The sequence below is a fragment of the Amycolatopsis sp. NPDC034160 genome (genome assembly GCF_055575355.1).
Genome location: NZ_JBVISU010000031.1, coordinates 1 through 56,511, shown reverse-complemented (window position 1 = coordinate 56,511; position 56,511 = coordinate 1). Strand labels below are relative to the sequence as shown.

The 56,511-nt window shown below is 66.6% G+C and carries 52 protein-coding genes, 4 tRNA genes and 2 pseudogenes (1 of these 58 only partly in view); 26 read left to right on the top strand and 32 right to left on the bottom strand.

What is annotated here, in order from left to right; translation table 11 throughout:
• Together ACZ54P_RS37390 and ACZ54P_RS37385 are read left to right on the top strand one after the other, a co-directional pair.
• Positions 1 to 815, top strand: partial view of a 3,4-dihydroxy-2-butanone-4-phosphate synthase gene (locus ACZ54P_RS37390; protein WP_465466337.1) — the 3' portion only. 394 nt of this gene lie to the left of the window's left edge; only the last 815 of its 1,209 coding nucleotides appear in the window; its start codon lies beyond the left edge, outside the window; it ends in the stop codon at positions 813 to 815.
• Positions 815 to 1,240, top strand: coding sequence for a PaaI family thioesterase (locus ACZ54P_RS37385; RefSeq protein WP_465466336.1), 426 nt, complete (start codon positions 815 to 817; stop codon positions 1,238 to 1,240). The genes ACZ54P_RS37390 and ACZ54P_RS37385 overlap by 1 nt, the downstream gene beginning before the upstream one ends.
• An 82-nt stretch (positions 1,241 to 1,322) precedes the next feature.
• Here the strand turns inward: ACZ54P_RS37385 and pdxS are convergent, their stop codons facing one another.
• A complete protein-coding gene (pdxS, locus tag ACZ54P_RS37380; protein ID WP_465466335.1) occupies positions 1,323 to 2,237 on the bottom strand; it encodes a pyridoxal 5'-phosphate synthase lyase subunit PdxS in 915 nt (304 codons plus the stop codon).
• 191 nt (positions 2,238 to 2,428) lie between these two features.
• A complete protein-coding gene (locus tag ACZ54P_RS37375) occupies positions 2,429 to 3,841 on the bottom strand; it encodes an FAD-binding oxidoreductase (protein ID WP_465466334.1) in 1,413 nt (470 codons plus the stop codon).
• A gap of 174 nt (positions 3,842 to 4,015) precedes the next feature.
• Between ACZ54P_RS37375 and ACZ54P_RS37370 the strand changes: the two genes are divergently transcribed.
• Complete coding sequence (locus ACZ54P_RS37370; RefSeq protein WP_465466333.1) at positions 4,016 to 6,124, top strand: elongation factor G-like protein EF-G2; 2,109 nt, start codon at positions 4,016 to 4,018, stop codon at positions 6,122 to 6,124.
• A gap of 61 nt (positions 6,125 to 6,185) precedes the next feature.
• Here the strand turns inward: ACZ54P_RS37370 and ACZ54P_RS37365 are convergent, their stop codons facing one another.
• From ACZ54P_RS37365 to ACZ54P_RS37340, 6 genes are all read right to left on the bottom strand, one after another.
• Positions 6,186 to 6,683 (bottom strand): XdhC family protein, encoded by a 498-nt coding sequence (locus ACZ54P_RS37365; RefSeq protein WP_465466332.1) that lies wholly within the window; start codon positions 6,681 to 6,683, stop codon positions 6,186 to 6,188.
• A gap of 118 nt (positions 6,684 to 6,801) precedes the next feature.
• On the bottom strand, positions 6,802 to 7,284 hold the full coding sequence (locus ACZ54P_RS37360) for an NUDIX hydrolase (RefSeq protein WP_465466331.1): 483 nt from the start codon (positions 7,282 to 7,284) through the stop codon (positions 6,802 to 6,804).
• Positions 7,281 to 8,426: a glycosyltransferase family 4 protein gene (locus ACZ54P_RS37355; RefSeq protein ID WP_465466367.1), complete on the bottom strand. Its 1,146-nt coding sequence runs from the start codon at positions 8,424 to 8,426 to the stop codon at positions 7,281 to 7,283. Before ACZ54P_RS37355 ends, ACZ54P_RS37360 begins: the two co-directional genes overlap by 4 nt.
• A gap of 22 nt (positions 8,427 to 8,448) precedes the next feature.
• Positions 8,449 to 9,366: a phosphatidylinositol mannoside acyltransferase gene (locus tag ACZ54P_RS37350; RefSeq protein WP_465466330.1), complete on the bottom strand. Its 918-nt coding sequence runs from the start codon at positions 9,364 to 9,366 to the stop codon at positions 8,449 to 8,451.
• Complete coding sequence (gene pgsA, locus ACZ54P_RS37345; RefSeq protein WP_465466329.1) at positions 9,363 to 10,004, bottom strand: phosphatidylinositol phosphate synthase; 642 nt, start codon at positions 10,002 to 10,004, stop codon at positions 9,363 to 9,365. The genes ACZ54P_RS37350 and pgsA overlap by 4 nt, the downstream gene beginning before the upstream one ends.
• Before the next feature lie 102 nt (positions 10,005 to 10,106).
• On the bottom strand, positions 10,107 to 10,658 hold the full coding sequence (locus tag ACZ54P_RS37340; protein WP_465466328.1) for a MarR family winged helix-turn-helix transcriptional regulator: 552 nt from the start codon (positions 10,656 to 10,658) through the stop codon (positions 10,107 to 10,109).
• 116 nt (positions 10,659 to 10,774) lie between these two features.
• Here ACZ54P_RS37340 and ACZ54P_RS37335 point away from each other — a divergent pair, with 116 nt between their 5' ends.
• A complete protein-coding gene (locus ACZ54P_RS37335; protein WP_465466327.1) occupies positions 10,775 to 11,317 on the top strand; it encodes a YceI family protein in 543 nt (180 codons plus the stop codon).
• A 947-nt stretch (positions 11,318 to 12,264) separates the two neighbouring features.
• Here ACZ54P_RS37335 and ACZ54P_RS37330 read toward each other — a convergent pair.
• From ACZ54P_RS37330 to ACZ54P_RS37310, 5 genes are all read right to left on the bottom strand, one after another.
• Positions 12,265 to 12,801: an HIT family protein gene (locus ACZ54P_RS37330; RefSeq protein ID WP_465466326.1), complete on the bottom strand. Its 537-nt coding sequence runs from the start codon at positions 12,799 to 12,801 to the stop codon at positions 12,265 to 12,267.
• Entirely contained in the window at positions 12,798 to 14,858 is a 2,061-nt protein-coding gene (gene thrS, locus ACZ54P_RS37325) for a threonine--tRNA ligase (RefSeq protein WP_465466325.1), read from the bottom strand. Before thrS ends, ACZ54P_RS37330 begins: the two co-directional genes overlap by 4 nt.
• A gap of 138 nt (positions 14,859 to 14,996) precedes the next feature.
• Positions 14,997 to 15,611 (bottom strand): malonic semialdehyde reductase, encoded by a 615-nt coding sequence (locus ACZ54P_RS37320; RefSeq protein WP_465466324.1) that lies wholly within the window; start codon positions 15,609 to 15,611, stop codon positions 14,997 to 14,999.
• A gap of 108 nt (positions 15,612 to 15,719) precedes the next feature.
• Positions 15,720 to 17,246, bottom strand: coding sequence for a sugar transferase (locus ACZ54P_RS37315; RefSeq protein WP_465466323.1), 1,527 nt, complete (start codon positions 17,244 to 17,246; stop codon positions 15,720 to 15,722).
• 890 nt (positions 17,247 to 18,136) lie between these two features.
• Positions 18,137 to 18,208 (bottom strand) — tRNA-Val (locus ACZ54P_RS37310).
• Positions 18,209 to 18,609: 401 nt separating this feature from the next.
• On the opposite strand from ACZ54P_RS37310, the gene ACZ54P_RS37305 reads away from it, so the two are divergent.
• The 4 genes from ACZ54P_RS37305 (at position 18,610) to ACZ54P_RS37290 (ending at position 19,416) form a co-directional block, all read left to right on the top strand.
• Entirely contained in the window at positions 18,610 to 19,035 is a 426-nt protein-coding gene (locus ACZ54P_RS37305) for an SsgA family sporulation/cell division regulator (RefSeq protein WP_005159130.1), read from the top strand.
• Positions 19,036 to 19,171: 136 nt separating this feature from the next.
• Positions 19,172 to 19,244 (top strand) — tRNA-Gly (locus ACZ54P_RS37300).
• Between the two features lie 25 nt (positions 19,245 to 19,269).
• Positions 19,270 to 19,340: transfer RNA gene (locus ACZ54P_RS37295), tRNA-Cys, on the top strand.
• Between the two features lies 1 nt (position 19,341).
• Positions 19,342 to 19,416 (top strand) — tRNA-Val (locus tag ACZ54P_RS37290).
• On the opposite strand, the gene ACZ54P_RS37285 is transcribed toward ACZ54P_RS37290, so the two are convergent.
• Positions 19,387 to 19,800, bottom strand: a complete 414-nt coding sequence (locus tag ACZ54P_RS37285) for a hypothetical protein (protein WP_465466322.1) — start codon at positions 19,798 to 19,800, stop codon at positions 19,387 to 19,389. The genes ACZ54P_RS37290 and ACZ54P_RS37285 overlap by 30 nt on opposite strands.
• 374 nt (positions 19,801 to 20,174) lie before the next feature.
• Here ACZ54P_RS37285 and ACZ54P_RS37280 point away from each other — a divergent pair, with 374 nt between their 5' ends.
• From ACZ54P_RS37280 to ACZ54P_RS37260, 5 genes are all read left to right on the top strand, one after another.
• On the top strand, positions 20,175 to 20,450 hold the full coding sequence (locus tag ACZ54P_RS37280) for a hypothetical protein (protein ID WP_465466321.1): 276 nt from the start codon (positions 20,175 to 20,177) through the stop codon (positions 20,448 to 20,450).
• Between the two features lie 485 nt (positions 20,451 to 20,935).
• Positions 20,936 to 21,370 (top strand): hypothetical protein, encoded by a 435-nt coding sequence (locus ACZ54P_RS37275; RefSeq protein ID WP_465466320.1) that lies wholly within the window; start codon positions 20,936 to 20,938, stop codon positions 21,368 to 21,370.
• 118 nt (positions 21,371 to 21,488) lie between these two features.
• Entirely contained in the window at positions 21,489 to 22,238 is a 750-nt protein-coding gene (locus ACZ54P_RS37270) for a methyltransferase (protein ID WP_465466319.1), read from the top strand.
• Positions 22,235 to 22,813: a hypothetical protein gene (locus ACZ54P_RS37265; RefSeq protein WP_465466318.1), complete on the top strand. Its 579-nt coding sequence runs from the start codon at positions 22,235 to 22,237 to the stop codon at positions 22,811 to 22,813. The genes ACZ54P_RS37270 and ACZ54P_RS37265 overlap by 4 nt, the downstream gene beginning before the upstream one ends.
• Positions 22,791 to 23,432, top strand: coding sequence for a PIN domain-containing protein (locus tag ACZ54P_RS37260; protein WP_465466317.1), 642 nt, complete (start codon positions 22,791 to 22,793; stop codon positions 23,430 to 23,432). Before ACZ54P_RS37265 ends, ACZ54P_RS37260 begins: the two co-directional genes overlap by 23 nt.
• A gap of 123 nt (positions 23,433 to 23,555) precedes the next feature.
• Here ACZ54P_RS37260 and ACZ54P_RS37255 read toward each other — a convergent pair whose 3' ends face one another.
• Both ACZ54P_RS37255 and ACZ54P_RS37250 read right to left on the bottom strand, forming a co-directional pair.
• A complete protein-coding gene (locus ACZ54P_RS37255) occupies positions 23,556 to 23,957 on the bottom strand; it encodes a peptidase inhibitor family I36 protein (RefSeq protein WP_465466316.1) in 402 nt (133 codons plus the stop codon).
• A gap of 55 nt (positions 23,958 to 24,012) precedes the next feature.
• A complete protein-coding gene (locus tag ACZ54P_RS37250; protein ID WP_465466315.1) occupies positions 24,013 to 25,050 on the bottom strand; it encodes a hypothetical protein in 1,038 nt (345 codons plus the stop codon).
• A 300-nt stretch (positions 25,051 to 25,350) separates the two neighbouring features.
• Between ACZ54P_RS37250 and ACZ54P_RS37245 the strand changes: the two genes are divergently transcribed.
• From ACZ54P_RS37245 to ACZ54P_RS37235, 3 genes are all read left to right on the top strand, one after another.
• A complete protein-coding gene (locus tag ACZ54P_RS37245; protein WP_465466314.1) occupies positions 25,351 to 26,751 on the top strand; it encodes a helix-turn-helix domain-containing protein in 1,401 nt (466 codons plus the stop codon).
• A 412-nt stretch (positions 26,752 to 27,163) separates the two neighbouring features.
• Entirely contained in the window at positions 27,164 to 27,835 is a 672-nt protein-coding gene (locus ACZ54P_RS37240; protein ID WP_465466313.1) for a GNAT family N-acetyltransferase, read from the top strand.
• Positions 27,786 to 28,523 carry a hypothetical protein gene (locus ACZ54P_RS37235; RefSeq protein WP_465466312.1) on the top strand — a complete coding sequence of 246 codons (738 nt, stop codon included), beginning with the start codon at positions 27,786 to 27,788 and terminating at the stop codon, positions 28,521 to 28,523. The genes ACZ54P_RS37240 and ACZ54P_RS37235 overlap by 50 nt, the downstream gene beginning before the upstream one ends.
• Positions 28,524 to 28,700: 177 nt before the next feature.
• On the opposite strand, the pseudogene ACZ54P_RS37230 reads toward ACZ54P_RS37235, so the two are convergent.
• Positions 28,701 to 29,715, bottom strand: a pseudogene (locus ACZ54P_RS37230) (IS3 family transposase); the annotation flags it as partial.
• 8 nt (positions 29,716 to 29,723) lie between these two features.
• Here ACZ54P_RS37230 and ACZ54P_RS37225 point away from each other — a divergent pair.
• A complete protein-coding gene (locus ACZ54P_RS37225; RefSeq protein WP_465466311.1) occupies positions 29,724 to 29,972 on the top strand; it encodes a hypothetical protein in 249 nt (82 codons plus the stop codon).
• Between the two features lie 207 nt (positions 29,973 to 30,179).
• On the opposite strand, the gene ACZ54P_RS37220 is transcribed toward ACZ54P_RS37225, so the two are convergent.
• Positions 30,180 to 30,899, bottom strand: a complete 720-nt coding sequence (locus tag ACZ54P_RS37220) for a DUF8017 domain-containing protein (protein ID WP_465466310.1) — start codon at positions 30,897 to 30,899, stop codon at positions 30,180 to 30,182.
• Between the two features lie 196 nt (positions 30,900 to 31,095).
• Here ACZ54P_RS37220 and ACZ54P_RS37215 point away from each other — a divergent pair, with 196 nt between their 5' ends.
• The gene (locus ACZ54P_RS37215) at positions 31,096 to 31,776 is read left to right on the top strand and encodes an alpha/beta hydrolase (protein ID WP_465466309.1); all 681 of its coding nucleotides are present in this window, start codon (positions 31,096 to 31,098) and stop codon (positions 31,774 to 31,776) included.
• A gap of 101 nt (positions 31,777 to 31,877) precedes the next feature.
• Here ACZ54P_RS37215 and ACZ54P_RS37210 read toward each other — a convergent pair.
• The 3 genes and pseudogenes from ACZ54P_RS37210 to ACZ54P_RS37200 all read right to left on the bottom strand — a co-directional run.
• A pseudogene (locus ACZ54P_RS37210) lies at positions 31,878 to 32,183 on the bottom strand (transposase); the annotation flags it as partial.
• Positions 32,184 to 32,472: 289 nt separating this feature from the next.
• Positions 32,473 to 33,231 (bottom strand): S1 family peptidase, encoded by a 759-nt coding sequence (locus ACZ54P_RS37205; RefSeq protein ID WP_465466308.1) that lies wholly within the window; start codon positions 33,229 to 33,231, stop codon positions 32,473 to 32,475.
• Between the two features lie 679 nt (positions 33,232 to 33,910).
• The gene (locus tag ACZ54P_RS37200; RefSeq protein WP_465466307.1) at positions 33,911 to 34,396 is read right to left on the bottom strand and encodes a hypothetical protein; all 486 of its coding nucleotides are present in this window, start codon (positions 34,394 to 34,396) and stop codon (positions 33,911 to 33,913) included.
• Between the two features lie 101 nt (positions 34,397 to 34,497).
• Between ACZ54P_RS37200 and ACZ54P_RS37195 the strand changes: the two genes are divergently transcribed.
• Positions 34,498 to 36,720, top strand: a complete 2,223-nt coding sequence (locus ACZ54P_RS37195; protein WP_465466306.1) for an Orn/Lys/Arg family decarboxylase — start codon at positions 34,498 to 34,500, stop codon at positions 36,718 to 36,720.
• Between the two features lie 32 nt (positions 36,721 to 36,752).
• Here the strand turns inward: ACZ54P_RS37195 and ACZ54P_RS37190 are convergent, their stop codons facing one another.
• Positions 36,753 to 38,264, bottom strand: coding sequence for an amidohydrolase family protein (locus tag ACZ54P_RS37190; protein WP_465466305.1), 1,512 nt, complete (start codon positions 38,262 to 38,264; stop codon positions 36,753 to 36,755).
• Between the two features lie 183 nt (positions 38,265 to 38,447).
• On the opposite strand from ACZ54P_RS37190, the gene ACZ54P_RS37185 reads away from it, so the two are divergent.
• Complete coding sequence (locus tag ACZ54P_RS37185; RefSeq protein WP_465466304.1) at positions 38,448 to 38,894, top strand: MarR family winged helix-turn-helix transcriptional regulator; 447 nt, start codon at positions 38,448 to 38,450, stop codon at positions 38,892 to 38,894.
• Between the two features lie 18 nt (positions 38,895 to 38,912).
• Here ACZ54P_RS37185 and ACZ54P_RS37180 read toward each other — a convergent pair whose 3' ends face one another.
• A complete protein-coding gene (locus ACZ54P_RS37180; RefSeq protein WP_465466303.1) occupies positions 38,913 to 39,863 on the bottom strand; it encodes an SDR family NAD(P)-dependent oxidoreductase in 951 nt (316 codons plus the stop codon).
• A 103-nt stretch (positions 39,864 to 39,966) separates the two neighbouring features.
• Between ACZ54P_RS37180 and ACZ54P_RS37175 the strand changes: the two genes are divergently transcribed.
• A complete protein-coding gene (locus ACZ54P_RS37175; RefSeq protein ID WP_465466302.1) occupies positions 39,967 to 40,542 on the top strand; it encodes a TetR/AcrR family transcriptional regulator in 576 nt (191 codons plus the stop codon).
• 124 nt (positions 40,543 to 40,666) lie between these two features.
• Here the strand turns inward: ACZ54P_RS37175 and ACZ54P_RS37170 are convergent, their stop codons facing one another.
• Both ACZ54P_RS37170 and ACZ54P_RS37165 read right to left on the bottom strand, forming a co-directional pair.
• Complete coding sequence (locus ACZ54P_RS37170) at positions 40,667 to 41,968, bottom strand: MFS transporter (RefSeq protein ID WP_465466301.1); 1,302 nt, start codon at positions 41,966 to 41,968, stop codon at positions 40,667 to 40,669.
• On the bottom strand, positions 41,965 to 43,326 hold the full coding sequence (locus ACZ54P_RS37165; protein WP_465466300.1) for a M20/M25/M40 family metallo-hydrolase: 1,362 nt from the start codon (positions 43,324 to 43,326) through the stop codon (positions 41,965 to 41,967). Before ACZ54P_RS37165 ends, ACZ54P_RS37170 begins: the two co-directional genes overlap by 4 nt.
• A gap of 46 nt (positions 43,327 to 43,372) precedes the next feature.
• Between ACZ54P_RS37165 and ACZ54P_RS37160 the strand changes: the two genes are divergently transcribed.
• A complete protein-coding gene (locus ACZ54P_RS37160) occupies positions 43,373 to 43,915 on the top strand; it encodes an ArsR family transcriptional regulator (protein ID WP_465466299.1) in 543 nt (180 codons plus the stop codon).
• Between the two features lie 421 nt (positions 43,916 to 44,336).
• Here the strand turns inward: ACZ54P_RS37160 and ACZ54P_RS37155 are convergent, their stop codons facing one another.
• The gene (locus ACZ54P_RS37155; RefSeq protein ID WP_465466298.1) at positions 44,337 to 44,945 is read right to left on the bottom strand and encodes a TetR/AcrR family transcriptional regulator; all 609 of its coding nucleotides are present in this window, start codon (positions 44,943 to 44,945) and stop codon (positions 44,337 to 44,339) included.
• Between the two features lie 102 nt (positions 44,946 to 45,047).
• Here ACZ54P_RS37155 and ACZ54P_RS37150 point away from each other — a divergent pair, with 102 nt between their 5' ends.
• From ACZ54P_RS37150 to ACZ54P_RS37140, 3 genes are all read left to right on the top strand, one after another.
• Entirely contained in the window at positions 45,048 to 46,178 is a 1,131-nt protein-coding gene (locus ACZ54P_RS37150; protein ID WP_465466297.1) for an FAD-dependent oxidoreductase, read from the top strand.
• A complete protein-coding gene (locus ACZ54P_RS37145) occupies positions 46,175 to 46,795 on the top strand; it encodes a DUF3159 domain-containing protein (RefSeq protein ID WP_465466296.1) in 621 nt (206 codons plus the stop codon). Before ACZ54P_RS37150 ends, ACZ54P_RS37145 begins: the two co-directional genes overlap by 4 nt.
• Positions 46,796 to 46,923: 128 nt before the next feature.
• Complete coding sequence (locus tag ACZ54P_RS37140) at positions 46,924 to 47,397, top strand: hypothetical protein (RefSeq protein WP_465466295.1); 474 nt, start codon at positions 46,924 to 46,926, stop codon at positions 47,395 to 47,397.
• Here the strand turns inward: ACZ54P_RS37140 and ACZ54P_RS37135 are convergent.
• A complete protein-coding gene (locus ACZ54P_RS37135; protein ID WP_465466294.1) occupies positions 47,394 to 48,227 on the bottom strand; it encodes a hypothetical protein in 834 nt (277 codons plus the stop codon). The genes ACZ54P_RS37140 and ACZ54P_RS37135 overlap by 4 nt on opposite strands.
• 1,031 nt (positions 48,228 to 49,258) lie before the next feature.
• Here ACZ54P_RS37135 and ACZ54P_RS37130 point away from each other — a divergent pair.
• Positions 49,259 to 49,717 carry a hypothetical protein gene (locus tag ACZ54P_RS37130; RefSeq protein WP_465466293.1) on the top strand — a complete coding sequence of 153 codons (459 nt, stop codon included), beginning with the start codon at positions 49,259 to 49,261 and terminating at the stop codon, positions 49,715 to 49,717.
• 222 nt (positions 49,718 to 49,939) lie between these two features.
• On the opposite strand, the gene ACZ54P_RS37125 is transcribed toward ACZ54P_RS37130, so the two are convergent.
• The 5 genes from ACZ54P_RS37125 to ACZ54P_RS37105 form a co-directional block, all read right to left on the bottom strand.
• Positions 49,940 to 50,818, bottom strand: coding sequence for a glycosyltransferase family 8 protein (locus tag ACZ54P_RS37125; RefSeq protein WP_465466292.1), 879 nt, complete (start codon positions 50,816 to 50,818; stop codon positions 49,940 to 49,942).
• Positions 50,819 to 51,166: 348 nt separating this feature from the next.
• Positions 51,167 to 52,708, bottom strand: a complete 1,542-nt coding sequence (locus ACZ54P_RS37120; RefSeq protein WP_465466291.1) for a carboxylesterase/lipase family protein — start codon at positions 52,706 to 52,708, stop codon at positions 51,167 to 51,169.
• Between the two features lie 633 nt (positions 52,709 to 53,341).
• Entirely contained in the window at positions 53,342 to 54,538 is a 1,197-nt protein-coding gene (locus ACZ54P_RS37115) for a glycosyltransferase (RefSeq protein WP_465466290.1), read from the bottom strand.
• Between the two features lie 382 nt (positions 54,539 to 54,920).
• Entirely contained in the window at positions 54,921 to 55,052 is a 132-nt protein-coding gene (locus ACZ54P_RS37110) for a hypothetical protein (protein WP_465466289.1), read from the bottom strand.
• A 537-nt stretch (positions 55,053 to 55,589) separates the two neighbouring features.
• The gene (locus tag ACZ54P_RS37105) at positions 55,590 to 56,357 is read right to left on the bottom strand and encodes an IclR family transcriptional regulator (RefSeq protein ID WP_465466288.1); all 768 of its coding nucleotides are present in this window, start codon (positions 56,355 to 56,357) and stop codon (positions 55,590 to 55,592) included.
• Positions 56,358 to 56,511 lie beyond the last annotated feature (154 nt).

The window sequence follows — 56,511 nt, the reverse complement described above, 5'->3', positions numbered from 1 at the left end:
CGATCGCGCTCGACGGTGTCAGCGTGACCATCGCCGAAGTCCTGCGTGACCGGATTTCGGTCGTGCTTCTCCCGATGACCCGATCAGCGACCACACTCGGCGACTTGAAGGCCGGAGACCGGGTGAACCTGGAACTCGACCTGGTCGGCCGCTTGGTGGAGAAGGCTCCGCCGTCGGCCGTGGGAAAGGCGTTGCCCCAGCTGCCGTGGGCCGGCCACGTCGATGGACGCGCCGGGGTGGAAAAGGTGCTGCGCCAGCTCGCCGCCGGTGGCGGTGTCGTGGTGTGGGACCCCGAAACCGAGAGCGAGGGTGACGTGATCTTCGCCGGCGCCCGGCTCCGCCCGGAGTCGTTCACCTTCCTGCTGACTCAAGTCTGCGGGTTTCCGGCGGTGCCGTGCGCCCCGGAAGTGCTGCGGCGCCTCGATATCGCGCGGATGCCCGGTGAAGGCGACCGGCACGGAACGGCGTGGTCGATACCGGTCGACCTGGCCGCGGGAACGGGCACCGGCGTCTCCGCCGCCGAACGTGCCGCCACCGTGCGGAAGCTGGCCGATCCGGACGCGACGGCCAAGGACTTTCTTCGCCCTGGACACGTGTTCCCGCTCGCCGCCCGGCCGGGTCTGCTCGCCGAGCGGTCCGGGCACACGGAGGCGACGGTCGCGTTGTGCACCGCCGCCGGCCTCCCGCCGGTCGGGGTGTGCTGCGAAGTGATGAACCCCGACGGCACGATGGCGGGCAGCGCCGATCTCGAAGTCGCGGCGCTGCACTGGGGAATGCCCATGGTGGATTTGGCCGATTTGAAAGCGTGGCTGTGATGATCGCACTGACCCTCGAAGACGCCCGGAAGGGCCTCGCTTCGCAACCGTTCAGCGTTCTGCTCGGGGCCCGGGTGGTCTCGTTCGGAAACGGTGCCGCCACCCTGGACCTCGACATCCGCGAAGACCTGTTGCAGCAGAACGGGTATCTCCACGGCGGTGTACTGGCCTATGCCGCGGACAACGCGATCACCTTCGCGGCCGGGACCACGCTGGGTCCGGATGTTCTCACCGGCGGCTTCAGCATCAACTATCTGCGCCCGGCGAAGGGGATCCGGCTCGTGGCGGAGGCACGGGTCCTGCACAGCGGCCGGCGGCAGGCCACCTGCCGCTGTGACCTCTACGTGGTCGGCCAGGACGGGACCACGACGCTCAGCGCCGCGGCACAAGGAAGTGTGATGACCAGGAATGGCTCGACGCCCTGATTGACGAGGCCTGCTCTCGACGGGACGGCCCGGCGCTCATCGAGGAGCGCCGGGCCGTCCCGTACCGGAGCCGAGTCGGCTACTACCAGCCGCGCTCGGACAGCCGGTGGGGCTCGGGCACGTCGTCGACGTTGATCCCGACCATCGCTTCGCCGAGACCGCGCGAAACCTTCGCGATGACGTCCGGGTCGTCGTAGAACGTGGTGGCCTTGACGATCGCCTCGGCGCGCTGAGCCGGGTTACCGGACTTGAAGATGCCGGAACCGACGAACACGCCTTCGGCGCCGAGCTGCATCATCATCGCGGCGTCGGCCGGGGTCGCGATGCCGCCCGCGGTGAACAGCACGACGGGGAGCTTGCCCTTCTCCGCGACCTCCTTGACGAGGTCGTACGGGGCCTGGAGTTCCTTCGCCGCAACGTAAAGCTCGTCCTCGGGCAGCGAGGAAAGGCGGCGCAGCTCCGCACGGATCTTGCGCATGTGCGTGGTCGCGTTGGAGACGTCGCCGGTGCCGGCCTCACCCTTGGAGCGGATCATGGCCGCGCCCTCGTTGATCCGCCGCAGCGCCTCGCCGAGGTTGGTCGCACCACAGACGAAAGGCACGGTGAAGGCCCACTTGTCGATGTGGTTCTCGTAGTCGGCGGGGGTCAGCACCTCGGACTCGTCGATGTAGTCGACGCCGAGCGACTGCAGGAGCTGGGCCTCGACGAAGTGGCCGATACGGGCCTTCGCCATGACCGGGATCGAGACGGCCTCGATGATGCCGTCGATCAGGTCCGGGTCGCTCATCCGGGCGACGCCGCCCTGCGCGCGAATGTCCGCGGGAACCCGCTCGAGCGCCATCACCGCGACGGCACCGGCGTCTTCGGCGATCTTCGCCTGCTCGGCGGTGACCACGTCCATGATCACACCGCCCTTGAGCATCTCCGCCATCCCGCGCTTGACCCGGGAGGTGCCGGTGAGCGAGGTGGTGGCCGTGTTCGTGGAGTCGTCAGACACTGCTGGACCTTTCGAAAAGCGCGCGAGGTGGGGTGACCCTTCCGAGGGTAGGCCGCTTTTGGACCTCTCAAGCAGGCCAGTTCGTGACGATTTCAGCAGTCCACTGGGTGATCTGTCCCGCATTTGGTCCTCTCGATGCGGTAGTTGCGCGTGCAAGTACCGCATCCAGAGGACGAAATGCGAAGAGGGAGCTAGCGCGCCAGGCCCTGCGCGAAGGCGAACAGGCCGTCCGGGTCGTACTTCCGCGCCACCCGCCGCAGCCGCGGCAGGCTCTCGCCGTAGTACGCCTCCGCCCAATTCGGCATCTCCGGGTCGATGTAGTTGACGTACCCGGCCTGCCCCAGTTCCCGGCCGAGCTGGTCTCTGACCTGTCCGATCACCTGTCGTGCCCGCGCTTCGCCCTCGCTGGTCCCGCGGATCACCTGGATACTTCCGAGCGCGTCCCGGTGCGGGAAACACGACTCGCTCGACGGCACCCGCGCGATCGCCCCGCCGTAGGCATCGAAGATCGTGTACAGATCCGGATCGCTGGTCAGCAGGGCCGCGAGCGCGTCGGTGTCCGACACGGGATGGGTCAGCATCCTCGAAGTGGCCACATAATCCGCCCGGTCACGGGCCGCGGCCGGGAAGTCGGTCTCCTCGGCGAAGGCGCGCATCGAGGCCAAATGGCTCTGTTCGGTCACCTCGCGCGTGGTCGGCTGAGTGCCGACACGACGGACGAGGTCGTCGAGCAGCGGGTTCACCTGCGCGGCGGAACCCACGAAACAACCACCGCAATTCACGACCGTCGCGCCGAGCCCCATCCCGGACCACAGTTCGTCCGGCATCGCCGGTTGCCACTCCTGCCACGCCGCGACGAGGTCGGCTAGCACGGCGGGCGGGAAGGTGAGCGCGAAGTTCGTCAGCGTCCGCGCGGCCGCCGTCTTGAAGGTGAACGACGTGACGATGCCGAAGTTGCCGCCGCCACCGCCGCGCAACGCCCACAACAGGTCCGGCGCGGTCTCCGCCGACACCAGGCGCAGTTTCCCGTCCGCACCGACGAAGCGCACGGATTCCAGGACATCGCAGGTCAACCCGTACTTGCGGCCCAGGACGCCGATCCCGCCGCCGAGGGTCAGCCCGCCGATGCCGACCGCCGGACAGCTGCCGGCGGGCAGCGCGCGGCCCGCCGCCGCCAGGGCCTCGTACACCTGGCCCAGTACCGCACCAGCCCCGATCGCCGCCCGGCCACCCGGCAGGATCTCGACCGTCGAAAGGCGGGACAGGTCGACGACGAGGCCTCTGTCCACTATGGAATATCCGGCGTAGCTGTGCCCGCCGGATCGCGCCGCGATCGGCACGTGATGCCTCGCCGCGAAATCGACACAGCGCCGGACGTCGTCCTCGTTCGCGCAAACCGCGATACCGGCGGGAAGCCGATGGTCGTACAGAGAGAAGAAGCCGAGCCGCGCTTCGTCGTAGCCGGGCTCGCCGGGCCGGAACAGCGTGCCCGCCAGCCGGGCGCGGAGCCGTTCCCACTCGTCCCCACCGCCGGCCCCGGGGATCACCGCCATCGCCGGGACCGCGCTTGCCAGCCGCAACACCGTCCGCCTGCCGAGCTCCATCGCTCTCCCCCACCGTCGGATTCGGTTCGGATTCGCCTCCGGGTGTCCGCCATCGAGCATAGCGGCGGGTCGACATTCGGGGGGTCCATCGCCGGTCGCCTTGCCGCGACGGCCGTCGCGGGTGTGTGATCGAGGACACACCTTTTACCGGCGTCGTGTGGTGAGGAGACCGGCATGGCCGACAAACAGAGCAAGAACGGGGACTCCGGGGCCGCCGTCGCTGTGGACGACCCGGTGAAAGTGCGCAACGTGGTCCTGGTCGGCCCCTCGGGATCCGGCAAGACGACACTCGCCGAAGCCTTGCTCGCCGCGTCGGGAACGGTGACGCGGGCGGGCTCCGTCGTCGAGGGCACGACGGTGTGCGACCACGACCCCGCCGCGGTCCGGCAGCAGCGGTCGGTCGGCCTCTCGGTCGCGCCGGTGCTGCACCAGGGCCACAAGATCAACCTCATCGACACCCCCGGATACGCCGATTTCGTCGGCGAGCTGCGCGCCGGGCTCCGTGCCGCCGACGCGGCGCTGTTCGTGGTCTGCGCGGCGGAAGGCGTCGACGCGGCCACGATCGCGGTGTGGGAGGAATGCGCGGCCGTCGGAATGCCGAGGGCGGTGGTCGTCTCCCGGCTCGATCATCACCGCGCCGACCCGGAAGGCGAGATCGCGGCCTGCCAAGCCGCTTTCGGTGCCGGCGTCCTGCCGCTGTACCTGCCCGCTCGTGACGGGCTCGTCGGGCTGATCACGCGTCGCTACTTCGACTATTCGCAGGGCTACCCGCCCAGGATCGGCGAGCCGGACGAGGCCGATCTCGCCAGGATCACCGAAGCGCGCAACGAGCTGATCGAAGGCGTCATCGCCGAAAGCGAAGACGAATCCCTGATGGACCGGTACCTCGCCGGTGAGGAGATCGCCGAGGACACGCTGATCGCCGACCTCGAGACCGCCGTCGCGCGCGGCTCCTTCCATCCGGTGATCCCGGTGTGCGCGACGACCGGGGTCGGGCTCGCCGAAATCCTCGACGGCATCGTGCGCGCCTTCCCGTCGCCGCTGGAGCATGTCCCGCCGGAGGTCACATCGCCGACCGGCGAGCCGCACGCGAGCCTCCGCGCCGATCCCGAAGGCCCGCTGGCGGCCGAGGTGGTCCGGACCGCGGTCGACTCCTACGTCGGCAGGGTGTCTCTCGTGCGCGTGTTTTCCGGAACGCTTCGCCCGGAACGCCCAGTGCACGTCTCTGGCCACGGGCTCGCCGAACGCGGGCACGAGGACCACGACGTCGACGAACGGGTCGCGCACCTGTACTCACCGCTCGGCGCGAATCTGCGCGAAGTCCCGTACTGCGTCGCGGGTGACCTCTGCGCGCTCACCAAGGTCGGCTCGGCGGAAACAGGCGACACCGTTTCCTCACCGGACGACCCGCTGATCATGAAGCCGTGGACGATGCCGGAACCGTTGCTGCCGGTCGCCGTGATCGCCAAGACGCGCAGCGACGAGGACACCCTCGCGCGCAACCTTTCCCGGCTGGTCGCGGGCGATCCGACGCTCCGGCTGGACCGCAACGCCGAGACCAATCAGCTCGTGCTGTGGTGCATGGGCGAGGCGCACGCCGACGTCGTGCTGTCGCGGCTGCGCGCGGGAGGCGCCGACGTGGACACCGAACCCGTCCGCATCAGCCTGCGTTCGACGTTCGCCGGGCCGGGCCGCGGGCGCGGGCGGCACGTCAAACAGTCCGGCGGACACGGCCAGTTCGCCGTCTGCGACATCGAGGTCCAGCCGCTGCCGCGGGGTTCGGGCTTCGAGTTCGTCGACAAGGTCGTCGGCGGCTCGGTGCCTCACCAGTTCATCCCGAGTGTCGAGAAGGGAGCCCGGGCCCAAGCTGAGCGAGGGCTGGTCGACGGCCATCCGCTGATCGACATCCGGGTGACCCTCGTCGACGGCAAGGCGCACAGTGTCGATTCGTCGGACGCCGCGTTCCAGACGGCGGGCGCGCTGGCGCTCAAGGAAGCCGCCGCGGCCGCGAAGATCGTATTGCTCGAACCACTCGAAGAGGTGGCGGTGCGGCTTCCGGACGAGCACCTGGGCACCGTGCTGGGTGACCTGTCGTCCCGGCGTGGCCGCGTTCTCGGCACCGAATCGGGTGAAGGCGGCCGCACGGTCATCCGCGCCGAGGTACCCGCCGCGGAACTGCTGCGCTACGCGATCGACCTCCGCTCGCTGACCTCGGGCACGGCGACGTTCACCCGCGAGCACGCCCGGTTCGAACCCATGCCGGAAGGAGCCGTGGCCCTCTGAACTCCCGCATTTAGTCCTCTGAATGCGGTGGTTGGCGACACGAACTACCGCATTGAGAGGACTAATCGCGGGGCGGAGGGAACTCGAAGCCGCCTGGACGTCCGTTCCGGTCGGCGAGCAGCCCTGCCAAGGTCGCGACGGCGATCTCGGGCGGCGTGCGCGAGCCGATGTTCAAACCGACCGGGCGATGCACGCGTGCGATCTGGTTTTCCGGGACGTCCAGTGCCTTGAGCGCGGCGACGTGCGGTCCGGCATGGCGTGGATTGCCCAGCACGCCGACCCAGCGGGCCGGGCGGCCGAGCACGGCCTTGAGCACCTCGCCGAGTTCGAGCCGGTTGTGGTCGGTGACGACCACGTCGGTGCCCGCTCCGAGTTCCGGGACGGTCGAGACGGCTTCGAAGCCGTCCGCGACGTCCGTCGCCCGCGCGCCGTCCGGCTCGAGCAACACCGTCGTGTACCCGAGATCTTTGCCGTAGCGCAGAAGATACGACGCCACCGGCGTCGCGAACACCGCTACCAACACCCGCTGTTCGTCACTCACCCGCCCATCTTCCCGCATTTCGTCCTCTGCTCGCGCTCCATGCACACGCAACCACCGCGTTCAGTCCTCTAAATGCGGTAGTTCGTGCCGCCAACCACCGCGTTTAGAGGACTAAACGCGGAACTGGGCGCGGAGGTCAGAGCTCGGGTTCGGCGATCTCGAAGTATTCCGGGAGCCGCGCGGTCCCGGCGAGGCCGAAGTACCGGACCTTCCGCCGCCGCCGCAGGTGCAGCGTGTCCCGGACGGCGTCGTTGTGCACCCGCCGCGCGATGACGACGCGGTGCTCCGAGTCGGTCAGCTCTTCGGCCAGAGGCGCTGGCAACGTCGTCCTGTCGACGTGCGCCAGCCGCAGTGTCAGTTCGCTTTCCTCGGCTTCGCGATCCGGGCGCTCGGCGTGCTCGGCCCGTTCGGCCAGCGCACGCAGGTCCTCGTCGCCCAGGATCGCGGCGGCCGCCCTGGCGACGACGGCGCGCCGCGCGAGGGCCGCGTCGAGCGCCGCCCAGCCCGCGTCCGTGCGGACGTGCAGCCGGTCCAGCCGGTTCGCCGTCGCGAGCAGGAACAGCCCGCCCAGCACCACGATCACGGCCACCAGGCCGCCGATCCACAACCACGGCGTCACCGGCTGAACTCGCGTTCGCCCGCGCCGACCCGCCGGGGATCGGCGGCGATCGCCGTCTCGTACACCCGCAGGACCTGCGTGGTGACCACGGACCAGTCGAACATCGCGACCCGCTCCCCCGCGGCCGCGGCCAGCGACACCCGTCGCGCCGGATCACCGAGCAGCTCACGCAACCCGTCGGCCAGCGCGGCCGCGTCACCGGTTTCGGTCAGCATCCCGGCTTTGCCGTCGTCGAGAACCCGGCGGAACGAGTCCAGCCCGCTCGCCAGTACCGGCGTGCCCGCCGCCATCGCCTCGGTGAGGATCATCCCGAAACTCTCGCCACCCGTGTTCGGCGCGCAGTAGACGTCGACGCTGCGCAGCGCCCGCGCCTTCGTCTCGTCGTCGACCTGGCCCAGCAGGTCGATATGCGACGCGAGTTCCGGCCCGGCCTCACGCCGGAGCTGGTCCGCGTCACCGCGGCCGACCACCAGCATCCGCAGATCCTCGAATTCCGGCAGCAGCATGCGCAGCGCCTCCAGCAGCACCCCCATCCCCTTGCGGGGCTCGGTGTACCGCCCGACGAAGCCGACCGTGCCGCCCGCTCGCGGATAGCCGTCCAGCGGGAGCGCGCGGGAGAAGAAGTCGACGTCGACGCCGTTGGGCACCTCGACCGCGTCGCCGCCGGCGTGCTCGACCTGGACGCGGCGGGCCAGCGCCGACACCGCGATCCGCGCGGTGATCTTCTCCAGCAGCGGCCGCAGCACCGGCTGGAACGCCGCCAGCGTGCGCGAACGGGTCGTCGCGGTGTGGAAGGTCGCCACGATCGGGCCGTCCGCGACCTTCAGCGCCAGCAGGGAAAGGCTCGGCGCGGCGGGCTCGTGCAGGTGCAGGACGTCGAACTCGCCGTCACGGATCCAGCGCCGCACCCTGGCGTAGGACACCGGGCCGAACTGCAGCCGCGCGACCGAGCCGTTGTACCGGATGCCGAGCGCCTTCCCCGCGGGGACGACGAAAGCCGGGACGTCGGAGTCCTCGTCCGCCGGCGCGAGCACCGAGACCTCGTACCCGCGCGCGAGCAACGCCTTCGCGAGATCGATGACGTGTCCCTGTACACCGCCCGGCACGTCGAACGAGTACGGACAGACGATCCCGATCTTCATGACCCGTGCCTGAGCCATCGGCTCAGCTCGCTTCGCCGAGGTCGGCCTGTTCTCCGGGTTCGAGATCGGAGAGCCAGAACTTCTGCATCATGTGCCAGTCGGCCGGGTGCGCGGCGATGTCACCGGCGAAGATGTCCGCCAGCGCCTGGGTGGCCGCCGGGACCTCTGACCGGTTCGTGACCCGGATCCGCGGGTGCAGCCGGATCTGCCAGCCGTCCTCGGTGAACCAGCAGCCCGCCGGGATCAACGCGGCACCGGTGGTCGCGGCCAGCCGCGCCGGTCCGCCGGGCATCCGGGTCTGCTCGCCGAAGAACTTGACCGGAACGCCCGAGTTCGTCAGGTCCCTGTCGCCCACCAGGCAGATCGCCTTGTTCTCCCGCAGCCGTTTGAGCAGTACGCGCATCGCGGAACTGTCGCCGGTCAGCGGCACGATCTCGAAACCGAGCGATTCGCGATAGGACACGAACCGCTGGTACAGCGACTCGGGTTTCAGCCGTTCCGCGACCGTGGTGAAACCGCCTAGGTAATCCGCGAGCCAGACGCCCGCCGCGTCCCAGTTCCCGCTGTGCGGCAGCGCCATGACCGCGCCGTTGCCCTCGGCGAGCGCGGCGTCGAGGTTTTCGACGCCGGTGATCGACTGGGCGACCTTGCGGCTGACCTCCTTGTGGTCCATCGAGGGCAGCCGGAACATCTCGTGCCAGTAGCGGGCGTAGGACCGCATCGCGCGGCGGGTCAGTTCGTCGAGTTCGGCCTCGTCGGCCTGCGGCACGACCCGGGCGAGGTTGCTCCGCAGCTGGCGCACCCCGCCGCCGTCGCGCCGGACGGCGAGGTCGGCGCCGAGCCCGAAGGTCACTGAGCCGATCTGCTCCGGCAGCCAGCGCGCGAGCCGCCAGCCCGCCGCGTAACCCAAATCGCCGAGTCGCTGCGAGAACCCGCTCATGAGCCGCCTTCCGTGGCGGGTGGCCCGGCCGCTTTGGCGGCCCTCGCCGCCTTGGCCACCGCGGCCGTCCGCTGCAGCAGGGTGATCACCGAAAGCACCGCGAGCAGCCAGAGGGTGATGTCCACGGTGTACGGAACGCCCAGACCGTGCAGTCCGGTTCCCACCAGGGCGATGATCAGCCGTTCCGCGCGCTCGACGAGCCCGCCGTCGGCCTCCAGCCCGGATGCCTCGGCGCGGGCCTTGACGTACGAGATGACCTGCGCGAGCACGAGGCAGATCAGCGCGGCGGCCGCGGCGGGGCGGTTGTCGTCGTGGACGAAGCACCACCAGGCGATCGCGGCGAACAACGCGCCGTCGACCAGTCTGTCGCAGGTCGCGTCGAGCACGGCTCCGAACGCCGTGCCGTACCCGCGGGCGCGGGCCATCGCGCCGTCGAGCAGGTCCAGCATCGCGAAGCCCCACACGGTGAAGGTGCCCCACAGCAGCATGTCGTTGGGGAAGAACGCGAGCGCGCACAGCACCGCCCCGGCCGTGCCGATGACGGTCATCGCGTTCGGGGTCAGACCGGCGCGGACGAGCACCTTTCCGATCGGGTCGGTGACGCGGGAAACGGAGGCGCGCGCGAAAATGTTGAGCATCGGTTCTTCAGGTGCACCTAAGCAGCAGGGTCGGATGGGCGCCCGAAGCCTATCCACCCGCACCGACACTCGTCGTCGTGCCCGCCCTCGACCGGCTTTTTCTCAGTCCGCTTCGGCCAGTTCGGGTGCCTCCCGGAGGTCGCCGGAGACCACACCGGATTCCTCCCGCAAGGCCAGTTCCGCCTCGGCGGCGGCGCATTTCGGCGACAGCCGGGCCAGCACGGCGGCGCTGATCTCCCCGAGCGCCTTGACCTGTTCGGGGGTCAGGGGGTCGAAGAGGCTCTCGCGGACCGCCTCGACGTGCCCGGGCGCCGCTTCCTCCAGCGCGGCGAAACCTTCGGCGGTGAGCACCGCCCACGAACCGCGTTTGTCGGTCGGACAGGACTCACGTCGCACCCAGCCGTTCGCCTCGAGCCGCGCGACGGCGTGCGACAACCTGCTGCGTGACGCCTTGCGCGCGTCGGCGAGCTCGCTCATGCGCAGGCGGCGGCCCGGCGCCTCGGACAGGGCGACGAGCACTTCGTAGTAGGTGTGGGGCATGCCCGCCTCGTGCTGAAGCTGGCCCTCCAGATGCGCTTGCAGCATCCGCGTGGCAGCGGAGAAGTCGCGCCAGACTTTTTGCTCCTCGTCGGAGAGCCATCGGGGTTCGGACATGCCGCCCATTCTACTCCTGGTTGAACGCTCAACCAAATTGCGCTACAGTCCTTGTTGAGCGCTCAACAAGCCGAGGCTCGCCACCGGCAGACCACAGACTTTGGAGATCGACTTTCATGACCACCACCGAAATCCCTGGCTACGTCGCAGGCAAGTGGACGATCGACACCGCCCACTCCGACATCGCCTACACCGTGAAGCACCTCGGCCTGGCGAAGTCCCGGGGCAACTTCACCGCCTTCACCGGTGAAGTCGTCACCGCCGACAACATCCTCGACTCCTCGGTCACCGTCGAGATCGACGCCTCCTCGGTCGCCAGCGGTGTCGACGGACGTGACACGCACCTCAAGTCCGAGGACTTCTTCCACGTCGACGAGCACCCGGTCATCACCTTCCGCTCGACCGGCATCCGCGAGGACGACGGCGACTACGTCATCGACGGCGAGCTCACCTGGCGCGGCAAGACCGTCCCGGTCTCGCTCGAAGCCGAGTTCAACGGCATCGGCACCAACCCGGCCAACGACAACGCCACCACCCTCGGCGTTTCGGCCACCGCCACCGTGAACCGCCGCGACTTCGGCATCGGCCCGGAGGGCAACGCCTTCCTGTCCGAGAAGGTCAAGATCGACATCGAACTGCAGGCCGCGCTCAACTCCTGAGCCCACGCTTCCCCCAAAAGTACGTGAAGGCCCCCTTCGCTGCGCTAGACGCAGTGAAGGGGGCCTTCACGTCGGAGAGCTGCCGTAGAGAGGCAAGGCGAACGTGTCGTGATGGAGTCGACAGGGGCAGGCTCGCTTAAGAGGCTCAACCCGGCTCCTGATTGTCCATAGGGACACTTTTCGAGCCCGCGACGCCCGATTCGGGTGCTTTGCGCAGTTTTTCGAGTAGGCATGAGTGATAATGAGCGTTCTACTGAGGGGCAAGGCAAAGGTGTCGTGTTCGGGAGGGCTTATGAGACGTTGTGCATCAGGCTTCGGCACTGGGCAGTGGTGTCCCGAAGGTGTCGCGAAAGCCACTTTCGGGACATCACATGTCCCTGACGCGGGCTTTTCCCCACCCCCCTCCAGGGCGGGGGTGTCCCGAGGGTGTCGCGAAAGCCACTTTGGGGACATCACGTGTCCTGAAAGTGGCTTTCGCGACACCTCCTTGAGGGCTGGGGGAGGTTGATCACCCCTGGGTGGTGTGAGCAGGCAATCGGGAGGCGGGCATGTCCCCAATGCGGCAGTGGAGACGGTCAACGTCCCCCATGCCACATTGGGGACATCAGGCCGCGGCACGAGCCGACGTGGCTCGCCACACGACACCTTTGCCCTACCCCTCAAGAGAACCGGGACACCCGAGTGCGGGATCCAGGCATGCGAGTCCCGTGCCTGAGCACGCGAGTTACGCCTTCGCGCAACCCGCTATCCCGACGAACAGGCCCCGCCCACAACCACGACACGTTCGCCTTAACCTCCAACAACCCTCATTATCACGCACGACTCCGCGCAGAATCGTACACAGAGACATCAATCGGACACTCGATCATCAGAGAATGTCCTTTGTAGACAGTGAAGAGAACCTCACCGTCGATCACGGCATCCGCTGAACCGTACTTACGATCGATCTACCAGGCGCCGGCCAGCAGCTTCCGTGTCTCCCCCAGCAGCTGCGGCAACACCTTCGTATGCCCGATCACCGGCATGAAGTTCGCGTCGCCACCCCACCGCGGCACCACGTGCTGATGCAGATGCGCGGCGATGCCCGCGCCGGCGATCACGCCCTGGTTCATCCCGATGTTGAACCCGTGCGCCGAGGACACCTCCCGGATCACCCGCATCGCGTGTTGGGTGAACTCCGCCAGCTCGACGGTCTCTTCCGCCGTCAGGTCCGTGTAGTCCGCGACATGGCGGTACGGCACGGCCATCAGATGGCCGGGGTTGTACGGGTACAGGTTCAGCACCGCGTAGACCGTCTTCCCGCGCGCGAGGATCAGCGCGTCCTCGTCACTCTTCTCGGGGAGACGGCAGAACGGACAGCCCTCGTCGGGTTTCTTCGACCCCTGCACGTAGGCGAGCCGGTGCGGGGTCCACAGGCGCTGCAACGCGTCCGGGACCCCCACACCGTCCTGTTCGACGACTTCCGGGCCATCGGGGCCCGTCACCGGAGGACCGCCTCCAAGCTCGCCACCGTCGGCGAGGAGTTCTCACGACGCTGGATCCACCCGGCGATCGCCTCGACCGCGTCGGCCACCGGGACACCGTTGATCTGGCCGCCGTCGCGGAACCGGAACGACACCGCGCCCGCCTCGACGTCCTTCGCGCCCGCCAGGAGCATGAAGGGCACCTTCTGTGTGGTGTGGGTGCGGATCTTCTTCTGCATCCGGTCGTCGCTCGCGTCGACGTTGATCCGGACCCCCTTGGCCCGCAACGCCTTCTCGACCCCGCGCAGATGCTCGACCTGGTCCTCGGTGATCGGGATGCCGACCACCTGGACCGGCGACAGCCACGCCGGGAAAGCGCCGGCGTAGTGCTCGGTCAGCACGCCGAAGAACCGCTCGATCGAACCGAACAGCGCGCGGTGGATCATCACCGGGCGCTGACGGCTGCCGTCGGCCGCGGTGTACTCGAGCTCGAACTTGTCGGGCAGCATGAAGTCCAGCTGGATGGTCGACATCTGCCAGGTGCGACCCAGCGCGTCCTTCGCCTGGACCGAGATCTTCGGCCCGTAGAACGCCGCGCCACCCGGATCCGGCACCAATTCGAGCCCGGAGTCGAGGGCGGCGGTGCGCAGCACCTCGGTGGCCTCGGCCCACACCTCGTCGGAACCGATGTACTTCTCGTCGTTCCGAGTGGACAGTTCGAGGTAGAAGTCGTCGAGACCGTAGTCGCGCAACAGGTTCAGCACGAAGTCCAAAAGGGACTTCAGCTCACCGGGGACCTGCTCCAGGGTGCAGAAGATGTGCGCGTCGTCCTGCGTCATGCCCCGGACGCGGGTGAGCCCGTGGATCACGCCGGACTTCTCGTAGCGGTACACCGAACCGAACTCGAACATCCGCAGCGGCAGTTCCCGGTAGGAACGCCCGCGTGAGCGGAAGATCAGGTCGTGGAACGGGCAGTTCATCGGCTTGAGGTAGTAGTCCTGGCCGGGCTTGCGGACCGAACCGTCCTCGTTGTGCTCGGCGTCGAGGTGCATCGCCGGGTACATGCCGTCGCGGTACCAGTCGAGGTGACCGGAGGTCTCGAACAGCGCGCCCTTGGTGATGTGCGGCGAGTAGACGAACTCGTAGCCCGCCTCGACGTGCCGCTGACGCGAGTAGTTCTCCATCTCCTGCCGGATGATCCCGCCCTTGGGGTGGAACACCGGCAGCCCGGAGCCGATCTCGTCCGGGAAGGAGAACAGGTCGAGCTCGACACCGAGCTTGCGGTGATCACGGCGTTCCGCTTCGGCCAACCGCTCCAGGTAGACGTCCTGCGCCTCGGCGGATTCCCAAGCGGTGCCGTAGATCCGCTGCAGCTGCGGGTTCTTGTCGTCGCCGCGCCAGTACGCGGCGGCGACGCGGGTGAGCTTGAACGCCGGGATGAACTTGGTGGTCGGCACGTGCGGGCCGCGGCAGAGGTCGCTCCACACGCGCTCCTTGGTGCGCGGGTCGAGGTTGTCGTAGATGGTCAGCTCGCCGCCGCCGACCTCCATCACCTCGGAGGTGTCCACATCGGACTTGAGGTCGACGAGTTCGAGTTTGAACGGTTCGTCGGACAGTTCCTTCTTGGCGTCGTCGACCGAGTCGAAGACGCGGCGGGAGAACTGCTGCGCACCCTTCACGATCTGCTTCATGCGCTTTTCCAGCGCCTGCAGGTCTTCCGGGGTGAACGGGGTGTCGACGGCGAAGTCGTAGTAGAACCCGTCCTTGACCGGCGGGCCGATGCCGAGCTTCGCCTGCGGGAACTGCTGCTGCACGGCCTGCGCGAGCACGTGGGCGGCCGAATGGCGGATGACGCTGCGGCCGTCCTCGGTGTGGGCGGCGACGGCCTCGACCTCGACCTCGGACTCCGGCGCCCAGGAGAGATCGCGGAGGTTCCCCTCGGCGTCGCGCACGACGACGATCGTGTCCGGCCCCTTGGTCGGCAGCCCGGCTTCGCGGACCGCGGCGCCCGCCGTAGTGCCCGCCGGTACCACCACGCGCGGGGCGGTTGCGGCTGCTACTGACGACGGCTGGGACACGATGGACTCCTCGCGGTATAGCGGATGGTTCCCGTGATGTTAGTCGCCAGGTGCGGCGCGGCTCACGCGCGTTACCCCCAAACACAACGAAGGCCTCCTTCCCATCGGAAGAAGGCCTTCGCGTATCGCGGAACAAGGTCAGACGGTCTCGACGACCTCGTCGAAGTCCAGCCGCGGCAGACGGTCGAACCAGGGGTTGTCACCCGGCTTGCCGAGGTTGATCACGACGAGGGACTTCCACGGCTTGTCCGCGAAGAACTCCTTGTCGATGCCTTCGGCGTCGAATCCGGTCATCGGGCCGGCGGCCAGCCCGGCGGCGCGCACACCGATGATGAAGTAACCGACCTGCAGCAGCGCGTTCAGCTTGGCAGTCTCGACGCGGCCTGCCTCGTCGGCGAACAGGTCCTTGGCACCGGGAAAGTGCGGGAACGTCCGCGGGAGGTTCTCGTGGAACTCGGTGTCGGCGGCCAGCACGACGGTGACCGGCGCGGCCTCGGTCTTGGCGCGGTTGCCTTCGGACATCAGCGGCGCGAGGCGCTTCTTGCCCTCTTCGGTGCGGACGACCAGCGCGCGCAGCGGCTGGTTGTTCATCGACGTCGGGGCCCACTTGACCAGCTCGTAGATCGCGCGGATCTGCTCGTCGGTCACCGGCTCGTCGCTGAAGTTGTTCGCGGTGCGGGCTTCACGGAACAACAGGTCCTGGACTTCCTGCGGAAGGCTCAGGGCTTCGGTCGACTCAACGCTGGTGGTCATGGGTGGATCTTCCTTCCGTACGCTTCCTGTACCCCTGCCAACATAGTTGAGCGCTGAACTATTTCTGGTTCAACTATCGCCGCGTGTGGGCCCGGTCACAGGAAGCCGTCAGTAGGCCCCTCGCCCTTGCACGACGGCGCGGAAGGTCTTCCACAGGATCACCAGGTCGAGGGCGAGGGACCAGTCTTCGACGTAACGCAGGTCGAGCCGGATGCTCTCGGCCCAGCTGAGGTCGCTGCGGCCGCTGACCTGCCAGAGCCCCGTCAGCCCCGGCTTCACCAGCAAACGGCGCCGGGCGTCGGGGGCGTATTTCGCGGTCTCCTCCGGCAGCGGCGGACGGGGGCCGACGAGCGACATCCGCCCGCTCACGACGTTGAACAACTGCGGAAGTTCGTCGAGCGAATACCGCCGGAGCATGCCGCCGACGCGGGTTACCCGGGGATCCTTGCGCATCTTGAACAGCGGACCCGCGCCTTCGTTGTCCGCCTGGAGGCCCTGCTTGAGCTTGTCGGCGTCGGCGACCATCGTGCGGAACTTCAGCATGGTGAAGGTGTGGCCGTCGCGGCCGACGCGGCGCTGGCGATAGATGACCGGGCCGCGGTCGTCGAGCTTGATCGCGACCGCGATCGCCAGCAGCAGCGGGGAAACGAGGGTGAGCAGCAGGGTCGAGCCGAACCTGTCGAGCACTTCCTTGACCAGACGGCGCCCACCGGTGAAACTCGGCGCGCTGACCCGCAGGAGCGGCATGCCGAGCACACCGGAGACGTTCAGCCGGGGGCCCGCCACCTCCATCAGCATCGGAGCGACCACCATCTCGGCGGACGTCCCTTCGAGGTCCCAGGCGAGCCGCTGCAGGCGTTTGGGGTTCCAGTGCTGATCCGCGGTCACGGCGACCACGCGATAGCCACCACGGCGGACGTGGCCCGCCAGTTCGTCGAGCTTCCCGACGACCGGGACACCCTCGACCTCGCCGCTCCCCCGCTCCGCGCCGGCGCCGGAGTAGGTGCAGACGGCTTCGACCCGCCAGCCGACGTGAGGATCGGCCTTGGTGCGGGCGATGAGATCGGCGACCGTGTCGGGACTTCCGGCCGCGAGCACCGGCAGCAGGCATTCACCGAGCCGTCTGCGCCGGTGCAGCACCTGTCTCAGCGCGTACCGCTGCAGGAACATGACGACCGAGATCATCGGGACGACGATGAAGACCCACGGCTGCACGGCGAGCGCGCCGAAGAGCAGGCCGCCCAAAGCGACGAGCACCGCGGTCGTGATCAGGCCGCGTCCCAGTGTCCGGTATTCCTCCGCGCCTTCACCGAGCACACGCGGGCTCCAGGCACGGCAAACCGACAAGCCGAACAGGAAGGCTGCGGCGGTACCGAGCGCGTGCATGTCGTGCGGGTCGGATCGATCGATCAAGAAGGCGCTCATCACGATGAGCACGAAGGCGGTGAAAACGTCACTACCGATCACCCACGCGCGATAGCGCGATTCCCAGGCCGCGTACGGCGGCCGAGCCGAAGTGCCGCCGACCTCGGCGGTACTGCCCGCACCCCGTTGCGGGGGAAGCGGGATCGACTGGAGGTCGATGTGCTGCGGCGTCCCGTTGACGGTGGACGACGGCCGCACCGACTCTTCCATCAGACCTCCCGGAGTGGGAATTCCCGAACGCCGGATCAACACGCTGAGTCAACGAGATCGATTTCGAAGAGTGATCGATTCTCAAGATCCTTCAGCGGCCGATGGGGCGACACACGCCAAGGTATCGGCCACTCTCCGGCCATCGTTACAAGGATTTCCAGCCACATCCTGTGCGGCCTTCCGGCAAATGAATGCCGTAATGATAACAAGGTGATGACGATGCGTAATAAAGCGTATCCACCGAACAACTACGCAAAGTAGTCACGAATTCCCGCGTTTCGCGGCCGCTTGGCGCACCGCACGCCCGAACGGCGGAACGGCCCGGAAAACTCCATAGTGGACGGTTTGAGGGGATCGATCATCAGCCGGTCCACTGTGGATCCTGCAGCCGCGGAGGGCCACTACCTCAGCGGCGCGCCCACAGTGCCTCGACCTACCTTGTCAATCGGTCACCGGAGTGGCGTTTCGTCACATCACGTCAGCATCACGGGAACCCCGGCGCCGGAGCCGTGCGGGTGAGTCGCTCCTCCGTGCCCCACATCACTTCCCGGTGGTCTGAACCTCCCGGCGGGGCACACAGTGCCGAGGATCACAATGTCATCTCGACGACCGGCTTATGCCACATATTCACTGTACAACGCAGTCTTTATGTCAAATGTCCACACCGGCCGGATCGGATCGGCGCCCGATCTTCGAACGCGACAGTCACCGGCCCTCGCCGTCGTGCCGGGGAATTCGGTGCCTTCCCGGACCATCCCGCCACGGCAAAAGTACCGTCCCCGGATAACCCGCGTCCGACCTGGGGATTCCATGCGTCCGGACGGCTCCCTGTCGACACTGTCCGAGAATGAACAAGGCCCCGGACCGAGTGGTCCAGGGCCTTCATCCGGTGGGCGATACTGGGATCGAACCAGTGACCTCTTCGGTGTGAACGAAGCGCTCTCCCGCTGAGCTAATCGCCCGCTCGCGGTGTCCGGCAGACTCTACCCCACGACTTTAGGGGGCCTGCAAACGGGTGGTTCACTCCGACCACACTCCGCTCACCAGCAAATACGGAGCGAACAACCGCGAGCTAGCCAGGGTTGTGCGGACAGGGGGCCGCCCGCGACGCGTTTCGACATTCGTGCGACGGTGCTATCGCGTGACGACTAAACCGCGCAGTATGTACATGTGGACTGCCTGCAGGGCGCATGTGAGGGCTGCGCGTCGCGCGGGTGATGATGGGGTGACGGAGCATGGACCCGGGGTCCGATGACCCCGTCCGGGTGATCTGCGGCAAAACCGCGTTCCGATCGACCGGCCGGTACGTCACATCATCGCCACTCGGTTCGACCGAGCCGGGAAGGAGACGAAGGGTAGGACGATGCGCAACGATCACGTGACGCTCCGCTCGACGGCGGTGTTCGACCTCCTGGCGCCGCGGACCCCCGCGGTCCCGGTGAAGGTGGAGCTGCGATACGACACACGCGACCCCTATGCGGTCGTAGCCGCCTTCCGCACCGGCCGGGCCGGCTGGGTCGAGTGGGTCTACGCGCGGGACCTCCTCGCGGACGGCCTCCTGGCCGACGCGGGCGACGGCGACGTACGCATCCGCCCCTCCGTTGAAGACCCCGAGTCCGTCCTCATCGAACTGAACTCGCCGTCCGGGCACGCCATGTTCGAGGCGTCCGCTCAGGAGTTGGCCGACTTCCTCGATCGGACCTACGACGTCGTACTGCCCGGCAACGAGCACCTGTGGGTCGACGTCGACGACGCCCTGACTCACCTCATCCCCAACGATTTGGCCTGATGACGGGCTTGCGAACAGCAAGTGGCACCCCGGTTGCACGGCCGTTTTCGGGGTCGGATAGTGTTTACACACACCACGGCGACGGGGTGAGGAGCAGAACCGCGAGGTTCTGACCTCCCAGCCCGGCCGAGGATGTGCGGATGTAGCGCAGCTGGTAGCGCATCACCTTGCCAAGGTGAGGGTCGCGGGTTCGAATCCCGTCATCCGCTCGGAAGGCCCTCTCGGGCCTGACACGGTGGAGTGGCCGAGAGGCGAGGCAACGGCCTGCAAAGCCGTGTACACGGGTTCGAATCCCGTCTCCACCTCGCGCGATTAGCTCAGCGGGAGAGCGCTTCCCTGACACGGAAGAGGTCACTGGTTCAATCCCAGTATCGCGCACCATCTGTTTTCGCAGGTCAGAAGCCCTGTCTCTCCTCGGAGGGGCGGGGCTTCGGTCGTTCTGAGACGGCATCCGATGGCCTTCGGAGCCGTCTCCAATTGCCCGTCACGGAAGGTGGCGTGCAGGTGCGGGAACCACTCCCCCAGCTTCGTCCGCTCACTCGGCGTGAGCGCGACCAGAGACCCGATCCAGCGGGTCTCGAGCGCTTGCAGGATCTGGCGGCGCATGAGCGGGGTCACGTGGTCGTAGACCCTCGCGATGCCCTTCATCTTCTGACCCAATCGTGCTCTGCGCGCGACCTCGGGGATCCCGTCCTCGGCGAGCCAGGTGCTGTGACTGTGACGCCCTTCGTGGAAGGTGAAGGTCGGCAGGATCGGCTGCACCACTTCCGCCGACCGCGTGTGCTCTGCATCACTGCCATCCCAGACCGGGCGTCAATACCGGTTACGGAAGTTCGACCGCCGCAACGGCGCTCCCTCAGCGCTGCAGAGCACGAACGGAAGCTGTGGCTGTCCATCAGCTCTTCGTAGAAGACCGCGATGTTCGGCGGCAGCTCCACGCTCCGCGTCCCCGCCGGAGTCTTGGTCCGGCCCTTTTTCGCTCGACCACCCTGTCGTCTCGGCGTCACCGGACGAGTCGGCCGCGCCCCTAGGTCTGCCATCCGCGAGGTGTCGACCCTGCGCCCACCCTTGAACAGACGTCCACCGATCTCCTTCAACGGCTCACGGATCTGAATCGCCCGAGCCTCGCTGTCGTACTCGTGCCGCTGCTGACCGACCAACTCGCCCCACCGGGAACCGGTGTAGAAGTCGAGCAGCCCGAGCACGAACCCGGCGAGCCCGAGTCCGCTCTCGTACAGTCGCATCGACGCGCGCAGAGCCTGCACCGGAGTCGCGACAAGATTCTCGATCTCGAACTCACCCGAGGTGACCCGATGCCAGCGCACGGGTTCGCCGGAATCTTCCTGGCCTTGACCGCGGCGCCGAGGATCGTGGAGAACAGCGAGAAGATCGACGCCACCGACGAGTCCGCGTAATCCTCGTGCACACTTCTCGATCTCCACGTAGCTGTTGAAGATTTCGGCCAGCGGCCAGGACGACCATTGCGGCAGCAGATGGTTGTCCAGAAAGGACCGGTACTTCGCCAGGTGCGTCAGTCTGGATACGACAGTCCCGGAAGTTTCGCTCCCTAGGACAGTCTCGTGATCGTGACCGCCTCAGTGTCCACCATGAACTCGGCTTCGTCGCGGTATGTGTTGTGCCCCGGCAGATGGGCCGGGTCCCCGAGCGCGGTCCAGACAGCCCCTGGGGGGTCGTCCGCCGATACCGGCGTGCGCGTAGGAAGGTGCGACGTCGAGCGAGTCTGTCCACGACCAGCCGGCGCGGCTGCACTCTCCCCCCTTCCTCGGCAGCCTCGGCCCCACCCGCAAGACCGAACGCGCCCGCCTGCAAACCGATCTCCACCGCGCCCTGGGCGTCCTGGATGCCATCGATACCGCCACCAGCCAGAACGAGGAATGACATGCGGATCACCGCAGCACAGCGCACTGCCAACGAGAACCGGATCCGCGCTGCCATGGACCGGCTTCTGCGCGGCGAAATCCCACCCGGCGGCCACTGCGACATCAAGACCCTCGCCGCCGAGGCGGACGTCGACCGCACCGCCTTCTACGGCAACCGGCCCTACGCCCACCTGCGCGCCGAGTTCGAACGACGCCTGCGAACGCTCCAGCAGGCTGGCGAGCTGCCGGACACGCGCGACGCCCAGATCAGCCGACTCACGAATGAGATCACCACACTCAAGCAACGCCTGGCCGAGTCAATCGGCACGATCAACGAGCTCACGGAGGTCCGGACCCAAACCCTCTCGCAACTCGCCGCGCAATACGACGAGATCAGCCGACTTCGCCAAGGCGCCGCAGGATCATCGAAAGTCCGACACCTTCAAGCCCGCTGACCGCCGGGCATGCCACCCGGCCAATCGCCACGAATGTGACGAGACGTTTCATGCTGGCGACAGCGGAGCGACAGGCAATTCAATACCCCCGCATGGAGCGACTGCATAAGGTGCCGACATGGCCGAAACCGACCCGCCAGCCAAGCGCCCAGCCAGCACCGCCGGCTACACCCCGATGGTCACCGAGGAGCACGCCAAGCGCATCCGTCAATGGCATGAGAATGCCTACAACAGGGGGAAGGCGGAAGCCGGCCCTGGTCAAACGGTCACCTACCTGGGCAGAACGTTGGTGATCCCGCCCGAGGTCATGCCCATCACGGGCGTGTCCCATCTCCTCGGTAAGGCTGTCCAGGCCGAGGTCCACGAGAGCGGCCGCGTGCTGGACATGGGGACCGGAAGCGGCGTCAACGCCATCCTGGCGGCCTCGCACGCCGCCGACATCCTGGCGGTCGACATCAACCCTCATGCTGTCGAAGCCGCTCGGCGAAACGCCGAGCGCAATGACGTCGCGGACCGGGTCGAAGTCCGCCACAGCGACGTGTTCAGCAATGTCGACGGCGAATTCGACCTGATCGTCTTCGACCCACCATTCCGGTGGTTCGCCCCTCGGGACCAGTTCGAGGCCGCCGTGACTGATGAGAACTACCGCGCAATGACCGAGTTCTTCGGCGCCGCGAAGCGACACCTCACCCCGACCGGCAGAATGCTGATCTTCTTCGGCACCTCGGGCGACCTGGCCTACTTGAAGCACCTGGCTGATCAGGAAGGCTTCAGGACGGAGGTCATCGCTGAGGAGGGCTTGGAGAAGGACGGCTGGAGGGTCGACTACTTCACATTCCGCTTGACCCAGGACTTCCAGCCAACGTGACATCCGACATGTCACGCAGCCGGAAACGCAACACGAAGCCAGACGACGGTGTCGTCAGCGCTCGCCGCGATCGCACCACGTTAATGGCAACACGAATACGACCGCACACGGCGACCGCGGAGACAAGCCGCTCGTACGTGACTCGGTTGATTGAGTCCGGCTACGACGGGCAGTTCGTGACCGACCAGGACGGTCATTCCCATGCGGCGACCACGGCGATCTACACGACGGTCAGCAGTGATTTCAAGAACCTGAAGGTCCGTGAGCACCTGGACGCCGCCGAGAACGCCGCGTTGCAGCGCGCCTTCGCGAGGGCCGAGACGGAGGCGGAGATGGACGACGACTTCAGCGATCACGCGTCGAGGGCGGCTGCTCTCGAAGCCGACCGAATGGCAGTGCTGCGTCGGCTCCGCGATTGGGAACCGCGATATCGGCTGCTCTTCCCTCACCCCGCTCCCGGTGTCAGCAAGCGGCTCAACAAGAACCTCGATTTATTAGAGAAGTGGCTGGTCAGAAACAACGGTTTACGCCGCGTGCCGTCCACCATCGAAGTTGGCTATCCAGCAGCTCGATGAGACCATCCGCGACCTTCGTGACCTGGCCGACCTCTTGCCCGTTGACGACTACGCCGTCCGGCTCGCCGTCGACACGAACACACTCATCGACGACCCGGACCTGGCGGTCCATGTCGGGACGCTCGGCCCCAAGTACATGGTGCATCTGCTCCCGGTCGTGCTCCGCGAGATCGACGAGCTCAAGCGGGCTGGGCGAAACCAGGGCCTTCGTGAAGCAGCCAAACGCGCCGAGAAGAGACTCAAAGGGCTGAGAACGAACGGAAACATCCGGCAGGGTGTCCGGGTCGCCGGCGACGTGTGGGCTGTCTTCGAGCACCGCGAGCCCACCAGCGACCGGCTCCCGCCCTGGCTCGACCTGACCGTGCCCGACGACCGGTTCGTCGCCTCCACCCTGCTCCTGCAATCCGACCATCCGGGATCCGCACTGTCCGTGGCGACAGGCGACATCGATCTGCACGTGAGTCCCCGGCCTCGCCTCGCGGCGAGGTTTCGACCCTTGTCCTCGTCGACGTCCGTGCCCTGCGTGGGAGGGGGACGTCTCGGAAGCCGGCGCTGCCGGCTTCAAGTCCAGGCACTCGAAGCCAGCAGCGCGGACGCGTGTCCGATTAGCAGCCTTTAAGGAGGGAGCTGATCGTATTGTCCATGGGCGGTAGCACCGGCTCCGTCCAGTCGCCGATCCGCAACATTAGACCGCGACAGTACGGCTCACGGTTGGCTAAACGCGTGGCATCGACTCCCCTGCTCAGCAGCCGCGCAGCGAGCTGATGCGGTCGTTCATGTGGGCGGGCACGTTTCCTCGCCAGTCGACGGAAATACGCCACAGGGTGCCGCCGTAGTTGGCGTCGGTGTAGGTGCACCAGATCCTGTTGGTGCGGTTGTAGACGGAGGAGATCTGGTCGTTGAAGTTCTGTCCCTGGAGATTGGCGGAGCCGGTCTGGAAACGAACCATTCGGCCCTGAGCGTTGGCGTGCTCCCACGCGCAGAACCAGCCGGACGGGCAGTCCGAGTAGGCGGTGATCGACACACCACCTTCTTGCGACGCTGGGGCGGCCCCTGCCGTCGTTTCAGCGCTTGCCGTTCCGGCGAATGCCACCCCGGCGGACAAGGCCGCACCAGCGGCGATCGTGGCGAAAAGTTTCTTCATTTCATCTCCTGTTTGTTGTTGGTGCGCCGTCTGTGGCGGCGCGGTTTTCCGGTCCTCAGCTCTTGACCGGGACGACGAACACATGGCTCATGCCGGCGTTGTGGGTCGTGGACGACCCGCGTGAGTCGGTCAGACCTACCGCGGTTCCCTGCACCCCGCCGTCCATGCCGTCTTTCCACTTCACCAGGACGTAGGCGTTGAACCGCTGTTCGCAGTCGGCCCGGACTGTGAAGTCGGGCAGGTGCAGCGGCACGTAATCGTGGTGCACCGAGTAGGACATCTGGCGGGTCGTCGTGGTGGCGCTGCTGGTCTGGCAGAGTTTGTCGCCGTTCCACTGGTTGACAAAGAGCGTGAAGGTGGCCGTCGAGGCCGGTGGTTTGGTGCAGTCCTTGTCCTTCACCGGGTAGCACGTCTGGTACTCGGTATCGGCGAAGACGCTGAGTTTCGTGAAGCCCTGCGCGAGAGTGAAGTACGGCAACGCGGGCTCGCGCGCCACGACCTCGGGGCCCGGCCCGACACGCACGAGGCCACGGGGCGTGGCACGCTGGGCGGGCAGACCGGCCGTGGTATTGGCCACGGACGTGTCCGCGAACTCGAGGAATCCGTCGTACAACTGGAACCGGGCGTCGAGTTCCTTGCGCATCGTGGCGGCACGGACGTACGCGGTGCAGGTGACCGTCGTGGCGACACCGGGGTGCACCAGGAAGCGCGTGGTGAGCTGGACGTCCTCCTTCTCCGGCTCCAGGGACGCGCCCTTCTGCAAGAGGTTCTGCCCCGTCACGAAGCTCTGTTCGCCGCCAGGCCAGGTACACCGCACCTCGTTGTCGAACAGCGAGCGGTAGGTGGCCGAGTTCGCGCGCATCACCGATCTGACGTACGCGGTCTGCGTCGCCGACATCTCCAGGGATACGCTGCCCAGAGCCTTGACCTCTTGGTCGAACTTCACCGGCTCACCCGGCTTTGTCTCGGGCACCTTCGGCGCGAGCACCTGTTGCGGCGTGAACGTGACATGGGTGGCAGTGCTCGCGGTCGCCGTCGGCGCGAGCACGACCAGCACCACGGCACCGAGAACGAAGGACAGTATTCGCCTCACCCGCGGTCTCCTTTCACCAGTGAGAATTTAGCGTGACGAACTATTCCGGCGATAACACATGGCCCCCTTCATAAGGGGCGAAGCGTCGAGTTTCTGTGGCTACGGATGATCCTGAAGTGAATTTGATTCACGACCCACCAGGGGTGCGGAACAACCATGTCGCGCAACAGGCAGTGGCGGCAAGGGTTGCCGGAACACGAGTCGTCCCGGCATGCGTAAAACGGTCCTGAACAGGGGTTTCCCAGAGGGCGTGGGACGGTGCCATACTGGCTGGCGGCACCGGAGACTTGGGGAGGGTCGATGGATGTGTCGAGCACGCGCAGCGAGCTTGCGCAACTTCTCGCTGCGCTCAAGGAGCGCAGCGGGCTGAGCTATTCAGAGCTTGGCCGAAAAGCACATATCAGCAGTTCCACCCTGCATCGATACTGCTCTGGAGTAACAGTTCCACCCGATTACCGGACGATTGCCGCAATCGCCACCGCATGTGGAGCGACTGACCAAGACCTCGCCGATTTGCTACGGCACTGGCATGTGGCAAACGGCCAGATCACCGTCGAGACACCGGTTTCCTCAGTCGACACTCCGGCCCCGGCCTCCGGCTCTGGCCGGCGGCGCCCACGATCACTCGCGGCCGCCGCTGCGGTCCTCGTGGCGATCGTGATCCCGTCGAGCACGGCATTCAATGATGCAGACCCCTCCACCCCCGTGCCCGCCGCTGCGCCCGCCGACGCCGTCGTCCGATACGACTTCGCGCCACGTCGCATACTCGCGCCGCGGACGCCCAAGGCAGTGCCTGGCGGATCCTGGAAGACCGATCAAGAGGTGGTGGCGCTGGGCAGCGTCGAACTCGAGATGTCGACGACGCGGACCGCGTACGTGGTGTCGGTGATGCGCGCGAGCTCGGCGACCCACCGCTCGCTGGTCGAGAACGAGGTGCGGTGCAGGTGGCCCGGCGGTGAGCAGAACTTCGTGACCGGACAGAACATCTTGCCGGAAGGTGCGTCGTCGGAGCGGGAGAAGGACGAGGTCCTGCTGACCACCCGCTTCCTGCTGCATCCCGGTGTGGCCACCACAGTCGCCTGCACCGCCTACGTCCGCGCCGCCGCGCTCAGGGAAGACCTCGACGCACAGTTCCGGCTGGACAGCGGGAGAATCGAGGTCGCCGACACCTCCGTGGACAACACGACCACAGGCTCGCCCGCCCAGGATGCGTTGCCGGGTGGCCTCCTGCACGTGGGACCGGCTCCCCGCATGATCGCCCGGGAGCCGGTACTCAGGTCCGTCACCTTCGCGCCGGGATTCACCCACCTCAGCGTCGTCGCCGACACCCAATACCAGACCTGCTATCCGCAGAAGGACAAGCACTGCGACACGCCCGTCCCGACCGCGTCGACGGCCACCTTCACTCTGTACGTCATTCAGTGGAAGGGCAACGAGGTCTGCCAGAAGGACCGGGCTACCGGGGAACTCCGCGAGATGTCCTACGCGGTGCACCACCATCACGTACCCCTGCACCTGCCCAACTTCACCATCCGCCCCGACTGTGACCCCCGGTTCAGCGCCTACGTCATGGTGAAGTGGGTAGACGGGATGGACGGCGCGGTACAGGGCGCCGTGGAAGATCTGACCGACTCACGCGGATCCACCTCAACGCACAACGCCAACACGAGCCACATCTTCATGGTCCCCCACAAGGGCTGAACACAGGTCATCGGCGGACCGGGACGTTGTTCAACGACCACACGCACCCTTCTCACAAATCCGCTCGCCGCCCAAACGCAGTCAAAACCGCAGGTCAGCCCATATCTGTCCGATTTTCGGCGGAGACTGCAAACGCCGCCAGGACGCGAGCGAGGTCCGGGCACAGGGCGACCTTCAGCGGGGACGTCCGTCTTCGAGGTCGCCTGAATGTGGCTGGCCGTGTCCAGACCTCGTCAACGTCTGCTGATTCCTTGATATGCATGGCTACGTCAAGTCGGTGAACCTCGCTGGCCTAACCGTCGCGCTTCACTGGTTCTGTCAGTGCGCCGGCAGCATCGGCTGGGTGGGTGCTGATTCGTCGGGGTTGATCGAGCAGAAGCTGATCCGGGGCTGATCCAGCGGCACGGCGAGGGTGAAGATCCGGCTGGCCACCGCCGGGGACATCCTGGCGATCGCCGAGCTGGCTCCGGCCGCCGGGATCGAGCTGACTCCGGCGCTGGCCGAGGCGATCCGCGACGGCGTGATGGGCCGCGCCCACCGCGCCGGCCTGGCCGCGCGCGGTCACAAGCACGGCCAGCCGGGGTTCTCTCGTGCGGTCGCGCAGGCGTTCACCGACCAGGCGTTCGCGGCTGCCTCCTTCGTCCTGGTGGCCGAGCACCGCGAGCACGGAGTGGTCGGCGCCGTGATCGCCCTCCCGCCGCCTAACGTGACCGAGCAGTACACGACCCACGCCGAGCAGATGAACGCCGCGGCGCCGGAGGTCCGCAAGCTCATGCTCGTCGGCATCGTCGGGCTGGCGAAGGTGGCCGTGCTGGCGGTGGCCGAGGCGCATCAGGGCAGCGGACTCGGTGCCGCGCTGTTGAGCAGGGTCAAGAAGGTCTTCTTCGCGCACGGGTACGTCTTCGTCTACGGCCAAATCCGCCCGGACCGCCCCGGCCTGGCCGCGTTCTACCGGCGCCAGGGTTTCGAAGTCCGTGAGCCGGATGAAGGTCTCGACCTGTGGGTCGTGGTCGGGATCCCCGGTCGAATCCACCTTGACCACGGCGAGCGGTTTTTCGTCCGCATTCGGCCCCGCAAAGGCTAAACGGACAAGGCAGCGCTCGGTGGCGCGTCAGGGTGAGCAGCGCCGCTCGTCGGCACTGCGATGGGAGCACGCTGACGTACAGTGGGCCGCTGTGCCCAACAGAAGACTCTCGGTCGGCCTCGTCGTAGCGGCCGGTGCCCTCGTTCTGGCCGCGTGCGACGGCTCCGCCGCGCCGGACGCTGCCGGTCTCGATCCCGCGCAGTGCGCCGACCCGACTTTCGCCCGTACTCACACGGATTTCTGCGCCGACAACGCCTCCGTGCCGGAGACCCCGGCAGCCGAAGCCGCCACCTTGTCCAACGGCTTGAAGGTCCGGATCATCTCCGCGAAGTCCGAGACCGTGGATTCGAACGGCTACGACTCCGGCCCAACCGAGAGCGTCCTGGTAACCATCCTTACCGAGATCACGAATACCGGCAGCGCGACGTTCGTCTTCCCAACGACGAAGAACAATGTCCGCGCAGAGTTGCTCTACGGCCGCGACCACGCCAAGGCGACGAACCCGGCCGTTCAGAAGGGCGACTTCACCGGCCTGCCGGATCAGCTCGTTCCGGGCACATCGGCGACGATGACGTCGACCTTCACGATGCGCGCCGGGGGCGCGGACAACGTCACCTTCCGATTCACCCCGGACACCACCACCATAGACGACATCACCTTCACAAAGGTCCAGACCTTGTACAAGTAGCGCTTGCGCGCCGTCCAGTTGGTGGGGCGGAATCAGCCCGGCGGATCGATTGGCTTCGTTGAGGCGCCGTTGACCTTCGGGTCCTCGGAGTCGAGAAGTTCCACGGTCTGAACACGACCCAGCCGGGACGCGGCGGGGACTGCCCCGAGTTTGGTCGTCACCGGAGGTGTGGTGTTTTTAGGCCGCTGCTGCGGCGGTGTAAATGGTCTCAAACTCGATCGGGGTGAGTTTGCCCAGGCTTCGTTGTCGGCGTTTGCGGTGGTATTTAGTCTCGATCCAGGTGACGATCGCCAGGCGTAGTTCGTCCCTGGTGTTCCAGCGTCGGGTGTCGAGAACGTTCTTCTGCAGCAACGAAAAGAACGATTCCATGGCCGCGTTGTCGCCGCACGCACCGACCCGGCCCATCGACCCGATCAGCCCGTTGTTACGCAGCAGACGCCGGTAGGGCTTCGACCGGAACTGACTACCCCGATCCGAATGCACGATCACCCCGGCAGGGTCGCGCTGTGTGCTCACGTTGCGGAGTGCGGCGACCGCGAGCGAGGATTTCATGCGGGAGTCGATCGAGTACCCGACGATCTTGTTGGAGTAGCAGTCCTTGATCGCGCACAGACAGAGCTTGCCCTGGCCGGTGGAATGCTCGGTGATGTCGGTCAGCCACTACTTGGCGTGTAAGGAAAAGAGCGGTTGCATCGAGCAGATCCGCCACACCCGGTTCTCCGAGGCGGTGAAGCCGCGCTGGGCCAGTTCGTCGGCGATGAACCGGTACCCGTCGCCCGGGTCGTCGGCGTGGATGTCGAGCGCGGCGTCGATCAGATGGGCATCATCGAAGTCCCGCTGCGACACCCGGGCCGAAAGCCACTGGTAGTAGGCCTGCCGGGAGATCCCCAGCACCCTGCACGCACCGACCGGTGCCCTGATCGGGGCGCCGGCCGCGGCCAGGTCACGGACGAGCGGGAACGCTATTTTCCCGGCAGGTTGCCCTGCGCGAGGTACGCGGCCGCTTTCCGCAGAACCTCGTTCTCCTGCTCCAGCAGCCGGTTGCGTTTGCGCAGTCCCGCAGCTCAGCGGACTCATCCCGGGTCACGCCAGGTCGCGTGCCGTCCTCGACGTCCGCGGCACGCAACCAGCTCGCCAGACACGACTCGGAGATCCCGAAATCCTTGGCGACCTGCTTCAACGAGACCTGCCCATGAGGACTTGCCGTTCATCTGGTGGGTCGCCGACCAGATCATGCAGCGCGATCGGCGGGCTTGGTGGATGCGGTACTGGCTTCTGCGCACCACCTGTATCCAGACGCGTGAGATCTTCCAACACAGCGAGCCGATTCTGCTTGTCCAGCACGATGCCGATGACGGCATGTGGCAGCTCATCGGCGCATCCGACGCGGACGGCGGCACGGCAAGCTCGGGCATCTGCGCCACGCCATCGACGACGACCAATGCCTGATCGACATCCTCGATCTACCACACGGCAGCAGCGCGACACGGGCAGGCGTCGACAGTCACTGGGACCGTCACCTCTAGAGTTGCAACGCACTCTCGTGCCGCGAAGCGCACGTTGGACGGTTCCCTGCCTCGTGTCCCTTGTGGATGGTCATCGGGATGTGCGTGAGCGTTTTGAGTCGTTCTTTTCAGGGGAAAGGGCGGAGCCCGGTCACCCGAGGCGGGCGCTGTCCGCGATCCTGGTGAGGTCCTCTTCGGCAGGCGAGTCCGGCATCTGCAGGTCACCCCACACCACGACCAGCAGCGTCCCCTGCGCGGTGGGCAAGGCGACCACCCGGTAGGTGGTCGACGGCGGGTCGCAGTCGTCCCTGCCGTGCGGGGTGACCGTGCCCTGCACCTGCGCCCCGCCGTCCGGGCGGCGTCCGACAGGGCCGGAAGACACCTGACCGCCGCTGCGGAAAGCCCGCGTTCCCCGATACATCAACGCGTCCGCCGCGGCCGCCATCGGATCGGTGGTACGCGCCCGGTCGAGGTACAGCTGGCCGAGGATGGCTTTCGGGTTCGCTGCGCAGTAGCCCGGTTTGTACCGCGCGCCTCGGGTTCGAACGTCCGGGATGTAGGTTCCATCGACCGGCTGCCAGGTGGGTGGCACCTCGACGACCACACCCAGCCCGAGCTCCAGCGTCTTCCAGCCGGGCGCGGGCGGGGTTCGGGAGGTACTGCTCTCGCTGATAGGCCAGGACGAGGCAGCGCTGTCGTCCTTGCTGTTCAGGAACACCAGCAGCCCGGCCACCAGACCGGCGATCACCACCAGCACGCCGACGGTGATCCCGGCGATCATCCCCGTGCGACGCTGTTTCGGCGAAGGCGCCGGGTAGCCGGGCTGGGACGGGAAATCCGGAAACCACTGCTGCTGCCCCTGTCGCTCCACGAGCGCAGGCTAGCCCCCCGGCACGCGGTTCCGGCGCTGCTGTCCGCATCCTGCCAACGTCTTGTCATGCCCACGTGCAAGTGGCAAACCGTGGTCGATCGGAGCACGGCAACCTTCCGACTCCGCGCATCTTGTCGGTGTCGTCTGCGAGGATGCCGATCTTGACTATTGGCCCGCACCGGAAGGAAATCCACCCGTGACCACTTATCTGCTTGTACCCGGCGCCTGGCACGGCGGCTGGTGGTACGACCCCATAGTCCCCGCTCTCAAGGAGGCCGGGCACACCGTCATCGCGCTCACTCCCTTGGGCCTGGATCCGGACGTAAACCCGCCACAACAGGTGATCACCCTGGACGACCATGTGCACCAGGCCATCCAAGCACTGCGGGCAGTTCCGGCGGACGCGGACGGCAAGCGCGATGCAGTCCTCGTCGGCCATAGCTATGGCGGAAGCATCATCAGCGGTGTCGCGGACGCCGAATGCGACCGAATCCGAGCACTGGTCTATCTGGACGCTCTGCTCCCCGAAAACGGGGATTCCAGCTGGTCGATGACCAACGACGAGGAGCACGCCTGGTACGTCGACGGGTCGGCCCGTACCGGAGCTTTCGTTGACCCCTTGCCTTTTTTCGATAAGCGTGTACGCCCGCACCCGCTGGCCACACTGATGCAAGCCTCAAAACTCACGGGGGCGTGGCGCCGCGTACCCATCAAGCACTATGTCGAAGCAACAGGGTGGTCTGGCGAATCCCCGCTCGCGGCGATGACGGCGAAAGCACGCGCCGACGAACAGGTCACTGTGCATGCCTGGGACACCACACACAACTTCATGCACAACGCTTCAGAGCTGGTCCTGAAGCTCATCATCGACCTCTAACCGGGGACCCTGCGCGCAAGTGCCGCGACCCTCGGTGCACACCACACGCGGGACGGGGGTCTGTCGAACGAAACGAACGGTGTAACTCGGGTTGAAGGAAACTACTTGCGTCCGGCGGCCAGGCGGCCGTCGAAGGCGATGTCGAACGCGTTGAGCGCGGGTTTCCACCGCATCGTCCAGCGTGTGCGGCCGGTGCCGGTCGGGTCCAGGCTCATGATCGCCATGTAGACGCATTTGAGCGCGGCCTGTTCGTTCGGGAAGTGCCCGCGGGCTTTGACGGCGCGGCGGATGCGGGCGTTGACGCTCTCGATCGCGTTGGTGGAGCAGATCACCCGGCGGATCTCCGGGGCGAACGCCAGAAACGGCACGAACTCGGCCCAGGCGTTGTCCCACAACCGCACGATCGCCGCGGACTCGATGCTCGTGCCATGAGAGAGTCGGCCTGACCCCAGCGGTATCGAAGCCATTGGCGAGACCCAACTGCCGTGATCGCGGCGCCGCTGGACGAGCCGCCGCCATGTTTGCACCGTCCTACGAATTTCCTGCCGACACAGATCCCGATTTCGGCACTTTGACACGCTTGAGCAAATCTTGAAACCGGGTGACGTGAGGTTGTCTTCATCATTTCAGGCGAAGACTCCGGCCGTCCCCGATCGCAGATCGAAGTACAGTTGGACTTGCTTCGCGGCTGAGGAGCTATAGCGTCGCTTCCCACGCGGTCACCGCACCACCGGTGATCTGGTCGATCCAGGTTCGATAGCCGGGAACGCTGTTGTAGATTCCGGGACCATTGAGGCAATTGCTGCTGTTGTTCCCGGATCGGCTGGTAGCGCCGGTCAACTCACCACCCAAAACGGACGGTCCCCCGGAATCGCCATAGCAGGCACTGGTTCCGGGTGCACCCTGGAAGCAGATCTCTTTGCCGCGCTTGAAATCGGCGGTACACCTGGAGTCCGCGACGGTAGTGGTGTCCACTTCGCGAAGCTGTGGCGACGAGCCACCGCAACCAGGGGCGCCGCACGTCTGCCCGTGACCGATCAGCTTGTTGACGGTGCCCACGGCCGGGCTGGAGGCCGCAATCTTGATCGGCGTGGCAGTGGCTGCTCTCGACAGCTTCACCACGGCGATGTCGTTCGCGCCGAGGGTCGCGCTTGCCGCGGCGATGAGTTCGCCGCCGAAGCCGGTGTTGACCGCGCCGATCCGAGCGGAGAAACCGCCACCGGTGGAGCCCTGGACGCAGTGCCTTGCCGTGACAAGCCATTGCGGGGCAATCAGCGACGCCCCGCAGAAATGACGACCGTTGCGTTGCAGCGACGCGAAGAACGAGTAGGGAGTGGTGACGACCTTGCCGCCGATGATGAAAGATTCGATCGGCGGTCCAGTCGGTGACCCGGCCACTGCCGCGGGCCCCGCGAAGAGCGACCCGGCAACGACGGCAGCGATGATCATGGACATACGTCGGATCCACATGATTCTTCGGCCTCCTGAACAGAAAGAGGAAGTCCAGCATGGGACGGGATTCAGTAGTCTCGAATCGATCAACACCTGACCATAGTGCTCTGTTGAGTATCCGGTACCCCCATTGGTACTGAATCGGACATACCATCGATAGGTAAGGCGAAGGTGGCGTACCGGATCCCTCGCCGTGGCTCACGTCCATGTTGCTCCGCCACAGGACTGTTCCCGTTGACAGGCAACGAGATCAGGCGCCTCCACAGCCAACTCGTCATCGAGCCACCGCATGCCGTCATCGATATCCAAGGCCGGGTCGGAATTGTGGCGTCGACACCAATATCACGGACTGCAGCCAGAGTAGTTAATGAGGGGTAAGGCCAAGGTGGCATGCCCTGTCAGGGCTTGGTGTTGCGAAGTGGCTTCCGCGACACCTCCTTGAGGGCTGGGGAAGGTTGGTCACCCCTGGCGGTGTGAGCAGGCAATCGGGAGGCAGGCATGTCCCCCATTGGGCATTGGAGACGGTCAGCGTCCCCAAAGCCGCATTGGCGGCATCCGGCCGCAGCGCGAACAGGCCCGCACGCAACACGACACGTTTGCCTTACCTCTCAATAATTCAGGCAGGACGGCTCCTGCCCGTAGTCCTGCGCTGTATCTCGTGCGCCGGGCCCGAGCCGGTGCACTATCGGATGTTGTTCGGTGAGCCGATGTAGACGCTGCATATCGGCCTCATCGAGGGCGACCCCAGTATGCCGGAACGGTTCTTCTGCGCCTCGGAATCCAGGGCGGTCGTCCCGATTCCGTCGGTCACCTCTGCCAAGGCGTTCGACAGCGCGGTGCAGTTCAGGCCGACCGTCGATGCCTCGTTCGCGACCGATACCGGTGACGGCCTTGTAGAGATGTCGTGGTTGCCACGATGGCTTCCCGATTGATGTTCGACGAACGGCAACCAATTCACCGCCCGGCGGGTTCTCAGGTGGAGCGCATCAACAGCCACCACAGGGGCGAACCGGACACGCTCCGCTTCGGCCGCGGCCGTGTCACTCTTGCGAACAGCCCAATCGCTCGTATGGCGGCTCAGGGCCGGGTGAGGAGGGAACAATCGCCCGAGTGTTGATCCATCCGGGCCGAATTCCTCACGCGTTCGCGGCATCGACAGATAGGCCATTCGGCCCAAGACTGCTTGAAGAACCCTGTCGCCCGGCGGAATGAGTCGATGTGTCTCGCTCAACGGTATTGGTAGCGCTGGATCGCCCTTCGAGTGGCGCGGTGACGCGTGACCAGCTGGACCGGATCTGCGCCTGCTTGAGCGACGAGGGGCATGCGGTCGCGTGGGCGGACACGGCCGAGGACGCGCTGGCGCTGACGCAAAGCCGGGCGGATCTCTCGGCGGCGTTGGTGTCGTGGAACCTCGATACGCCGGAGACCGTGCTGAAGGCGCTCATGGGGAGGTTCACCAAGCTTCCGGTCTTCTTGGTGACCACGGCGGCCTCGGTCGACGATCTTCCGTTGTGGGTTTCGGAGGTGGTGTCCGGTTACGTGTGGCTGCTGGAGGACACGCCGGCGTTCATCGCCGGCCGGATCGGGGTCGCCGCTCAGAGGTACCTCGACGGGGTGCTTCCTCCGTTCTTCCGGGAGCTGCTCCGGTTCGAGGACACGCACGAGTACTCATGGCACACCCCGGCGCACGCGGGTGGCGTGGCGTTCCTGAAATCACCGGTCGGCAGGGCGTTCTTCGACTACTACGGCGAACGGTTGTTCCGCACCGATCTGTCGATCTCCGTAGCCGAACTCGGGTCGCTGTTCGAACACAGCGGTCCGATCGGCGACGCCGAGCGCAACGCCGCGCGGATCTTCGGCGCGGACTTGACGTACTTCGTGCTGCATGGTGATTCCACGGCGGACCGGATCGCCTGCCACGCCAGCATCGCCACCGACGAGCTGGTGCTTGTCGACCGTAACTGCCACAAAGCGATCTACCATGGCTTGACGCTCACCGGAGGCAGGCCGGTCTACCTCGTGCCCACACGCAACGGTTACGGGCTCATGGGACCGATCCCGCCGTCGGTCATGGCAGCCGAAGCGGTCGCGGCCCAGATCCGTCGCAGCCCGTTCACCGAGAGGGCCGCCGGATCGGAACCCGTGTACGCGGTGATCACCAACTCCACCTACGACGGATTGTGCTACGACGCCGTCCGCGTCGCCGAGTTGCTCGGCGCTTCCGTGCCGCGGCTGCACTTGGACGAAGCTTGGTTCGCCTACGCCCGGTTCAATCCGCTTTACGCCCGCCGCTATGGCATGTCCGTGGACGCCGACGCGCTGCCCGACGACGTGCGACCGACGGTCTTCTCCACCCAGTCGACACACAAGCTGCTCGCCGCCATGTCGCAGAGCTCGATGGTGCACGTCAAGAACTCGCCGAGATCACCGGTCGAGCACCGGCAGTTCAACGAGACGTTCATGATGCACGCCACCACCTCGCCGATGTATCCCATGATCGCCGGGCTCGACGTGGCCGCCGCCATGATGGACGGCGCGGGCGGGCGGTGGCTCACCGACGAGGCGATCACCGAGGCCATCCGGTTCCGCCAGGCGGTGGCCCGGCTCGGCGCGCGCATCCGTGAGGCCGGTGACCGGCCCGGCTGGTTCTTCGGCACCTGGCAGCCGACCGAGGTCACCGACCCCGCCACCGGGCGGCTGCACGCCTTCGCCGACGCCCCGCTCGAGCTGCTGCGCACCGTGCCCGGCTGCTGGACCCTGGCTCCCGGCGCGCACTGGCACGGCTTCGAAGGCATGGAGGACGACTACTGCCTGCTCGACCCCATCAAGGTGTCGATCACCTGCCCGGGTGTGGACGCGCGGGGCAACGTCTCCGAGCTGGGCATCCCGGCCCGAATTCTCACGATGTACTTGGAGGCACGCGGGATCGTCGTCGAGAAAACCGACGCGTACACCTGCCTGATCCTGTTCTCGATGGGCATCACCAAAGGCAAGTGGGGCACCCTGCTCGACGCGCTGCTGGACTTCAAGAGTCTGTACGACTCGGAGGCGACCGTCGCCGACGTCCTGCCGGACCTCGGGAAAGCCCACCCAGACCGGTACCGGAACCTCACGCTGTCCGGGCTCTGCACACAGATGCACACCCAGCTCAGCAAGAGCGAACTGACCGCGTTGCTCGACGAGGCGTTCACCCATCCGACGCCGGCCGTGCTCACCCCGGCGCAGACCTACCAGCGCCTCATTCGCGGTGGAACGGAACCGGTGCGCCTCGCCGACATCGCCGGACGTACCGTCGCGACGCAGGTCGTCACCACTCCACCGGGAATCCCGGTGCTCATGCCCGGCGAGAGCACCGGCGACGCGGACGGTCCCGTGTTGCGTTATCTGCGCGCGCTGGAAACGTTCGACCGGGAATTCCCCGGTTTCCCCAGTGAGACCCATGGCGTCAGCCGGGATCTCGAGGGGAGCTACTGGATCACCTGCCTGCGGTAACCACGCAGATCGTGGCCACCGCATATGGCTTCTCAACTCCAGGCGAACGGGTCCTGCGTGAGGTTCATCGCCGCGAAGAGGTGGTCGCGGGACGTTTCGAGTTCCCGGCGCAGCCGGGTCAGGTCCGCGTCGAGCAGCTGCCCTTTCCACTTGCGCACCTTGCCGGCGACGATCACCGTCTCGACGTTGGTGCGGTCCATCAGCGACACGATCGCTCCCGGCACACTGTTGAGCGGGGCCACGTTGAGTGCGGTGGCGTCGAGCAGGACGATGTCGGCCTCCTTGCCGGGCGTCAGGGTGCCGGTCTTGCCGTCGAGTCCGAGGTGCTTGGCACCATTGACGGTCGCGTACCGCAGCACATCGCGGACGGTGAGCAGTTCGGGCGTGCCCGGGGCTGGCATCGGCCAGTTGTTCGGCGGTACGAGGTCACCTTGGTCCAGGATCAGCTGATTGACGATCATGCGCTGCATGGTCATCGCGGAGCGCATCTGTGTGAACGGGTCCGCGGCCATCGTCGTTTCGACGTCGGAGCTCAGCGAGGGCTCCATGCCGAGTTGCTGCATCTTGAGGATGGGCGGCGTCCCGTGCCGCATGCTCATCTCGATCGGGAAGGCCAGCGAGACCTGCGCACCGGCGTCCCGCAACCGTCGCCAGGTCTGGTCGGACATGCCGGTCATGTGGATGAACAGGTTGTCCGGCCCGACCTCGACCCCGGCGGCGCCCTGGGCGAGGTCGTCGAAGACCGGCCGCATCCCCCACGAGCCGACGGAGTGCGCGGCGATCTTGAGCCCCAGCTCGCGGGCGATCGCCCAGGCGCGGGTGTACACCTCCCGGCCGAGGTGGAGCTCCCCGCCCATGACCATGCTCACCAGCTGGTCGTTCGAGGAGAACCACCGGTCCCGAATGCGATAGGCGTCCTGGGGATACCGGGCTCCTGTGCGGCCGTCGCCCTCGAAGAACCCGAACGCTGAACGCCGCCCGGTGTCGAAGAGCGCCTGGATCGCCGCATCGGTGTGCTCTGGCGAGTGGTGGATCTGCGAGACGTCCAGCACCGAGGTGACACCGGTGTCGAGCTGCGAAAGACCGGCGAACAACGAATTGATGTAGACGTCTTCCGGCCGGTAGACCCGCGCGAAGCCCTGCAGGATGTGCTCGCCGTAGTTCGGGTACGCGCTCGGCGAGCCCGAGCGATCGTCGAGGAGCAGGCCGTTGGCGAGAAGCGCACGCTCCGCGGTCTCGAACAGGTGGTGGTGCGTGTCGACGAAGCCCGGCAGCACGATGCGTCCCCGTGCGTCGATCACGCCGGCGCGGGCGGCGTGGATGCTGGGCCTGATCTCGACGATCTTGCTGCCCTCGACCAGAACGTCGGCGGTCGCGAAGTTCCCGATGTTCGGGTCCATGGACATCACCACGCCGCCACGGATGATGTAGCGGCGTCCCCGCTGCCCGCTGTCCTTCGGCGGCCGGCCACTGGCGTGCGCTTCGGCATCACCGTCCGCGGTGGCCGGGGCGGCCGCGGACAAGCTCGTTCCCGCGGCGGCCACCGTGGTTCTCTTCAGAAAGTGGCGCCGCCCGGTTCGCTCACCATCGTGACGTCGTTCGGTCATGGTGCGCCTTCCAGCGTGCGATGGTTGCGGGAACTAGGAGTTGATGCATCAACTCAAGGTTAGGCCACAGAGTTGATATGTCAACTCGCCGGGTAGGGTGGCGCCATGGATTGTCAGGGATTGACCGGACGCGAGCTCCGCGCGTGGCGGGTGTCCTTCCAGATGCTGGAGCTGCTGCGGACCCGCATCGAGCAGCAACTCCAGGCCAGCAGCGGCCTCTCCAACGCCGATTACACCGTGCTCGCGTTGCTGTCCGAGGCGCCGGACGGGCGAATGCGCGCCTACGAACTCGGCCGAGTGGCCGCCTGGGAGAAGAGCCGCATGCACCACCAGCTCACCCGGATGGGCAAGCGAGGCCTGGTCACGCGGGAACGATGCGGATCGCGCGGCATGGAGGCGGTGATCACGGCGAAAGGCCTCACCGCGCTCAAGCAGGCCGCGCCCAGTCACGCCCAGGAGGTCCGGCGCCTGGTCATCGACCGGCTCACGACCGAAGAACTCGACCAGTTCGCCGGCATCGCCACCACGATCCTCGAGAACCTGCGAGCAGACGAGCCGTCCGCCTAGCGGCGACGGAGGTCGCGGTCAGGCGCGGATCGCGGGATCGGGAGTGATCCCGGTGGCGGTGCTCGTGAGCTGCCAGAGCTCGCTCGCGAGCGCCCGGTCCTGGGCGGCCGCCGAGCGGCGTGCCGGACCGGCCGGGCCGCGGATCTCGAACGGTCCGGTCGGGCCCAGGTAGTCGCCGCCGTCGACCGGTCCGGTGGCGGCGACGAGCTGGGGTGCGATACCGGCGGTGACCGGCTGGGAGAGGTATCGGTCCGGCAGCACGAGGAGACGGGATCTCCACGTGCTCCCGCGGGCCAGGGCGTTGGCCAGCAGCTGTGACGTCGTCAATCCCGGGTGAGCGGCGATCGACAGCACCGGGTCGCCGGCGGTGCGCAGCCGCCGATCGAGCTCCGCGGCGAAGAGGAGGTTCGCCAGCTTGGAGGCTCCATAGGCGCGGGTTGGCGAGTAACGCCGGCGCTCCCAGTGCAGGTCGGCGAGGTCGAGTCCGCCGGTGCGGTGGCCGAGGCTGGACGTCGTCACGACCCGGGCGGGTCGGCCGCGGTCTCCGGCTGCCCGTAGCGCGGGCATCAGCAGCCAGGTCAGCGCGGCCGGACCGAGGTGATTGGTTCCGATCTGCAGCTCGAACCCGTCCCGGGTCCGGCTGTATGGCCCCAGCGATACCGCGGCGTTGTTGATCAGCACGTCCACCTGGTCCCCGGTGCGTTCCCGGATCTCCGCGGCGGCGGCCCGCACCGAGGAGAGGTCGGCCAGGTCGAGCAGAACGGCTTCGGCCGACCCGGCGCCGTCGATCCCGGCTCGCACCTGGTCGACGGCCGCTGCTCCACGCTCGGCGTCGCGGACGGTCATCAGGATCCGGGCACCGGCCGCGGCCAACGCACCGGAGAGGCCGAGGCCGAGGCCGGAAGTCGTCCCGGTGACGACGATGGTGCGGCCCGTCAAATCGGGCAGGAGTTCTCGTGGAGCCGGCATGGATCGATCTCTTCTCGTTCGGTCGGCCGGTTCAGCGCCAGACAACTCATGTGACACTGTCATATGAGCAGCCTGCCCAGTTCGGATGACACTGTCAACTAGAATGGCCGGCGTGACACGCACCGAGACCGCCGAGGCCACGCGACAAGCTCTTGTCCGCGCTGCTTCCGAGTTGCTCGACCAGGGCGGTCCTGACGCTGTGACCCTGCGAGCCGTCGGAGCGCGGGCCGGAGTCTCGCGAGGTGCGCCCTACGGGCACTTCGAGAACAAAGAACATTTGCTGGCCCAGCTCGCCATCAACACGTGGAGTTCCCTGGCGGACGAAGTCGAGCACCTTCGCGAGAACCTCGAGTCCACTTCGGACATACGGCTGGAGCGGGCCATCCTGGCGTTGATCGACGTCGCTCGTCGGTGGCCGCACCGGTACGCGCTGATGTTCAGTGCTCCGGCCGATACGCCTGCCGCCCTGGAGGCCGCGGGCCGTCTCGAGGGCGTGTTCCTGGCCCTCGTCGCGGACATGGTCGGCGAATCCGACGCGCCTCGGTACGGCGCGCTGCTGATGTCGAGTGCACACGGCATCGCGGGAATGGAACTCAGCGGGCATCTGGCCAAGGACACGTGGCAGGTCAGCGTGGAGCAACTCGTGCACATGCTGATCGGCGCGATCCGACACGGCTGAACGGAGGAGCGTGCCGACAGCGAGAGAATCTCGTTATCCGATCAGGTCCAGACCGGCGGCAGGCAGCAAAGAGCTGAAGGGAGCTTTCACCGCGTGACATGCGGTGAAAGCTCCCTTCTTCACGTCAGACGCGCCGAAGGTCCCCTTCGGCTCCCTCGGGACTGGACGACGGAGCGGATTGCCGGTATCGGCGGGCGAGCACCACGCAGGTACCGCTGAGCAGGGCGAGCGCGGTGATCCAATAGCTGGGCGCGAGAGTGGATCCGGTGGCCGCGATCAGCAGGGTGATGGCCAGCGGCGTGACGCCGCCGAAGAGGATGACGCCGAGGTTGTAGCTGATCGACAGCCCTGTTCCCCGGCCGCTGACAGGGAACATTTCGGCCATGGCCGCGGGCAGCGGCCCGGCGTACCAGGCTTTGACCAGGCCCATCAGCGCCAAGGCCGCCACCAAGGTGACCATCGCCGGAGCGGCGCGGATGAGCAGGAACAGCGGCAGGCTGATGACCGCGATCACGGCGGCGGCCGCGGTCAGCATCCGGGCCCTCCCGATCTTGTCGGAGAGATGCCCGGCCACGGGCGTGAGCACGGTGAGGACGACACCGGTCACGAAGGTCGCGGTGAAACTCGTCGACGGGGACATGCCGAGGTGCCGGATGGCGAACGTCGGCATGTAGGTGATCAGGTAGGAGAACCCTGTCGAGATCGCGATCATGCCCATGACCAGCAGCACCCGTGTCTTGTGGTGCCGCAGGAGGTGCGCCAGTGGGCGCGGCGGCCCGGAGTCCGGCTTGGCGCGTGCGGCGACGAACTCGGGCGAGTCGCGCAGCCGGGTGCGGATGTAGTAGCCGGCCGGACCGAGGAGCAGGGCGACGGCGAACGGGATTCGCCATCCCCACGCGTCGAACTGCGCTGGGCTCAGGAAGGCGCTCGTGGTCGCGAGCAAGCCGGTCGCGAGCAGGACCGCGAACGCCTGACTGGCGGTTTGCCAGCTCCCCATGAAGCCACGCCGCCCGGCGTGACTCTCGACGAGCAGTGCGGTGGCGGAACCGAACTCACCGCCCGCGGAGAATCCTTGGAGCACCAGCGCGAGAAGCATCCCGATCGGCGCGAGCAAGCCGATCTTGTGGTAGTCGGGCAGGGCCACGATCAGCAAAGAGCCGAGGGTCATCAGCCGGATGGCCACGGTCAAGGCGGCCAGCCGTCCGGCCCGGTCGGCGTAGACACCGAGCACCACCGCGCCGATCGGCCGGACCAGGTAGGCGGCCACCGCCGTACCCAGTGCCAACATCAACGAGGTCACCGGATCGGCCGAGGGAAAGAACTGCCGCGCGATGACGTCGGCGACCAGTGCGTAGGCGGTGAAGCTCAGCCATTCCAGCATGTTCCCGGTCGAGGCCGCCGCGACGAGGCGCACCGTCGCGTTCATCGTCGGCCGATGCTGGAGAGAACACTGGCCGCGGTCACGATGCCCTGGTGGAACCGATGGAGTTCGAGGTTCTCGTTCGGCGCGTGGTTACGCTCGTCGACATTCGCCAGCGCGATGCCGTAGCAGGGCAACGCCAGCCCATCGGTGAGCGCCGCGATCGGCAGGCTGCCGCCCATCGCCGGGACCGCCAAAGCCTGCTTCCCGTGTGCCTCGGTCACCCCACGCAGCACGAGGTCGGCATAAGGCGCGTCCGGCAAGGTGCGGGACGCCTCCATGGTCGCCCCGAACCGTAGCTCGGCGTGCGGCAGGTGCTTGCCGACGTGTGCGCGGACAGCGTCGATGACCGTCTCCACCCGCTGGCCACAGGCCAGCCGCATATCGCACCGGGCGACCGCGACGGACGGGACGACCGTCCGGTGCTCGTCGTTGTCCATGCAGGTCAACGAGTTGATGTTGAACGTCGGCATCGCGAGTCGTTCGTTGACGTCCTGGCCGCGACCGGTGTCCATCCGGTCCAGCCCCGCTTCCGCCAGCATCGCGGCCGGGTCGATCGGCAGTGCCCGCACCGCGTCGAGCTCGGCGTCGGTCAGGGGCGTCACGCCCGCGTCGTAACCGTCGACGGTCACCTGGCCGTCGGGTCCGCGCATGGTCGACAGCAGCCAGATCAGCTCCCAGGCGGGATTCGGCGCGACATTGCCCCAGTTTCCCGAATGCAGCGCGCTGTTCGCGCCGCGCACGGTGATCTCGAAGGCCACGACGCCACGCACGCCGAGCGCGACCGTCGGCTCGTAACTGTCATGCACCGGACCGTCGCTCCACACCGCGAGATCGGCGGCCAAGTCCTCCCGCATCGCCGCCAGCGTGCCGGTCAGATGCGGGCTGCCGATCTCCTCCTCACCGTCGAGCACCACGGTCACCGAGCACGGCGGTCCCCCATGGATGTCGCGCAGTGCCCGGAGAGCGAGGAGTTGAGCGAGGTGTTGCCCTTTGTTGTCGCCGGTGCCGCGCCCGTACATCCGGCCCTCGCGGACACTCGCCTCGAACGGCGGGCTGTGCCATTCCTCCAGCGGTCCCGCCGGCTGGACGTCGTAGTGCCCGTAGATCACCACATGCGGGCTGTCCGCCGGACCCACCGCGTGCCCGACGACCAGCGGCCAGCCGCCGGTCTCCACGACCCGTGAGCTGAGCCCGCTGCGTTCCAGCAACTCCCGCGCGTACGGCGTGGCCCGTTCCATGCCCTCGCCCGTGGCGCTCACGCTGGGCACCGCGATCCAGTCCGCGAGTTCCTGCTCGTGCCGCAGCCGGTGCTGCCGCACGTAGTCCCTGATCGAGTCCACGTCGACTCCCATCGATTTCATTCAGTGAAATTGATTCCGAGTATGAGAATCGATTACAGTCCTGTCAATGGCCGGACAGATCGAGCCCCCAGCGGCGACGCCGGAAGAACTACGTGCGCTCTCCCATCCGCTGAGCTGGCGCATCCTGCGGTTGTGCCTGGACAGGTCATGGACCAACCAGCAACTCGCCGAACGCCTCGACGTCGCACCGGCCACATTGCTGCGCAGGCTGCGGATACTGACTGCGACGGGATTCCTCGTGGCCGAGAAGCCACGGCGAGGCCCCAAAGGCGCCTGGGAACATCCCTACCGGGCGACCAAGAAGACCTGGCGTCTCGACCTCGAGCCGGGGACCGACCTTCACCTCACGGCCAAGGTCGACCTCGCCATCCTGGACGCACACCGGGCGGAGATCAGCGAGAACGACCCTTTACTCCCCCAGCACACCCGCCGGGCGGTTCTGCGGCTGGACTCCCGCGACCAAGCGGAGCTGAACAGCAGGGTCGGCGCGCTCCTCGACGAGTTCGCCGAACGAGAGAAACCGGACCAGGCACCCATCGCAATCCTGTGGAACGCCGTCGAACGCCACGAGCCGCCCGGACAGCCGTGAGGGCCAGGTCGAAGGCGCCCGGGTAACCCCGCTGAGACGGTGCGGCGCCGATTACACCTTGCCGAAACTCGGCGCTGCGCGGGAAAGGCACCCGTCCACCTTCACCTGGTCGAACGTGACGTCTCCGGTGAAGGCGGCCCCTTTGAACGCGGTATCGTCCAGTTGGTCTCGTTGTTCACCAGGGCATTGTCAGGTTCCCACCGGTGTCAACGCAGGGTGTCTCCGCTTCATAAAAGAAGCCGGCCTCACCATCATCAGTCTCAAACTCGAGACATTTCCTCAGCGAGGCGGTAAGCCGACGACTTCGGCGACCGGGCAGCTGGCTGATCCACCCGCCCGCACCAAGGTTCTCATCGCGGCATGAGAGTGCATTGGCGAGATTTGACAACCTGGAGATCCCTGACTGGCAAGAGAACCACACTCACGATGGTGTTGTTCGGCCGGTCAGGCAGTGCTGTACGAGGGGACCGAACGTGGTGGCGAGCTCGTCGACGGATGCTGACGCGATCGGTTCGATGTGGACGATGTACCGGGCTACCGCGAGACCCAGGATCTGGACGTTGACCATGCCCGCCCGTAGCGCGGCGTCCGGCGTGTCGAGCAGTGCCGCGAGCCGGTCGGTGATCTCCCGGTCGATGAATTCGCGCAGCAGCGCTTCGGACTGTGGGTCGGCGGGCGCCGACCTAGTCAGCATCACCAGCGGCGTGCGGTCGGACTTGTCGAGGTTCTCCACGAGTGCCCGCACGATGCGCTCGCCAATGGTCTCGAGGCTGCCGGCGAAGATCGACTCGATGGCCGGTGGGACGTTGTCGGACATGTCGATCACGGCGCTGAACAGGCCCTGTTTGGTGCCGAAGAAGTAGAACACCATCGCCGGGTCGACTCCCGCCGCGGTGGCGATCGCTCGCACGGTCGTGCCCCTGTAGCCGTTGCGGTCAAACAGCTCGCGGGCGACCTGCAGGACCCGCTGCTTGCTCTCCGCGCCGGTCCGCCAGCGTCCGGGGCGCCGATGGTTGTCGTGTTCTGTCATGGCCGCTGAAGCCTAACACCCTTTCTTCATCGTTCGGTGGAGTTTTGCTGGAACTCGCCGTAGTGTGTTCTTCATCAGGCGATGAAGAATGGGTGTGAGCTGATGAGGGTGGTTGTGGTCGGCGCTGGCCTGGGCGGGTTGACGCTCGCTCACGGGTTACGTCGGGCGGGGATCGATGTCGTGGTGTACGAGCGAGACGGCGCGTCGGGGCGTCCGCAGGGCGCCAGCCTGCACGTCGACGACCGTGGCGCGTCGGCGCTGCGTGCGTGCCTGCCTCCGGCGCATGTCGCGATGGTGGAGGCCACCATGGGAGGACGGCGCGAGCAGACCTTGGCGCTGTCCGACGTGGATGGAGAGCTCACCATCACGGGTGCTCGGCCGTCCGACGGCATGGCGGGCCGGGCGCGGTCTGGTCGGCAAGTCGACCGGCCGCTGCTGCGAGCGGTGTTGCTGACGGAGCTGGACGACGTGGTCCGCTTCGGGGCGGAGTTCACGAGGTTCGAGCAGGGCGCCGACGACACAGTTCGAGTGTGGTTCGCCGACGGCCGCACGGACATCGCGGACGTACTGGTCGGCGCCGACGGAATCGGTTCGGCGGTCCGCCGCCGGTACTTGCCGGATGTGCGGGTGGTGGACACGGGACGACGCATGATCATGGGCGCGACGCCACTGCGTGCTGTGGCCTGTACCGGGCTTCCCGACCTGATCGGCGACAGCGCCACCAGTGCACACGTGCGCGGCACGACGATGGCGTTGGGCGTGCTGCGGTTCACCCAACCGCCAGTGGCAGCGCGACGACAGTGGTTGCCCGCCATGCACCACAGCGCGGTCGCCGAGATCGAGGACTACGTGATGTGGGCCGTGCCCGTCACGCGGGAGCGGCTCGGTTCCGCCACGGTGTGGCGCCGCGCCAAGGAGCTGACCGCGGATCTGCCTTCCGCCCTGCGGGCGGTCGTCGCCGAGGCGTGGCCAGACGTCACGGTCGCACTGCGTATCGGAATGATCCCGCCGACGCCGGCCTGGCCCGCCAGTCCGGTGACGGTCATCGGCGACGCCATCCACCTGGCCCCAGGTTTCGGCGGCAACCTGGCGATGCAGGATGCGCGCCACCTCTGCGAGGCACTGGTCGAGGCGCACCGTGGCCAGCTCGACTTGCTCGACGCGATCGGCGCCTACGAGGACACGATGCGCCACAGCAGTTTCCCGTCTGTCGGCGCGAAGGCGAGCACGTGAGCCTCGACATGCTGACGCAGAAGTCGCTGTCGTTGTTCAGCGCGGTAGGCGGTTGGCGCACGGTCGCCGAGGGCGTCGTGTCGCGAGCGCTGTTCCTCGTCGCGTACCTACTGACCGGACAGGTGCTGGCGTCCGCGCTGGTCGCGGTCGGTGGCGTGTCCGTGTTGGCCGTGGTGCGGCTGTGCACCGGCGGTAAGGTCTGGCAACCGGCGATCGGATTGATCATGGTCGGAGTGTCCGCACTGCTGGCTGGGAGTACCGGGCAGGCGGTCGATTTCTACCTCACCGCCGTCCTCCTGCAAGCAGGCGGCGGCGTGCTGTTCCTGGTATCCATGCTGGTGCGATGGCCGGTCATCGGATTGGTGATGAGCACAGTGCGCGGCGAACGCCTCGCCTGGCGACACGATCGCCGGCAGCTGCGCCGCTATTACGTGTGCACGGCTGTATTCCTGGCGAAGTTCACCATCGCCACCGCAGTACTGGTACCGCTGTACTTGGCCGGAGCAGTGATCCCGCTCGGCATTGCCGCCACACTGCTGGGAGGTGCACCCGCCGCCGGCGTTTGCGTCTACCTGTGCTGGCGAATCCTCCGTAAGGACCCACAGACCGCCCAGTAGCCCACGGCGCGATCAACGGGTCACACGTATTCGGTTCTCATCCGGTCATCGGCATGTCCGGACGTTGGGCGGCCAGGGTGTCGTTGCCACTCAGCCCCTCTTGGCGCCGGCCGGTACCGTCTCCTGGCATGGACACATCGGCCTTCGCACTGATCTTCGGCGATGGAGGCATACGGGCGAAACTGGACTGGCAACGGGTCGCTGCCGAGTGCGCGATCGAGGAACGGTACAGCCGTTCCCGTAAGGAACTCGGCGAGCTGTGCACCGTGTGGTACGCAGATGAATCCGGACGCGACGCTGGCTACGACCACCAAGGCGTTCGCCCGCTGCGGGTGTCAGAAGTCGCGATCACCGAAACATCCTGGCCGCGTGCTCGTGCGTCCACGATCGCTGCGCTGCGACAGGAGTACATACGCGCCGACAGGCCCGTGCATCTGGCACTTCCGGGTTACCGAGTCGGTGACGAGGTGGTACTGCTCGACGGCAATCATCGCGCGGCGGCGGCGTACCTGGCCGACGCCGATACCCGGTTGCTGCTCTACATTCTCTGCGGCCCAACAGATTCCGGCATGTTGCCCGATCTTCGGCACTACTCGCGCTAGGACGCTTCCTCTTCATCCCGCCGTTCCGCGGTCGGATACTCAGCCTCCGCCTCGCGCATAGCGAGGTCGAACGCCAGGTTGCGCAATGCCTCGCTCTGCTCTGTCCTGCGCAGGCGCCGCACAGCGGTCATGACCGCGAGGCTGATGAGCACCGCTCCAGGCAGGGCGATGATCTTGATCGAGACAGGTGTGCCCGACAGCACGGTCGCGTCGAGGGCGAGGAGGAGCACGGGCATGATGGTCGACACCAGGATGTTGATTTCCACCTCGATGTTGTCGACGCTCAGCGCAGGCACGCGCCCGCGGAGCCACAGCTTGCTGTAGGTGAACAGGTACAACGACGCGTTTGCCTGATGTCCGCCGCCCACGGGCAGGCTACGACCACGAGCGTCGTCTCGGTGCAGCTCGTCGGAATCGAGGTGTCGCAGGATCGGGTGCAGCCCGGTGAGACGCTCGGTGAAGTCGTCGCCGAAGGTGTCTCGAATCTTGGCCCACGACGCCGTGAACGCGGGCGCCGCTTTTCGTCGGTTGAACCGCTCCCACAGGGCGGTGATCTTGAAGCCGACCTCTCTGGCCAGATAGCCGATCACGAAGCTGGCTGCGATTGCCACCAGGACGAGCACGACAATGCCGGCCCCTTTCACCTTGGCCAGCGTGTCCAAGATGAACCCGATGTCGGCCTGGCCGCGTCTCGCAAGGTGTACGCAGAGGACAAGGAGCTCGGTCACCAGTACGGCTCCCGGAAGTAGCACGCTGGTCAGGTAGATGGCTGTGTAGAAGCTCATTCTGCTTGACGCGAACTTGGTGGCGAGTCCGCTGACAGGCTCCATGCGGCCCAACTCTAGAACGACCAGAGCGGCCGGGGTAGCCGGTCAAGGATTGCTTGTTCGAGCTTCTACCTGATAACACCAAAATCGTCGCTCCAGGCGTGGACTGCTCAGACTTGGCGCCCTTGCTCCTAGTCACACTTCCGAGACGCGTAGCGTTCGCTTACCATCACGATGAGCCCGCCCAAGGCGCGTCTACCCGGTAAGGGTGCGTCCTGCCCGTCGCATGGTGAGGGTGGCAGCCCGTTCGAGCCGGGCCGGGCCCGGGGAACTCACGCCTCGACGGGAGGTGTCGGGGTTCCCGTCCCATCCGCATTCCTCCGCACCGGCGGGCATCGTCACAGCTCACGATCTCGACTCAGGGTGTCCGGGAGCCGGCGAAGAGTGCCATCTCAGCAACGAATACCCCGAGCCGAATCGTGCGCGAGTTCCCGCACAAGAGCGTCGACATCCCCCGCCGGCCACCACCCCCCGGTGGCGTCCTTGTCCTCGTAGGTTTCCGGCACCGCTGAAGTGCTGTAAAGGCCGGAGCCAGCGGCCTTCTTGATTTCACGGCGTTCGCGGACTCGGCGCTGATGAGGAGATCCGCTCACTCCAGGCATATCAGTACTTGGACATCCTCGTTGGGGGGCGCGGGTCAGACATCGATGGCGGACGTCTTCTGGAGCGTCGCCATCTGCGAGCGGCGGGTTCGACCACACGTGCATCGAGGGGAAACGAGCCACGTTGATGCGCTGGGGCGGCAACACGTTGATGGAACAACTACGAAGATTTCGTGCTCGCGGGTCTCGCTAAGATCGCCAAGGGGTGACACGTGATCGAGAAGGGGACGGGCGATGTCGGAAACCATCTCGGCCATGCGCTTTCGGCCATCGCCGCCGCTAGCCTGGCCGTGGTTGCCGCGTCGCGCGGTGCACGGTGCCGGCGGAACCGAGGTCCTTCCAGGAGACGAGGCCGCGCAGCGGCGGGCTTTGCGATGGGCGGCACGTAGACGACTGACGCTCATCGGTCTGCTGGTGATGTCCCTGCTTGGCGTGGCTGTGTTGACCCTCATCGTCGACTGGGATTCGCTCACGTGGTCTGGAGGCGCGTACTCTCCGGTCTTCGAGGTCGCCGCCGTCCTGTGGTGGTTGGTCCTCGCCTTGACCGTGCGGGAGCGGATTCGTCGCAAAGGGGAACCCTGCTCACCGATCGAGTACACGCACGGCCTGCCCGTGCCAGCTGACCTCCACGAAGATCTCTGGAGCTACAGCTACGAGGTCCACCGGCTCGCCGAAGAGATGGCCCGACCCACAGAATTGAAGCGCTACCGGCGTGAGTGGCGCCGATATGTGCGCGCGCAGTACGACCTCTACGGACAGGCATACTTCGCCGCCGGTCGCAAAGCTCGTGCCTGCTGGCTGGGTGGCGACGACGAAGGCTGGCGCGCCCACGTGGCCACCATGATCGAGTTGGCGAGAAACCTGTCCGGGCTCCTCCTGGCAGACGACTAAGACCGCACCGGATGGTGGTTCGGGTACTCCTGTCGTTCGGGCGTGAGATCCACCGTAGTGCCCGCCGGAATCGCTGGCACGTTCCCGAAACCGTGTCGACGCCATTACCTCACGCGCTGCTGGTCCGGATATGGCTATGGCCAGCGGGGGGGGCAGTGGTCCATCGGTCCTGATCTCCGGTACTCCGCGGTGCCCATCAGCGGAATGTGCCTTGAGAAATGGTCAGGTCGTGGTGTTTCCCGGTGGCCGCCAGCCGGCCCACTGGGTCGCGTCCACAGCCTGGATGAACAACTCCGTGCACTCTGGTAAGGCCAGCGGAGCGCCGGGTTTCATGTCGCCGAGGAAATGCACGATCCCGGCATCGTCGAGGGCTCGCTCCGCGTAGTGATTCCAGCCCGAGGGCAACGCGGTCCAGCGATGCTGGAGTACGACATTGAAGCCGTACTGATCGTGCTGGTTCCACCGGTCCTGGATGAGCAGCCGGTGCCGATTCTCCTGACATTCGCGCAGGACCCGCTCACCGATGTTCTCGGCCCGCCAGCGCGCCAGGTCGATCACCATCACACCGGCATTGAAATACGGCGCATCGGGATCGAGTCCGATCTCCTGCCAGTGACTGATGGCATCACTTATCACCGACACCAAATCCCCCGCGGCAGCAATCGGGTTCCCGTAGAGCGGCCAGCTCCACAGCGATCTGAGGTCCTTCAGGATCACGGTGTCGGAGTCGATGTAGACGGCTCGCTCGACCGTTTCGGGATAGATTCTCGCGAGTAGACAGCGGAAATAGTGCGGGTCGAGAATCATCGGTTCCGGCTCGACCCCCCAACGCCGGTAATTGTCCGGATGCATCGACACCCACCGTACGGTGATTCCGTCGATGACGGCTTCGACGCGAGCCCGGTCCGCGGCTGATACTCCCGCATGCATGACGGTGAACTCGAGTTCGGTGTCCGGGTGCCGTCGCGCGGCCAGCGACCAAGCCATGGCCGCCACATAAGGCAGGTACGTCTCGTCCGTCGCGGTCGCGATGTGGACGACGGATTTCGCGAGATGATCGCCGCCGTCTCGTCGAGCTTCCTGTCGAGCTTGCGCCACCATCGGCCTTCCTGATCTGCTGAGGTCGGACCAGAACGATCTTCCACACTTCTCGATATTGGAGCAATAGTCGATCGCCAAACCCCGCGCCGCTCCAGGCATCTCGGTCCCCGGGTACGTATCGGGCGTCGAATCTCATCTCGGAGACCGCGGGCAGCCGCGCGGGCACCAGCTGCCGCTGGAGGGCGGCCGCGACCGCCCGGTCGGCGGTGGCGTTCCCGATCTGCGCCGCCAGTACGCGCTGGCACTCCGTGATCGGGATATTCGGTCCCGGCAACTTCGAGCAGTCACTCCAAGCGGATGCTTAAACCTTCGCCCCAAGCCTCGCCTGGCGGAGCGGCTACCTCAGGTCTATTTCCGCGTCACGAGCCGGTCCCATAATTGGAAGTTATGCAGTTTCGCCCGATCGACCTTGCCGATCCTGGACAAGTCCAGACCTTGGACGTAGTGAGTGTCCGCGGTCACGGGATGCCACGGCGGGAGCCCGTGCCTATTCGGGTCGCCGGCCGAAGCGAACCGTGACCAGTAGTCGATCATCCGGTCCCCCAACCGTCGTTGAGCAGCCGTCAACGGGCGATCGTCATACGGAAAATCAAACAGGTACTTCAGCTCGGACGCGTGCCCGGCCAGCGGCTGGACACCCACCGGAAACTCGAGAATCGGCGGTGCCGTGCGGTCCAGGAATTCATAGGCGTAGACCGGCACCGTTGCCGAGAACCGTCGTTCACTCGCCTGCTGAGCCCAAGCCCAGTCCAGATCACTCATGACCGCACCGATGGCCTGTGCCGCAGTGCCGTGCGCCGCGACGGGGTACTCGGCGGCAACCACCGCGGCCTTGTCACCGAAATAGGTGTCCAACGCCTTCCGGTAACCCGCCTCGGTGAGTCCGGGGAACATCGACGGCGAGAACAGGGTTCCTTCGTCCCTGGTGACGCCGGTCAACAACGGCACGCGCTGAAAACGGCCTGCGGGCACGGCGACTGCGGGATTCTCCGGAAGCACGGCGTTGCCATAGGCCGGCAGGGGCAGGACCGGCGCGGCCAGCAGGTCCGCCACCGGCACCTGCCGCAGACAGTCCAACGTCGTGCAGCCGAACCGGGTCGCCAAATTCTGCCCGTGTCCCTGCTGCCACTCCGGCGGCACGAAGTACGGCACGTCGAGCAGCGGCCGGACACCCGTGCCGGCGAAGGCATCAGATACGCACGGCGTGCTCTGTCCGATGGCCCGCTGAAACAGCCCCGCCGAACCTGGGGAAGCGAGCAGGCCACAGACCGAATGGGCGCCGCCCGACTCACCCGAGACCGTCACGTTCCCCGGGTCGCCACCGAAAGAGGCGATGTTGCGCTTGACCCACCGCAACGCGGCCTGCTGATCGTCGAGGCCGAACGCGCCACCATCGGCGAGACCGGGAAAGCCCAGGAACCCGAGGTTCCCCAGCCGGTAGTTCACCGTCACGACGACCAGATCACCACGTTCCGCGAGCCGGGACGGATCGTAATCACCACCGGCACCGGACACCAGTCCACCGCCATGCACCCATACCAGCACCGGCGCCCTCCACACGCGCTTCTTCGCCACCACATTCAGGTACAGGCAGTCCTCGGTGTCACTGGCTGGTCTGTTGGGCAACGCGGCTTGCGGACAGCGATCGGCCGGTCGGGTCGCGTCACGCACACCATCCCACCGCCGCGGCGCGACCGGCGCGTGCCAGCGCAACTCACCGACCGGCGGGGCCGCGTAGGGCACACCTCGATGAATCCGGAGACCGCCGGTCACCTCACCCCGCACCAACCCGGATTCGATCCGCACCACACCGGCCGACGCCGCCACCGCAGGCGCTGTTCCCACCACGAGTCCCACGACAACGAACAGGGCCCCCAGATATCGCCTCATGCAGTCCACGGTGGCCATCCAGACGCAGCTTGGCATCAACCAATCAGTTGATTTCGGGCCGCTTCTCGCCGTGCATGAGTTTTGGTGGAGCGCAGTTTCCATGGCGGCGGGGTCGGCGCGGTACTGAGGCACTGTAACCGGACCGACCTAGATCAGGGCCGTGGCGACGCTCCGGCGTACGATGAGGCGATCGCGGACGGGAGAGAACAGGCGTGGGGCCGTCGAACGCGAAACGGCCGATCGCGCCGAAATTCCAGTCAGGATGATGGTCATAGGCCACGACGCCTACAGCGGGGCAGTTCTGGCGACCCTAGGTCCGGGCCGACAGTGATATTCGCCCGGTGCGCCCAGGACGTCACCCACGCCAGCTCAGCGCCGACGCGCCCCGCGACGTCCGTCAGCGCAGCACCATGCGCCGGATTGAGTCACGCTCGTCGCACCGCGCTTCCCTGCCACCGCGACAAGCACCACAGATAGTCGACATGGCCCGGCGGCGGCGCCGGAGCGGCAAACGGAATCGAAAGCCCGTCCACATTCCCCAGCAAGCGCGGCTTCACACGCCCACGCTACTCACCTCACCCGACATCCCCAGTGCGGCTAATGCTGCAACGGATGGTCGTCGAGGTGAGATCTTCAGTCGAGCAGCAGCTTGGCGGCCACTGTGGCGCCATCAGTCCGGATCGTGCCCGCCACGGCACGCGCCCGCTCGCCGGTCTCGGTGGCCAGAGCCGTGCCGAGAGCGGTGGACAGGGATTCGATGGTCGGTACCGGACCGTCGTGAGCCACGCCGATCCCCAGCTCCGCCACCCGGCCTGCCCAGTACGGCTGGTCCGTCGCCTGCGGGACAACCACCTGCGGCGCACCGGACCGGGCGGCCGTCAGCGTGGTGCCCGCCCCGCCGTGATGAACCACGGCGGCGGCCCGGGAGAACAACGCGAACTGGTTGACCTCACCGACCACGAAGCAGTCGTCCCGATCGTCGATCAGCGAGAGGTCCGCCCAGCCGCGGCCCAGGACGATGCGGCGGCCGTGCGCCCGGACCACGTCGATGGCCACCTGGGCGACATCGGCCGCGGCGTGCATCGGCATGCTGCCGAAGCCCACGTAGACCGGTGGTGGGCCGTCGTCCAGGAACGCCGTGAGGCCGGCAGACAACGGGCGCTCATCCGGCATGATCCACGCGCCGGTCTGGACGACGTCGAAATACGACGGCTCCCGCCACGGGTCCAGAACGGGATCCGTGGCAAGCCACGGCCGGTCGCCGATGACGTAATCACGGACACCGTCCACCGGCGGCAGGCCGTTGGCCACCCGGCTCGTGTTGAGCGCGGCCCCGAACAACTCGTCGTTGGTGCGCGCGTCCAGCTCCCACAGCTGCCGGTTGCCGGTCAGCTCCGGTGGAAATGGCTTGCCCTGGTACGTCAACGGTTCGTGGTGTGGCGAAGGCAGGGTGAGCTGCTGGAAGGTCACCGACACCGCCTTGATGCCCAGTTTCTCAGCCACCGACAGCGCGCCCGCCGCGGCGGGGAGCATGCCGGTCACCACCATCACGTCGCAGCCTTCGGCGGCCTTGGTGACCGCCTCGAACTGGTCGGCGATCAGGGCGGCCGCGTACTCCGGCAGGGACGACGGTGCAGGCGCCGCAACCGTCAGCGCATTCGCCGATGGGCCGACCGGAACCATCGACACCCCGATTCCGGCCAGCAGGCCCGCGAAGTCGGGCGGCGCGCACACCCGCACCTCGGCGCCGAGTTCCCGCACCCGCGTCGCGAGGCCCATGATCGGTTCGACATCCCCGCGCGACCCATACGTCGACAACAGCACACGCACTTTAGTAACTCCCATTTCCGCAGGTTTCAGCTTCGGCTGGCGATTCTGCGGCATCACCTGGGTCTTGCCACAAGCCCCCAGGCACGCTATAAGTTGACCATGGAAGGAGCGAATACGCCCTTCTTCCACACTCATTCGAGGTTTTAGATTCGCAAGGTGATGCTCAGCCCCAGCTAACCATTCCGGCACGCGCGGTCCGGACAGGCATGCAGTGAGATCTGTGGTAGGCCGCAGGCGCGCGTGATACAACCTCTGGGAAAGCAATAGAGATTCGAGACGCTTGCCCGCGACGACCGACCTCCCCGACTGTCCTCACATGCAACGTCCACCCATCAGCTGATCGAAGTGGACGGTCGCGCAGTCGGATTGACGGCCTTCAGTGTCACACATTCTCGAGGGTGATCTTGTTGCCGTGTTCGAACGCGGTCACGAGGACCTTCTCTTCCAGCACTTGCCGGGGGCTGCCGCACAGAGACCTGATCTCGCCCGCCACCGTCCCTGAAACGCTTGGCATGGCGGCCCTTCGCCGACTGCTTCTTGGCATGCCTGTCCTCGAGCGCGCAGTCGAGGCTGTGAACGGGTGTGCAAGGCTCCCCACCTGACGGCGCTCCTTCCCTTCAAAGGGCGGGGTCTCCACTGGGCGCGACACGCCGGGAATAAGGCCTCCAAAGGCGTAAGTATCTTCGTAGGTAAGTGCGCGCTGGCCACGTGTTTTGCCTTTAGTGACGGCGATGGTGCGGGAGGATTAGCGGGGCCGCGCGCCGAGCGTGATCGCCACAGTGATGATGATCGGTGGCATGGCGGTCCGCCGCTGGGCGGACTGGTCACCGAGACCTGGGGATGGCGTGGGCTGTTCGTGGCGAAGGTGCCGGCCCTAATGCTGTTGATCGGCCTTGGCCCGCTCCGTTGCGCGGTGCCCAGGCCGGGCGAAGAGAATCTGGAACTCGCCCACCATCGCCTCAGGTCTGTTTCTCGAGGGCAACCGTGATTGAGTGAGCGTGCTCGAGCTGAGTGCCGAGACTCACCGCGAAGACCGTCTTGGCGTGCTGGGTCACCAGGTCGGAGCACCGAGGCTGCGGGAGATCGAGCGGGCGGTTTCACGAACGGCGGCGACGAGGTCGCGGCGGGGCTGGCGGTCTTCGTCACAGATCCGCTCGATGGCGCCCGTGATCGCGATCGCGCCCACGGTCAGGTTGCGCTCATCGTGGATGGGCGCGGCGATGGAAGCTTCGCCGTGCACGAGTTCGTCCCGGTCCATCGCCCAGCCCTCCGCCCGGATCAGAGTGATCTGGTGGAGTAGTTCGTCACGCTGGATGACGGTGGCAGGTGCCATGCCAGGAAGGTCGATGCTGCCGGCCAGGATGTCACCGCGCAGGTCGAAGCTAAGCAGGGCTTTGCCCAGCGCGCTGGCATGGAGCGGCAGCAGCGTCCCGACTTCCAAGACCTGGAGGCTGTCATCCGGGCGGAACACATGGTGGATGACGAGCACCTTGTTCTCGTGCACGGTGCCGATCCGGACGCTTTCACCCGAGCGAGTGGCCAGGGAATCCGCCCAGCTGAGGGCTCGGGAGCGCAGTTCATTGACGTCGAGGTAGACGGTGCCCAGGTGCAGCAGCGTCGGACCCAGCCGGTACTTCCCGCCGGCGCCGACCTGTTCGACGAACCCGACGTACTGCAGCGTCTGCAGGAGTCCGTGCACCGTGCCTTTGGGCAGGTTCATCGCGTGGGCCAGTTCGACGACGCCGAGCTGGCGCGACCCCGAGGCGAGCAGTCGCAGGATGGTGGCGGCGCGTTCGACCGACTGGATCCGTTCTGGCACGCTGCCACCCTAACGATGCCGCCTGCGCGACCGGAGATCACGACCCGTCCGACGCCTCCTCGAACGGGGCCTGTCCGGTGAAGACCCGGTTGGCGCGTTCGCGGTCGAATTCCTTGGTCCAGGTGCCGACCAGGACGGTGGCGACGGCGTTGCC

Bases quoted from the DNA above. Each gene is read 5' to 3' on its own strand.
- ACZ54P_RS37385 (WP_465466336.1), top strand. From the start codon at position 815: ATGATCGCACTGACCCTCGAAGACGCCCGGAAGGGCCTCGCTTCGCAA.
- ACZ54P_RS37375 (WP_465466334.1), bottom strand. From the start codon at position 3,841: ATGGAGCTCGGCAGGCGGACGGTGTTGCGGCTGGCAAGCGCGGTCCCG.
- ACZ54P_RS37370 (WP_465466333.1), top strand. From the start codon at position 4,016: ATGGCCGACAAACAGAGCAAGAACGGGGACTCCGGGGCCGCCGTCGCT.
- ACZ54P_RS37365 (WP_465466332.1), bottom strand. From the start codon at position 6,683: ATGCGGGAAGATGGGCGGGTGAGTGACGAACAGCGGGTGTTGGTAGCG.
- ACZ54P_RS37355 (WP_465466367.1), bottom strand. From the start codon at position 8,426: ATGAAGATCGGGATCGTCTGTCCGTACTCGTTCGACGTGCCGGGCGGT.
- ACZ54P_RS37350 (WP_465466330.1), bottom strand. From the start codon at position 9,366: ATGAGCGGGTTCTCGCAGCGACTCGGCGATTTGGGTTACGCGGCGGGC.
- pgsA (WP_465466329.1), bottom strand. From the start codon at position 10,004: ATGCTCAACATTTTCGCGCGCGCCTCCGTTTCCCGCGTCACCGACCCG.
- ACZ54P_RS37340 (WP_465466328.1), bottom strand. From the start codon at position 10,658: ATGTCCGAACCCCGATGGCTCTCCGACGAGGAGCAAAAAGTCTGGCGC.
- ACZ54P_RS37335 (WP_465466327.1), top strand. From the start codon at position 10,775: ATGACCACCACCGAAATCCCTGGCTACGTCGCAGGCAAGTGGACGATC.
- ACZ54P_RS37320 (WP_465466324.1), bottom strand. From the start codon at position 15,611: ATGACCACCAGCGTTGAGTCGACCGAAGCCCTGAGCCTTCCGCAGGAA.
- ACZ54P_RS37315 (WP_465466323.1), bottom strand. From the start codon at position 17,246: ATGGAAGAGTCGGTGCGGCCGTCGTCCACCGTCAACGGGACGCCGCAG.
- ACZ54P_RS37305 (WP_005159130.1), top strand. From the start codon at position 18,610: ATGCGCAACGATCACGTGACGCTCCGCTCGACGGCGGTGTTCGACCTC.
- ACZ54P_RS37275 (WP_465466320.1), top strand. From the start codon at position 20,936: ATGCGGATCACCGCAGCACAGCGCACTGCCAACGAGAACCGGATCCGC.
- ACZ54P_RS37270 (WP_465466319.1), top strand. From the start codon at position 21,489: ATGGCCGAAACCGACCCGCCAGCCAAGCGCCCAGCCAGCACCGCCGGC.
- ACZ54P_RS37255 (WP_465466316.1), bottom strand. From the start codon at position 23,957: ATGAAGAAACTTTTCGCCACGATCGCCGCTGGTGCGGCCTTGTCCGCC.
- ACZ54P_RS37245 (WP_465466314.1), top strand. From the start codon at position 25,351: ATGGATGTGTCGAGCACGCGCAGCGAGCTTGCGCAACTTCTCGCTGCG.
- ACZ54P_RS37205 (WP_465466308.1), bottom strand. From the start codon at position 33,231: ATGTCCATGATCATCGCTGCCGTCGTTGCCGGGTCGCTCTTCGCGGGG.
- ACZ54P_RS37200 (WP_465466307.1), bottom strand. From the start codon at position 34,396: ATGGCCTATCTGTCGATGCCGCGAACGCGTGAGGAATTCGGCCCGGAT.
- ACZ54P_RS37180 (WP_465466303.1), bottom strand. From the start codon at position 39,863: ATGCCGGCTCCACGAGAACTCCTGCCCGATTTGACGGGCCGCACCATC.
- ACZ54P_RS37175 (WP_465466302.1), top strand. From the start codon at position 39,967: ATGGCCGGCGTGACACGCACCGAGACCGCCGAGGCCACGCGACAAGCT.
- ACZ54P_RS37170 (WP_465466301.1), bottom strand. From the start codon at position 41,968: ATGAACGCGACGGTGCGCCTCGTCGCGGCGGCCTCGACCGGGAACATG.
- ACZ54P_RS37165 (WP_465466300.1), bottom strand. From the start codon at position 43,326: ATGAAATCGATGGGAGTCGACGTGGACTCGATCAGGGACTACGTGCGG.
- ACZ54P_RS37160 (WP_465466299.1), top strand. From the start codon at position 43,373: ATGGCCGGACAGATCGAGCCCCCAGCGGCGACGCCGGAAGAACTACGT.
- ACZ54P_RS37155 (WP_465466298.1), bottom strand. From the start codon at position 44,945: ATGACAGAACACGACAACCATCGGCGCCCCGGACGCTGGCGGACCGGC.
- ACZ54P_RS37150 (WP_465466297.1), top strand. From the start codon at position 45,048: ATGAGGGTGGTTGTGGTCGGCGCTGGCCTGGGCGGGTTGACGCTCGCT.
- ACZ54P_RS37140 (WP_465466295.1), top strand. From the start codon at position 46,924: ATGGACACATCGGCCTTCGCACTGATCTTCGGCGATGGAGGCATACGG.
- ACZ54P_RS37135 (WP_465466294.1), bottom strand. From the start codon at position 48,227: ATGGAGCCTGTCAGCGGACTCGCCACCAAGTTCGCGTCAAGCAGAATG.
- ACZ54P_RS37125 (WP_465466292.1), bottom strand. From the start codon at position 50,818: ATGGTGGCGCAAGCTCGACAGGAAGCTCGACGAGACGGCGGCGATCAT.
- ACZ54P_RS37120 (WP_465466291.1), bottom strand. From the start codon at position 52,708: ATGAGGCGATATCTGGGGGCCCTGTTCGTTGTCGTGGGACTCGTGGTG.
- ACZ54P_RS37110 (WP_465466289.1), bottom strand. From the start codon at position 55,052: ATGCCAAGCGTTTCAGGGACGGTGGCGGGCGAGATCAGGTCTCTGTGC.